The sequence below is a fragment of the Halobaculum rarum genome (genome assembly GCF_040025155.1).
In the GTDB taxonomy this organism is placed as follows: Archaea; Halobacteriota; Halobacteria; order Halobacteriales; family Haloferacaceae; genus Halobaculum; species Halobaculum rarum.
Map to the genome: position 1 here is coordinate 1,776,871 of NZ_CP157275.1, position 55,932 is coordinate 1,832,802.

The 55,932-nt window shown below is 68.0% G+C and carries 51 protein-coding genes and 1 tRNA gene; 34 read left to right on the forward strand and 18 right to left on the reverse strand.

Going from position 1 to position 55,932, the window contains the following annotated elements; all coding sequences use genetic code 11:
* Window positions 1–149 precede the first annotated feature (149 nt).
* Window positions 150–1,787: a gamma-glutamyltransferase family protein gene (locus tag ABJD39_RS09240; RefSeq protein ID WP_348607472.1), complete on the forward strand. Its 1,638-nt coding sequence runs from the start codon at window positions 150–152 to the stop codon at window positions 1,785–1,787.
* Between the two features lie 117 nt (window positions 1,788–1,904).
* On the forward strand, window positions 1,905–2,396 hold the full coding sequence (locus ABJD39_RS09245) for a hypothetical protein (RefSeq protein WP_348607474.1): 492 nt from the start codon (window positions 1,905–1,907) through the stop codon (window positions 2,394–2,396).
* A 59-nt stretch (window positions 2,397–2,455) separates the two neighbouring features.
* Here ABJD39_RS09245 and ABJD39_RS09250 read toward each other — a convergent pair whose 3' ends face one another.
* The 5 genes from ABJD39_RS09250 to ABJD39_RS09270 all read right to left on the reverse strand — a co-directional run bounded on the left by ABJD39_RS09250 (window position 2,456) and on the right by ABJD39_RS09270 (window position 8,715).
* Window positions 2,456–3,760 carry an ABC transporter ATP-binding protein gene (locus tag ABJD39_RS09250; RefSeq protein WP_348607477.1) on the reverse strand — a complete coding sequence of 435 codons (1,305 nt, stop codon included), beginning with the start codon at window positions 3,758–3,760 and terminating at the stop codon, window positions 2,456–2,458.
* Window positions 3,753–4,907 carry an ABC transporter ATP-binding protein gene (locus tag ABJD39_RS09255; RefSeq protein WP_348607479.1) on the reverse strand — a complete coding sequence of 385 codons (1,155 nt, stop codon included), beginning with the start codon at window positions 4,905–4,907 and terminating at the stop codon, window positions 3,753–3,755. The genes ABJD39_RS09250 and ABJD39_RS09255 overlap by 8 nt, the downstream gene beginning before the upstream one ends.
* Complete coding sequence (locus tag ABJD39_RS09260) at window positions 4,907–5,911, reverse strand: ABC transporter permease (protein ID WP_348607481.1); 1,005 nt, start codon at window positions 5,909–5,911, stop codon at window positions 4,907–4,909. Before ABJD39_RS09260 ends, ABJD39_RS09255 begins: the two co-directional genes overlap by 1 nt.
* Window positions 5,911–6,906, reverse strand: a complete 996-nt coding sequence (locus ABJD39_RS09265) for an ABC transporter permease (protein ID WP_348607484.1) — start codon at window positions 6,904–6,906, stop codon at window positions 5,911–5,913. The genes ABJD39_RS09260 and ABJD39_RS09265 overlap by 1 nt, the downstream gene beginning before the upstream one ends.
* Window positions 6,907–7,011: 105 nt before the next feature.
* Window positions 7,012–8,715, reverse strand: a complete 1,704-nt coding sequence (locus ABJD39_RS09270) for an ABC transporter substrate-binding protein (RefSeq protein ID WP_348607486.1) — start codon at window positions 8,713–8,715, stop codon at window positions 7,012–7,014.
* Between the two features lie 141 nt (window positions 8,716–8,856).
* Between ABJD39_RS09270 and trmY the strand changes: the two genes are divergently transcribed.
* The gene (trmY, locus tag ABJD39_RS09275; protein ID WP_348607489.1) at window positions 8,857–9,447 is read left to right on the forward strand and encodes a tRNA (pseudouridine(54)-N(1))-methyltransferase TrmY; all 591 of its coding nucleotides are present in this window, start codon (window positions 8,857–8,859) and stop codon (window positions 9,445–9,447) included.
* 95 nt (window positions 9,448–9,542) lie between these two features.
* A tRNA-Pro gene (locus ABJD39_RS09280) sits at window positions 9,543–9,615 on the forward strand.
* 81 nt (window positions 9,616–9,696) lie between these two features.
* Here the strand turns inward: ABJD39_RS09280 and ABJD39_RS09285 are convergent.
* Both ABJD39_RS09285 and ABJD39_RS09290 read right to left on the reverse strand, forming a co-directional pair.
* Complete coding sequence (locus ABJD39_RS09285) at window positions 9,697–10,725, reverse strand: collagen-like triple helix repeat-containing protein (protein ID WP_348607492.1); 1,029 nt, start codon at window positions 10,723–10,725, stop codon at window positions 9,697–9,699.
* 386 nt (window positions 10,726–11,111) lie between these two features.
* Window positions 11,112–11,714, reverse strand: coding sequence for an archaellin/type IV pilin N-terminal domain-containing protein (locus ABJD39_RS09290; protein ID WP_348607494.1), 603 nt, complete (start codon window positions 11,712–11,714; stop codon window positions 11,112–11,114).
* Between the two features lie 93 nt (window positions 11,715–11,807).
* Here ABJD39_RS09290 and ABJD39_RS09295 point away from each other — a divergent pair, with 93 nt between their 5' ends.
* From ABJD39_RS09295 to arcS, 6 genes are all read left to right on the forward strand, one after another.
* Window positions 11,808–12,362 (forward strand): AAA family ATPase, encoded by a 555-nt coding sequence (locus ABJD39_RS09295; protein WP_348607497.1) that lies wholly within the window; start codon window positions 11,808–11,810, stop codon window positions 12,360–12,362.
* A 60-nt stretch (window positions 12,363–12,422) separates the two neighbouring features.
* Window positions 12,423–13,763, forward strand: coding sequence for a hypothetical protein (locus ABJD39_RS09300; protein ID WP_348607499.1), 1,341 nt, complete (start codon window positions 12,423–12,425; stop codon window positions 13,761–13,763).
* Window positions 13,764–13,855: 92 nt separating this feature from the next.
* Window positions 13,856–14,434 (forward strand): NUDIX hydrolase, encoded by a 579-nt coding sequence (locus ABJD39_RS09305; protein ID WP_348607501.1) that lies wholly within the window; start codon window positions 13,856–13,858, stop codon window positions 14,432–14,434.
* Window positions 14,435–14,528: 94 nt separating this feature from the next.
* Window positions 14,529–15,362, forward strand: a complete 834-nt coding sequence (locus tag ABJD39_RS09310; RefSeq protein ID WP_348607504.1) for a CPBP family intramembrane glutamic endopeptidase — start codon at window positions 14,529–14,531, stop codon at window positions 15,360–15,362.
* Window positions 15,363–15,699: 337 nt separating this feature from the next.
* Complete coding sequence (gene tgtA, locus ABJD39_RS09315; RefSeq protein WP_348607506.1) at window positions 15,700–17,259, forward strand: tRNA guanosine(15) transglycosylase TgtA; 1,560 nt, start codon at window positions 15,700–15,702, stop codon at window positions 17,257–17,259.
* A gap of 24 nt (window positions 17,260–17,283) precedes the next feature.
* Entirely contained in the window at window positions 17,284–19,062 is a 1,779-nt protein-coding gene (gene arcS, locus ABJD39_RS09320; protein ID WP_348607509.1) for an archaeosine synthase subunit alpha, read from the forward strand.
* 66 nt (window positions 19,063–19,128) lie between these two features.
* Here the strand turns inward: arcS and ABJD39_RS09325 are convergent, their stop codons facing one another.
* The 6 genes from ABJD39_RS09325 to ABJD39_RS09350 all read right to left on the reverse strand — a co-directional run bounded on the left by ABJD39_RS09325 (window position 19,129) and on the right by ABJD39_RS09350 (window position 27,228).
* Entirely contained in the window at window positions 19,129–21,312 is a 2,184-nt protein-coding gene (locus ABJD39_RS09325; RefSeq protein WP_348607512.1) for an ABC transporter ATP-binding protein, read from the reverse strand.
* Window positions 21,305–22,213, reverse strand: a complete 909-nt coding sequence (locus ABJD39_RS09330; protein WP_348607515.1) for an ABC transporter permease — start codon at window positions 22,211–22,213, stop codon at window positions 21,305–21,307. The genes ABJD39_RS09325 and ABJD39_RS09330 overlap by 8 nt, the downstream gene beginning before the upstream one ends.
* Entirely contained in the window at window positions 22,213–23,172 is a 960-nt protein-coding gene (locus tag ABJD39_RS09335) for an ABC transporter permease (RefSeq protein WP_348607517.1), read from the reverse strand. The genes ABJD39_RS09330 and ABJD39_RS09335 overlap by 1 nt, the downstream gene beginning before the upstream one ends.
* Window positions 23,173–23,185: 13 nt before the next feature.
* Complete coding sequence (locus ABJD39_RS09340; RefSeq protein WP_348607520.1) at window positions 23,186–24,871, reverse strand: ABC transporter substrate-binding protein; 1,686 nt, start codon at window positions 24,869–24,871, stop codon at window positions 23,186–23,188.
* Window positions 24,872–24,885: 14 nt separating this feature from the next.
* Window positions 24,886–25,611, reverse strand: a complete 726-nt coding sequence (locus ABJD39_RS09345; protein WP_348607522.1) for a DUF1028 domain-containing protein — start codon at window positions 25,609–25,611, stop codon at window positions 24,886–24,888.
* Between the two features lie 195 nt (window positions 25,612–25,806).
* Window positions 25,807–27,228 carry an amidase gene (locus ABJD39_RS09350; RefSeq protein ID WP_348607525.1) on the reverse strand — a complete coding sequence of 474 codons (1,422 nt, stop codon included), beginning with the start codon at window positions 27,226–27,228 and terminating at the stop codon, window positions 25,807–25,809.
* A gap of 102 nt (window positions 27,229–27,330) precedes the next feature.
* On the opposite strand from ABJD39_RS09350, the gene ABJD39_RS09355 reads away from it, so the two are divergent.
* Window positions 27,331–29,391, forward strand: a complete 2,061-nt coding sequence (locus ABJD39_RS09355) for a hydantoinase/oxoprolinase family protein (RefSeq protein WP_348607527.1) — start codon at window positions 27,331–27,333, stop codon at window positions 29,389–29,391.
* A complete protein-coding gene (locus tag ABJD39_RS09360; protein ID WP_348607530.1) occupies window positions 29,388–31,193 on the forward strand; it encodes a hydantoinase B/oxoprolinase family protein in 1,806 nt (601 codons plus the stop codon). Before ABJD39_RS09355 ends, ABJD39_RS09360 begins: the two co-directional genes overlap by 4 nt.
* A 136-nt stretch (window positions 31,194–31,329) precedes the next feature.
* Here ABJD39_RS09360 and ABJD39_RS09365 read toward each other — a convergent pair whose 3' ends face one another.
* Window positions 31,330–31,695, reverse strand: coding sequence for a hypothetical protein (locus ABJD39_RS09365; protein WP_348607532.1), 366 nt, complete (start codon window positions 31,693–31,695; stop codon window positions 31,330–31,332).
* Window positions 31,696–32,124: 429 nt separating this feature from the next.
* Between ABJD39_RS09365 and ABJD39_RS15040 the strand changes: the two genes are divergently transcribed.
* The 5 genes from ABJD39_RS15040 to yqeC all read left to right on the forward strand — a co-directional run bounded on the left by ABJD39_RS15040 (window position 32,125) and on the right by yqeC (window position 35,509).
* Window positions 32,125–32,385 carry a UPF0058 family protein gene (locus tag ABJD39_RS15040; protein WP_431357879.1) on the forward strand — a complete coding sequence of 87 codons (261 nt, stop codon included), beginning with the start codon at window positions 32,125–32,127 and terminating at the stop codon, window positions 32,383–32,385.
* An 843-nt stretch (window positions 32,386–33,228) separates the two neighbouring features.
* Complete coding sequence (locus tag ABJD39_RS09370) at window positions 33,229–33,498, forward strand: HalOD1 output domain-containing protein (RefSeq protein ID WP_348607535.1); 270 nt, start codon at window positions 33,229–33,231, stop codon at window positions 33,496–33,498.
* Window positions 33,499–33,700: 202 nt separating this feature from the next.
* The gene (locus ABJD39_RS09375; RefSeq protein WP_348607537.1) at window positions 33,701–34,222 is read left to right on the forward strand and encodes a redoxin domain-containing protein; all 522 of its coding nucleotides are present in this window, start codon (window positions 33,701–33,703) and stop codon (window positions 34,220–34,222) included.
* 70 nt (window positions 34,223–34,292) lie between these two features.
* Window positions 34,293–34,763 (forward strand): hypothetical protein, encoded by a 471-nt coding sequence (locus ABJD39_RS09380; RefSeq protein WP_348607539.1) that lies wholly within the window; start codon window positions 34,293–34,295, stop codon window positions 34,761–34,763.
* Window positions 34,760–35,509 carry a selenium cofactor biosynthesis protein YqeC gene (yqeC, locus tag ABJD39_RS09385; RefSeq protein WP_348607542.1) on the forward strand — a complete coding sequence of 250 codons (750 nt, stop codon included), beginning with the start codon at window positions 34,760–34,762 and terminating at the stop codon, window positions 35,507–35,509. The genes ABJD39_RS09380 and yqeC overlap by 4 nt, the downstream gene beginning before the upstream one ends.
* On the opposite strand, the gene mobA is transcribed toward yqeC, so the two are convergent.
* Window positions 35,510–36,154 (reverse strand): molybdenum cofactor guanylyltransferase, encoded by a 645-nt coding sequence (mobA, locus tag ABJD39_RS09390; RefSeq protein WP_348607545.1) that lies wholly within the window; start codon window positions 36,152–36,154, stop codon window positions 35,510–35,512.
* Window positions 36,155–36,264: 110 nt separating this feature from the next.
* Between mobA and ABJD39_RS09395 the strand changes: the two genes are divergently transcribed.
* The 10 genes from ABJD39_RS09395 to ABJD39_RS09440 all read left to right on the forward strand — a co-directional run bounded on the left by ABJD39_RS09395 (window position 36,265) and on the right by ABJD39_RS09440 (window position 45,070).
* A complete protein-coding gene (locus ABJD39_RS09395; RefSeq protein ID WP_348607548.1) occupies window positions 36,265–38,028 on the forward strand; it encodes an aldehyde ferredoxin oxidoreductase family protein in 1,764 nt (587 codons plus the stop codon).
* A 9-nt stretch (window positions 38,029–38,037) separates the two neighbouring features.
* The gene (locus ABJD39_RS09400; protein ID WP_348607551.1) at window positions 38,038–38,946 is read left to right on the forward strand and encodes a DUF7124 domain-containing protein; all 909 of its coding nucleotides are present in this window, start codon (window positions 38,038–38,040) and stop codon (window positions 38,944–38,946) included.
* A gap of 53 nt (window positions 38,947–38,999) precedes the next feature.
* A complete protein-coding gene (locus ABJD39_RS09405; protein WP_348607554.1) occupies window positions 39,000–39,185 on the forward strand; it encodes a hypothetical protein in 186 nt (61 codons plus the stop codon).
* Between the two features lie 383 nt (window positions 39,186–39,568).
* Complete coding sequence (locus ABJD39_RS09410) at window positions 39,569–42,835, forward strand: molybdopterin-dependent oxidoreductase (RefSeq protein ID WP_348607557.1); 3,267 nt, start codon at window positions 39,569–39,571, stop codon at window positions 42,833–42,835.
* Between the two features lie 6 nt (window positions 42,836–42,841).
* On the forward strand, window positions 42,842–43,534 hold the full coding sequence (locus ABJD39_RS09415; RefSeq protein WP_348607560.1) for a 4Fe-4S dicluster domain-containing protein: 693 nt from the start codon (window positions 42,842–42,844) through the stop codon (window positions 43,532–43,534).
* Window positions 43,535–43,671: 137 nt separating this feature from the next.
* Window positions 43,672–43,938 carry a hypothetical protein gene (locus ABJD39_RS09420; protein WP_348607563.1) on the forward strand — a complete coding sequence of 89 codons (267 nt, stop codon included), beginning with the start codon at window positions 43,672–43,674 and terminating at the stop codon, window positions 43,936–43,938.
* Window positions 43,939–44,012: 74 nt separating this feature from the next.
* Complete coding sequence (locus tag ABJD39_RS09425) at window positions 44,013–44,150, forward strand: hypothetical protein (protein WP_201289466.1); 138 nt, start codon at window positions 44,013–44,015, stop codon at window positions 44,148–44,150.
* Entirely contained in the window at window positions 44,150–44,497 is a 348-nt protein-coding gene (locus ABJD39_RS09430) for a hypothetical protein (RefSeq protein ID WP_348607566.1), read from the forward strand. Before ABJD39_RS09425 ends, ABJD39_RS09430 begins: the two co-directional genes overlap by 1 nt.
* Before the next feature lie 139 nt (window positions 44,498–44,636).
* Window positions 44,637–44,804, forward strand: a complete 168-nt coding sequence (locus ABJD39_RS09435) for a hypothetical protein (RefSeq protein ID WP_348607569.1) — start codon at window positions 44,637–44,639, stop codon at window positions 44,802–44,804.
* Window positions 44,805–44,911: 107 nt separating this feature from the next.
* Window positions 44,912–45,070 (forward strand): hypothetical protein, encoded by a 159-nt coding sequence (locus ABJD39_RS09440; RefSeq protein WP_348607572.1) that lies wholly within the window; start codon window positions 44,912–44,914, stop codon window positions 45,068–45,070.
* 58 nt (window positions 45,071–45,128) lie between these two features.
* Here the strand turns inward: ABJD39_RS09440 and ABJD39_RS09445 are convergent, their stop codons facing one another.
* Complete coding sequence (locus ABJD39_RS09445) at window positions 45,129–46,322, reverse strand: DUF7405 family protein (RefSeq protein ID WP_348607575.1); 1,194 nt, start codon at window positions 46,320–46,322, stop codon at window positions 45,129–45,131.
* Between the two features lie 123 nt (window positions 46,323–46,445).
* Here ABJD39_RS09445 and ABJD39_RS09450 point away from each other — a divergent pair, with 123 nt between their 5' ends.
* Genes ABJD39_RS09450 through ABJD39_RS09460 form a run of 3 tightly spaced genes read left to right on the forward strand, consistent with a single transcriptional unit; the run spans window position 46,446 to window position 47,257 of the window.
* Window positions 46,446–46,649: a hypothetical protein gene (locus ABJD39_RS09450; protein ID WP_348607578.1), complete on the forward strand. Its 204-nt coding sequence runs from the start codon at window positions 46,446–46,448 to the stop codon at window positions 46,647–46,649.
* Window positions 46,642–46,962, forward strand: a complete 321-nt coding sequence (locus ABJD39_RS09455) for a hypothetical protein (protein ID WP_348607580.1) — start codon at window positions 46,642–46,644, stop codon at window positions 46,960–46,962. The genes ABJD39_RS09450 and ABJD39_RS09455 overlap by 8 nt, the downstream gene beginning before the upstream one ends.
* Window positions 46,955–47,257 carry a hypothetical protein gene (locus ABJD39_RS09460; protein WP_348607582.1) on the forward strand — a complete coding sequence of 101 codons (303 nt, stop codon included), beginning with the start codon at window positions 46,955–46,957 and terminating at the stop codon, window positions 47,255–47,257. The genes ABJD39_RS09455 and ABJD39_RS09460 overlap by 8 nt, the downstream gene beginning before the upstream one ends.
* Before the next feature lie 50 nt (window positions 47,258–47,307).
* On the opposite strand, the gene ABJD39_RS09465 is transcribed toward ABJD39_RS09460, so the two are convergent.
* On the reverse strand, window positions 47,308–47,940 hold the full coding sequence (locus ABJD39_RS09465; RefSeq protein WP_348607585.1) for a TorD/DmsD family molecular chaperone: 633 nt from the start codon (window positions 47,938–47,940) through the stop codon (window positions 47,308–47,310).
* 36 nt (window positions 47,941–47,976) lie between these two features.
* Entirely contained in the window at window positions 47,977–50,127 is a 2,151-nt protein-coding gene (locus ABJD39_RS09470) for a hydrogenase iron-sulfur subunit (protein WP_348607588.1), read from the reverse strand.
* Window positions 50,128–50,322: 195 nt separating this feature from the next.
* Here ABJD39_RS09470 and ABJD39_RS09475 point away from each other — a divergent pair, with 195 nt between their 5' ends.
* The 4 genes from ABJD39_RS09475 to ABJD39_RS09490 are packed head-to-tail and all read left to right on the forward strand — an operon-like array spanning window position 50,323 to window position 55,738.
* The gene (locus ABJD39_RS09475) at window positions 50,323–53,592 is read left to right on the forward strand and encodes a molybdopterin-dependent oxidoreductase (RefSeq protein ID WP_348607590.1); all 3,270 of its coding nucleotides are present in this window, start codon (window positions 50,323–50,325) and stop codon (window positions 53,590–53,592) included.
* Between the two features lie 6 nt (window positions 53,593–53,598).
* Window positions 53,599–54,291 (forward strand): 4Fe-4S dicluster domain-containing protein, encoded by a 693-nt coding sequence (locus tag ABJD39_RS09480; protein WP_348607593.1) that lies wholly within the window; start codon window positions 53,599–53,601, stop codon window positions 54,289–54,291.
* A complete protein-coding gene (locus ABJD39_RS09485) occupies window positions 54,288–54,734 on the forward strand; it encodes a hypothetical protein (RefSeq protein WP_348607596.1) in 447 nt (148 codons plus the stop codon). The genes ABJD39_RS09480 and ABJD39_RS09485 overlap by 4 nt, the downstream gene beginning before the upstream one ends.
* Window positions 54,731–55,738: a cytochrome b/b6 domain-containing protein gene (locus ABJD39_RS09490; protein WP_348607598.1), complete on the forward strand. Its 1,008-nt coding sequence runs from the start codon at window positions 54,731–54,733 to the stop codon at window positions 55,736–55,738. Before ABJD39_RS09485 ends, ABJD39_RS09490 begins: the two co-directional genes overlap by 4 nt.
* The last annotated feature ends 194 nt before the right edge of the window (window positions 55,739–55,932 follow it).

Below are 55,932 nucleotides of genomic sequence, written 5' to 3' on the forward strand. Positions count from 1 at the left end.
TCGCGACGACGATCCGAACGCCGGTCCCGCGTCTCCGTGCGAACGCACCACCGGGGGGTCACAACGTGCCGTTTCGACGATAAATAAAAACTCCGTCAGCCGGAAGTATTCGGGAGCAGGTTTTCACCGTCCCGGTGTTTTCCTGGGGTATGGACAACCCGGACATCGATCGGTTCGCGTCCCGCCGATCGACGGTATACGGTCAGCGCGGAGTCGTGGCCACCAGTCAGCCGCTCGCGTCGCAGGCGGGGATCTCCGTGCTGGAGGACGGCGGGAACGCCTTCGACGCGGCGGTCGCGACCGCCGCCGCGTTGAACGTCGTCGAACCGACCTCGACGGGGCTCGGCGGCGACGTGTTCGCGCTGTATCGCACCGCCGACGGCGAGGTGGGCGCGATGCGCTCGTGCGGCCCGGCGCCGGCCGAGGCGACGATCGAGACCGTGCGCGAGGCCGTCGCCGCCGAGGAGGGAGTCGACCCCGACGACGCCGAGATGCCCGACACCGGCGCCCACGCGGTGACGGTTCCGGGCACCGCCCGCGGGTGGGAGGCCACCGCCGAGCGGTTCGGCGAGAAGTCGTTGGCCGAACTGCTACGGCCGGCGATCCGCTATGCGATCGACGGGTACCCCGTCTCGGAAGTCGTCTCCGCACAGTGGCAGCACGGCGAGGAGCTGTTCGAGACCGACCACGCGCGGGAGGCGTACCTCTTCGACGGCGAGGCGCCCGACGTGGGCCAGCACGTGACGCTCCCGAAGCTGGGCGAGTCGATGCGGCGGATCGCCGAGAAGGGCGCCGACGTGGTGTACGAGGGCGAGATCGGCGAGCAGATCGCCGCCGAAGTACAAGCGCAGGGCGGCTTCCTCACGACCGACGACCTCGCCGACTTCGAGCCGGAGTTCCCCGACCCCGTCTCGACCACGTACAACGGGACGGAGGTGTACGAGCTCCCGCCGAACAACCAGGGGCTCATCGCGCTGGAGGCGCTGAACATCGCCGAGGAGCTCGGCGCCGGCGAGCACGATTACGACTCGCCCGAGCGCGTCCACTACTTCTCGGAGGCGCTGAAGCTCGCGTTCCACGACGGCCACCGGTACATCACCGACCCCGCGTTCGAGGAGCACCCGCCGCTCGCGAGCGAGGAGTGGGCCGCGACGCGCGCACAGGAGGTCGGCGAGGAGTGCAACGACGACGTGACCTTCGGCGTTCCCGGCGCCAACGCCGAGGACGCGGACACGGTGTTGCTGTGCGTCGCCGACGACGAGGGCAACGTCGTTTCCTTCATCAACTCCCGGTTCGCCGGCTTCGGTTCGGGTCTGGTCGCGGGCGACACCGGCATCGCGCTACAGAACCGCGGCTCGTCGTTCTCGCTGGACCCGGATCACCCTAACTCGCTGGCGCCGGGCAAGCGCCCGTTCCACACCCTGATCCCCGCGCTGGCGGACTTCGCCCCCGACGACGACGGAACCGACGACTGGGCGGCCTTCGGCGTGATGGGCGGATACATGCAGCCGCAGGGGCACGTACAGCTGATATCGAACATCGTCGACTACGACCAGCCGCTGCAGACGGCGCTCGACAGCGCCCGGTGGCGCTACCGAGAGGAGGGGAGTCTGGCCCTCGAGCCCCAGTTCGACGGCAGCATGGCCACGAAGCTGGTCCGGAAGGGCCACGACGTGAAGACGCTCCCGCCGGCGCTGTTCGGCGGCGCACAGATCGTCCGCAGCGCCGACGGCGTCCTCTCGGCCGCGACCGAGCCCCGAAAGGACGGCAACGCGCAGGGGTACTGACCGGTCGCCGAACGTTCATCGACCGAGTCCCGAACGCTCGCTGACCGCTGACCGGCGGCAGCCGTCCGGTCGTGCGGAACCGACACGCTCATTCGCCGCTCGCCCCTTCCGACGCCCGTGCCACAGTCCCCGCGAAGTCGCGAGGATCGCGACCGCCTCGGCTTCGACGAGACACGCGATTACCTCGGGGCGGCCGTCGCCGCCCTCCTCCCGGCGTCGCTGGTCGCTCGAGGGCTCTCGATCGCCGTCGACACCGACCGCGAGGTGTACGCGCCGGGCGATCCCGTGTCGGTGCGCGTCGTCCTTCGCAACCGCCTCCCCGTGCCGATCGCGGTGACGACCCCGTCGCGCCGGCTGTGGGGGTGGGAGGTCGACGGCGCGCTGGAGGCCACCGAAGAGCCCCGGCGCGATCCCGGCGGCTCGGGGACGCTCTCGTTTCGCGCCCGCGAGCGCAAGACCCACGAGTGGACGTGGGACGGCCGGGTGACCCGGCGCGACGACCGCGGCGTTCGCTCGTCGCCGCTCGACCGCGGCGAGCACGAGATCCGTGCGTTCGTCGCGACCGGGCGCGAGCGACCCGAGGGCCGGACGACGTTCCGTATCGAGTGACGGCGCCGTCGCTGTCGAACTCGTCGGCAGATCGAGAAGTCGACTGATGGCCGGTCGCCTCAGTCGTCGGCCGGAACGGGCTCCTCCACGTCCTCGCGGTGGAGGTGACAGGCGGCGAAGTGCTCGCCGTCACCGATCGTCGGCTCGACGGAGTACGACGGCTCCTCGGTCGCACAGATACTTGCGTCGGCGAACGTGGAGATGAGCTGCTCGGTCGCGTCCTCCCACTCATCGTCGGCGACCTGATCGAGCGCATCGTCGACGACGCCCCCCGCGCGTCCCGACGGTGTGCCGTCGGGGAAGAACTTCGTACGGACGGCGCCGCGGTCGTCGGCCTCGAAGGTGCGCCGGTCCACCGCACGGGTGAACGTGCGAACGGCCCTCCACGTGTCGGCGTCCATCGAATACTCGTCGGGTTGGATGAGCTTCGGACACCGGGTCCGGAACCGACAGCCCGACGGCGGCTCGATCGGCGAGGGAACGTCGCCCTCGAGCACGCTCCGGGCACCCGTCGCGCGCGGATCCGGAACCGGGATGGACTCGAGCAGCGCCTCCGTGTACGGGTGTTTGGGATGCTCGAACAGTTCCTCGGTCTCGGCGAGTTCGACCAGTTGGCCGAGATACATCACGGCGACGCGGTCGGAGATATGCCGGATGACGCTGAGGTCGTGTGCGATGAACAGGTAGGTGAGGCCGAACTCGTCTTGCAACTCCTGCATCGTGTTGAGCACCTGCGCCTGGATCGACACGTCGAGCGCCGACACCGGCTCGTCGCAGACGATGAAGTCGGGGTTGACCGAGAGCGCCCGCGCGAGGTTGATCCGCTGGCGTTGTCCACCGGAGAACTGGTGCGGATACCGGTTGTAGTGGTGTGGATCGAGCCCGACCTTCTCCAGCAGCTCGCGGGCGCGTTCCTCTCGCTCGCCCTTGTAGAGGCCGTGGGCCTTCATCGGCTCCTCGACGATGGGGCCGACCTTCATCCGCGGGTCCAGGCTCGATTGGGGGTCCTGGAAGATCATCTGCAGGTCACGCCGACGCTCGCGGAGGTCCGATCCCGACAGCTCCGCGAGGTTGTCGCCCTCGAAGTACACCGCGCCGTCCGTGGGATCGACGAGTCGGAGGATGGTGCGCGCGAGCGTCGACTTCCCGCAGCCGGACTCGCCGACCAGCCCGAGCGTCTCCCCGCGCTTCACGTCGAAGCTCACGTCCTCGACGGCACGCACGGGCGGCTTGTCGAACAGCGCCGACAACATCCCGTCGGACTGGCTGAAGTGCTTCGTCAGGCCCTGCACGCTGAGGATGGTGTCGTCGTCGGTCTCGCCGGCACCGGTGCCGAGCGGCCCCGTCCCGCTGGCTTCACTCATCGACCTCACCTCCGGAAACACCGGCGGTCTCCTGGCTGTCGTCGCCGCGCATATCGGCGAGTCCGCCCGCGAAGGCGCCGGTCGCCTCCGTCTCCAGCGGCTCGCTGTGCTCGTAGCCGACGCTCTCGTACTTGATGCATGCCACCGAATGCGGCGCCTCGTTGGCGTCGCTCACGTCCTGGTACTCCGGGTGGAACTCCTTGCACGCCTCCCGGGCCTCCGGACAGCGCGTGTGGAACCGGCAGCCGGAGGGCGGGTTGATCGCCTCCGGCATCACCCCCTTGATCGGGTCGAGAGACCCGACGGACCGGTCGGGCCGGGGCATCGACCGCAGCAGTGCCTCTGTGTAGGGGTGTTTCGTGTCATGAAACAGGTCGTCCACCTCGGCCTCCTCGATGACCTCGCCGAGGTACATGACGTTCACACGGTCACAGATCTCCGCGACGACGCCCATGTCGTGGGTGACCCACAGGAACGCGGTGTCGTACCGGTCCTGGAGGTCGCTGACCAGATCGAGGATCTGTCCCTCGACGGTCACGTCGAGCGCGGTCGTCGGTTCGTCGGCGATGATGAGCCGCGGCTCACACGCCAGCGCCATCGCGATCAGCACGCGCTGACGCATCCCGCCGGAGAACTCGTGCGGGTAGTCGGCGTATCGTGCCTCGGGCTCGGGAATGCCGACCTCCCGGAGCATGTCGACGGCGATCGTCTTCGCCTCCGACTCGCCCACGCCCCGGTTCAACTCGATGAACTCCCGGAGCTGGGCTCCCACCTTGAACACCGGATTGAGCGACTCCATGGGGTCCTGAAAGACGATCGCGATCTCGCGGCCGCGGATCTGCTCGCGCATCTCCCGGTTCGAGAGCATCTCGTCTGACTCCTCCATCCGGCCGTCGGGGGTCTCCACGATGTCGACCAGCTTCTTCCCGTCGAACGTGACGGTGCCGTCGACGATCCGCCCCGGTTCCTCGACGAGCCGCATGATCGACTGGGCGGCGACCGACTTGCCGGCGCCGGACTCGCCGACGAGGCCGACGAGTTCGCTCTCGTTGACCTCGAAGTTCACGCCGTCGACCGCGCGGACGGTACCTTCCTCGGTGAAGAACTGGGTCTTCAGGTTCTCGACTTTGAGTAGTGGTTCGGACATCAGTTGTTGATACGGGGGTCGAGCGCGTCGCGGAGCCCGTCGCCGAGCAGGTTGAAGCCGACCACGGTGATGAGGATCGCCAGCCCGGGCCAGATACTGAACCACGGGTCGGGCAGCATGTAGTCGCGCGACTGCGAGAGCATCTGTCCCCACGACGGCGTGGGGGGCTGTGCGCCGAAGCCGAGGAACGACAGCCCGGCGACGATGAGGATCGCCACGCCGATCTGCAGGGTCGCCTGCACCAGGACGGGCGCGAAGCTGTTCGGAATGACGTGTCTGAAGATAATATTGCGATCGCGTACGCCGGCCGCACGTGCGGCCTCGATGTAGTCCTCCTCGCGTACCGACAACACCCGCGAGCGGATGAGCCGGGCGAACGTCGGGATATTGGCGATCCCGACGCCGATCATCGCGAACGTGAGGTTGCGACCGAACGCGACCATGAACACGATGACGAGCACGAGAAACGGGATGGCGTACAGCGTCTCGGCGGCACGCATCAGCACGTCGTCGATGCGACCGCCGTAGTAGCCGGCGACCGACCCGACGAGCATCCCGACCACCAGCGCGATGGTCGTCGCGATGACGCCGACGGAGATGGCGATGCGCGTGCCGTAGAACACCCGCGAGAGGATGTCGCGCCCGCGGTCGTCGGTGCCCAGCGGGTGGGCCCACGTCCCCTCGCCGAAGACGTTGGTCGTCCACGCCGGCGGCAGCAGTTGCGGGGCGACCTCGGCGTTGGGACTCATCCAGACCGCCTGCGCGATGGCGTACTGTTCGATCCCGAACAGCGGGAGGACGGACTGATCGAGGAACGCGATGACCGCAACGAGCGTCGCGATCCCGATGATCCCCAGCCCCGCAAGCGCCGTCGGGTCGCGACGGACCTGCGAGACGGTGTAGCGCCACCCGACGTTCGCGGCGGGCTGGTCGGGGTCGGACTCGACGGGCTGTGCTTCGTTTTCGGTTCGCGAGTCGGCGTCTGATCCGGTTGTCGTCGCCATCAGTCTGCGTCCTCGAAGGTGACGCGCGGGTCGATGTACGCGTACGAGAGGTCGGTGATGATGACCCCGACGACGAACACTAAGCCGAGCACGAGCGTCGTGCCGACGACCAGCGCGAAGTCCTGGTTGTTGATCGCGGTGATGATGAGCGTCCCCATCCCGTTGATGGAGAAGACGGTCTCGGTCAACACCGCCCCGCCGATCGCGCTGGTGAGCTGGAGCCCCAACAGCGTGATCAGCGGGAGCTGTGCGTTACGGAAGGCGTGCTTGCGGAGGATCGTCGTCTCCTTGACGCCGTAGGCGCGCGCGAGCTTGACGTACTCCTCGCCGAGCACCTCCAGCATCGACGACCGCTCGATCCGGGTGAGCGCCGCCATCTGGAGCGTGCCGAGCGATATCGTCGGCAACACCAGGTGGTGCAGCGACGTGACGAGCACGTCGAACTGGCTGTCGACGCCCACCTCCGCGGGCGACGCCCACGGAAGCACGAGGCTGGTCGCGGGGAACCAACTGACCTGGTAGGCGAACAGGATGATGAGGACCAGGCCGATCCAGAAGGAGGGCGTCGAGACGCCCAGCAGCGCCACGACCCGGGCGACGTGGTCCGTGGGCTTGTTGCGTCGCTGGGCCGAGATGATCCCGAGCGGGATCGACGTGACGATCGCGAACGTGAAGCTCGACACGAGCAACAGGATCGTCACCGGCATCCGTTCGAGGATCTTCTGGGTGACTGGAACCTCGTAGTACAGGCTCGTTCCCAGATCGAGCTGTACCACGTCCCAGAGGTAGTTCAGGTAGCGGAGCCACACCGGCTGGTCGAGTCCGTACTTCGCTCGGATGGCGGCGGCCTGTTGGGCGCTGGGCGACGGCCCGAGCATGATGCTCACGGGGTCGCCCGGCATCGCCTCCATCAGGAAGTACGTGATCGTGACGACTCCGAGCAGGACCGGAATCGCCTGGAGGATCCGTCGGATCGTGTACTGTGCGCGTCCCATATCTCTCTAGTATCGTGTGGCTTCGTTTCGCACGGGGGTATATAAATTCGCGGAAGCGGTTTTCGAGGCCGCTCCTGTCAGTTAACGCCCGATTCGCGGTTCGATCTACTTGTCGATCGAGACGTTGTTGTTGTCGGTCACCAGGTGGAACGAGTCCACCGGGTGCGACGTGAAGTCGTTGACGTAGTCCTTCACGCCGAAGCTGTTCTTGAGGTTGTACGCGGGCAGGTGCGCACGGTCCTCGAGGATCGTGGTGATGGCCTCGGTGTACAGCTGCTTGCGCTCGTCGCGGTCGGCCGACTGCCGCGCGTCGACGATCTTCTGAGTCGCCTCGGCGCCGCTGCCCTCCTCGCCGTAGTACGTCCCGTTGGTGACGCCGAGCGTGTCGTCGGTGCGGCCGAACATGTAGTAGGTGAACGCGTCGGGGTCGGGGGTGCCGGACCAGCCGAGCGTGTACATGTTGTAGTCGTCCTCGTTGCCGGTGACGTAGGCGTCGAGGAACGCGCCCCAGTCGAGTCGCTGGACCGAGACGTTGTTGAAGCCGGCCTCCTTGAGGCCGTTCGACACCGAGATGCCGATCTGTTCGCGCTTGTCGTCCGGCGGGACGATGATCTTCCAGTTGTAGTCCATCGAGACGCCGGCCTCCTCGAAGAGGGCGGTCGCCTCGTCGATGTTCTTGTCGTGGGGGATCTGCTCCCACTCGTCGATCGGGAAGCCCCACTCCTCGGTGATCGAGGCGGGTGTGGGAGCGTACTGACGCACGCCCGTCGGCTCGACGTACTGCTCGACGGCGGTGTCCATCGAGAAGCTGTAGTCGATCGCCTCGCGGACGCGCGGGTCCGCCGTCGGGCCCTCGTTACAGTTGAACGCGAGGTAGAAGTAGCCGATACCGGGCACCTCGTCGATGCTCGCGTCGTCGATGTCGCGAACGGTCGAGTACAGCTTCGGCGGGATCTCCTCGACTATGTCGTTCTCGCCGTTGCGGAGCGTGGTGACGCGGGTCGTCGCCTCCGTGATCGGCGTGAAGTGGATCTTCTCGAGGTTCGCCATCGGCTCGCCCCAGTAGTCCTCGTTGCGCACGAGGTCGACGTAGTCGCCCTCCTGCCAGCCGTCGAAGACGAACGGACCCGAGCCCATGGGGCTCTGGGTGTTGAACCCCTCCTTGTCGTCCTCGCGGACGGACATCGGAACGATACGGCCGGCGGCGAGCGTGTTCATGAACGGCCCGTACGGGTACTTCAGGCTGAACACGATCGTGTCGTCGCCCTCCGTCTCGATCGAGTCGATCATGTTGAACTCCGAGGCGTTCTCGGTCTCCTCGTCGACCGGGGCCTCGAAGCTGTACTTCACGTCCTCGGGGGTGACGGGGTCGCCGTTCGAGAACGTCGCCTCCGTCGTCATCGTCACCGTGTACACGGTGCCGTCGTCGTTGACCTCGGGCTCGCCCGTCGCGAGCTCGGGGACCACGCCGGTCCCCTCGTCGTACGTGTACAGCCCCTCGAAGATCTGGCTGGCCACCTGGTCGGACGGGACGTCGTTGAGCACGATCGGGTCGAACTCCAGCGGACTCTTGACGAGCGCGAAGTTGAGCGTACCGCCGCTCATGCTGCCCGAGTCGTCGCCCGAGTCGGTATCGGAATCGGTGTCCGAGCCGCTGTCGTCGCCCGAGTCGGTGGTTTCGCCGTCGCTCTGGCCCCCGTCGCCGCCGAGGCAGCCGGAGACGGCCGCGACGCCGGCCGCGCCGGTCCCGGTCAGGAACGTGCGCCGGTTCATCCGGTCGAATACGCGAGTGATGTCGTCTTGTGTCATGGTTGTGCTACCCAATGTGGGATATGAAACCTTGGTTTGTGACGATATTTATACTTATTGCTGTTGGTGTCGGTAATCTCTGTATATAGACTCGCGCGCAACGATCGGAACGCCGATTGTCCCCGCGGACCGATGCCGTGCATGCGCCAGTTCGTCGTCTGCGGTCACGACGCGCCCACGACTCCTGACTTTAGTCTCGACGACCTCGCCGGCGGGGCGGGGCGGCTGGATCTGCTGTGTCGGTGTGTGAACGCCGGACTGTTCCTTTCACACGGGATCCGGGAGGACAGCCGCGTCCATCTCGTGCTCGGCGACGAGTACACCGTCCGGTTCTCGGGCGCAACGGCCCGGGGACTCCACCCCGACGAGCGCACGACCGCAGCGCGCGTTCGCGACGCGCTCGATGCGCGTGATGAGGCGATCGGTCACATGCCCGCGGAGGTGTCGCCCGGGGTCGAACTGTACCGCATGGGCGTCGAGACGACGCTCGACGTGATCGACGGCACCGTCGTCAACCTGCACGAGGACGGCGATCCGATCGCCGAGACCGAACCGCCCGAGGGCCCGGTGTTCGTCCTCTCGGATCATTCGGACTTCACCGACGAGGAGACGGATCTCCTTGCCGACCGCGCCGACCGTCGGGTTCGCCTCGGTCCCGAGGCGATCCACGCGGATCACGCTATCGCGGTCGCCAACAACTACCTCGATACCGACGGCTACGAGCGGTACTGAGGAGTTCCGGGGAGGCTGTCCGGCGGGGGAAATCGCTCCGCCGACTGCCCTGTGTTCGGAAGCCTTAACAGAGCGCCCGGCGTTCCTCGGGATGCGGGCCGGTGGGGTAGCTTGGTATCCTTCGGCCTTCGGGTGGCCGTAACCGCGATTCAAATTCGCGCCGGCCCACTTCTCCCGCATACTCGTTCATCACCGCCTAGTGACCGCTGAACGGTGACGACAAGTCGGTGCGTTGGTTACTCGCGCGGTTCAGTCATCATCGTCGTCCTCGTCGTCATCATCGTCGTCCTCGTCGTCATCTTCTTCCTCCTCATCGTCGTCATCTTCTTCCTCCTCATCGTCGTCATCTTCTTCCTCACGTTCGCGGTCGTCGTCATCATCGTCATCATCGTCATCATCGTCATCATCGTCATCGTCGTTCTCGTCGTCTTCGGCGTCGCTACCGGGTGGTCCGGCATCCTCGGGCGGTCCGGCGTTGTCGGGTGCATTCGAATCCTCAGGTGGCCCCGCGTCGTCTGGCGGTCCTGCATCTTCAGGTGGCCCGGCGTCATCAGGCGGTCCTGCATCTTCAGGCGGCCCGGCCTCATCGGTGGGGTCCGACCCTTCGTTCGACGTCTCGTCGTCATCGTCCTCGCTGTCGTTCGTCGCGTCCGATTCGTTGCTGTCGTCGTCGCCGTCGTCGTCCCCGCCGTCGGTCGTTTCGGCGGAGCTGCACGATCCGGTTCTGATGCGGATCGGTTCATCGAGCGCGAGCGACACACGTTCGATGCCTCTCCCGGTCGCAGAGAGGAGTTCCCAGTTGGTCACGCTGCCCTCGTAGTAGATCCCGAACAGGTTGGCGGCCTCGTTGAACGCGGGATCGATCGTCACATCGGCCTCGGCGCCGAGGGGGCGAAAGACGCCCCCGTCCGTGCGGCCGGCCGCCCAGGTCCAGCTGATGCGCTGCGGTTCGCCCTCGAGTTCCCACTGGTCGTAGTTCGACGGACCGCTATACAGGTCGTCCTTAACGACCCACCCGCCATCGGCCGGGAGCCCGCTGATCGTGAACGTCGCCGAGCCGCCGTCGGAACTGCCCGGGCCGCCGTGGACGACGACCAGACTCACGCCGCCTGGGCCGTCGTACAAGAAGAGAATACTGGTGTCTGCGCGCTGGAGGTCGCGCGTTCCAGCCGAGTTGTACCGGTTGTTGTCGCCGACAACCGCACCGTTCTCCTCGGAAACGTACCGCGACGGCAGTTGGTACTCGTAGAACTGTTCGGCCGGGAGCGTTCCCTGCACTGGACGGACCGGAACGCACGTCGAGCCTTGCTCGACGACGTATGACGCCGCCGACTGCGCGGCCGCCGCCGGCCCTCCGAGTGCAGCCGCGCCGGCGAGTGCCCCTGTCGCTCTCAGGACGTCCCGTCTGTGCCACCTTCCCAACCCGCCGCCGTCGCCGTCGCCATTGTTGCCCATCTTCCCGTCTACGCACGGGGGTGCAGTACTTCGTTATCCGGTGCTTGCGAGGCTTCACGTTGGCTGCGGGGACGAAGCGCCGTTGCCCCGGGCGACCGACCGATCGAGCCGGCGAGTCGGTCGACCTGACCACAGTATGTGACAGGTACCGATCGATACTGGTTGCCACTACTTCCTGAAGTGAACCGAGAGAAGAGAGAGAAACCGGCTTACAGCTCGACGGCTTCCTTGTTTCCGAGCGATTCCGGGACGGAGAACCGGATCTCGGTGGTCGCACCGGCCATCGTGTTGATCTTGATCGTCACTTCCTCGCCCTCACCGAGTTCCCGGCCGTCGGTGAACTGGTCAACGTCGAAGATGTACTGGAGTCGGTCGTCGTTGTCGTTGAGGACCGGTGCACTGCTGTCGCCGTCCTTGACGACGTCGTAGGTGAACGTATCGCCGGTGGCTGCCGACGTGTTGTTGAACTTCTCGGCGGCGATCAGCTGGTACGTCCCGCTTGGACCGATCCAGGTCACCGTCGTGTTCTGCAGGTCGATCTCGCCGGCGCCGGCGCCCTGTGTCACGGTCACGTTGACGAAGTCGACCGCCTCGCCGCTCACGTTGCCGACGGTGGCGACTTCCTGCACGCGGTCGCTGACCTGCTTACTGCTCTGTTGTCCCGTTTCTTGCGATTTACTCTGGAGGAATCCCGCGGTGTTGATGAGGACGCCGGCGGCGATCGCCGCCACCAGCACCATCGCGATGAACACGATGAGCGTCCCGATACCGACCTGCCCGCGCGCTTCCTCGTCCGTGATGAACTCAAACATTGTATGGTCGTCCACTCCCGATCTTGGAGTACTCGCTCGTTCTGGAATCTCCGTATAATGGTTATCGCCGCAGCTATCAGCGTTGATTTCTCGGTGAGCGCGAACCGACGGATACTCGGCCCCGAGCGCAGACCCGACGAACGGATGCTGATGTCGGACACCACGCGCCTCGTCGTCGTCTGCGGGCTCCCGGGAGCCGGGAAATCGACAGTCGCGGCGGCGGTCGCCGACCGCCTCGACGCCGCGATCGTTCGTACCGACGTGGTTCGCAAGGAGCTGTTCCCCGACCCATCGTACACCGACGAGGAGTCGCGACGGACGTACGAGGCGGTGTTCGACCGCGCGGGCGACCGCCTCGAAGCCGGCGATCCGGTCGTCCTCGACGGAACGTTCCGACGGGCGGCCCGGCGACAGGAGGCGCGCGAGCTCGCCGAGCGCCGGGACGCCGCCCCCCAGTTGGTTCGGGTTAGCTGCGACGAACAGACCGCGAAGGCCCGTATCCGGTCGCGGGCGGACGACCCCTCGGACGCGGACGTCGACGTGTACGACCTGCTCCGCGAGGAGTTCGAGCCGGTCGAGGACCCGGTCGTCGTCGACAACTCGGGCGACCTCGACTCGACACTGGCGCGGGTGCGAACCTTGTTCTGACGGTCCGGGAGACTTCACAAGACCGAAGGCTTTTGCTCGGCGCATGGCTCGCGTTCACCGATGAGAACACGCGCGGTCGAGTTGGTCCTCGCGGGGGTCCTCCTGTTCGGATTGACCGTCGCCGGAAGCGCACTGGTCGCCCCGGACCGCTCGACGGCCGCCGTCGACGACGGCACCGAGCGCGCGACGCTCGTCGGATCGCAGGGCGGCGGACCCGGGTGGCACGAACACGGCAGCGCCTACCTGCTCAACGGCACCGATATCGAGTGGCGCGAGGGATCCGCGGACAGCTACTTCGACGTGCAGCGGCTCTCGGACGGCCGCGTGCTCGCGGGGTTCATGGACAGCGGCTACGAGGAGTGCGGTCCCTACGAGTCGCCCTGTGCCCACACGGGCATTCGACTGATCGACCCCGATGCTGACGGCGGGGCAGCGGTCGTCGAGGAGTACAGCTTCCCCGTGCGCTCGCAGTCGAACAGCGAGATCCACGACGCCGAGCCCCTCCCCGGCGGCGGGTTCGCCATGACCGACATGGACAACGAGCGGATCATGATCGTGGAGGACGGCGAGGTGACGTGGACGTGGAACGCCTCCACCATCTACGACGCCCCCGAGGATCCCACCCGGACCGACTGGCTCCACATCAACGATATCGACCGCATCGGCGAGGACCGCTTCCTGGTCTCCGTGCGTAACGCGAACCAGCTGGTGATCGTCGAGCGCACCGACGACGGCGGCAGCGAGGTCATCGAGATCATCAACGAGGACGTCGAGGGATCCTCGGACGACTCCTGTACCGGGAACGGGCAACTGCGCGACACCGACGGCGACGGCGACGTGCGCTGTGGCGACCCGTCGATCCTCGACCACCAGCACAACCCGCAGTGGCTCGGCGACGGCGCGGTCCTCGTGGCCGACTCCGACAACGACCGCGTCGTCGAACTGCACCGCACCGACGACGGCGACTGGGAGATCGCGTGGGTCGTCACGACCGTCGACGGCAGCTCGCTCCACTGGCCGCGCGACGCCGACCGCCTGGAGAACGGCCACACGCTGATCACGGACACGCTGAACAAGCGGGTCGTCGAGATCAACGAGAACGGGACCGCCGTCTGGACGTACCCGACCGAGCGCATCCCGTACGAGGCCGACCGCGTTCCGCGGGAGTTCCAGGGAACCGAGCGGGACCTTCCGCTGGCGACGAGCGACGGCGTGAACCTCGACAACGGGGCGAGCGAGTCCGGGGTCCCCGTCCTCTCGACGCTCGTCGTCGGCGTCCGCGCGGCCGCGCCGTGGGCGCCGGTGTGGTTCGGCGAGACGCAGGTCGGGCTCACCCTCGTGTCGCTGGCGCTCGTGCTCGCGGGCGGCGCCACCGCGGTGCGCACGCGACTCGGTCGCTGACGCGGGATTGAGTCGCTGACCGTGGGACTCGATCGTCTGCCCTCGACTCGACTTCTGTCACTCTTTTACCGACGCGTACGAACACGAACGCAATGAGCAGCGACCCCGACGACGATCTCGCGTGGGAGACGCTCGACAGCGACATCGACTACTCGTGCCCCGGCTTCGACGTCCGACGCGACGACGTACGGCTCTCCGACGGCACCGAGACGGATTTCCACTACGTCGACGAGCCGCCGGCGGTGGTGATCCTTCCCTTGACTCCCGAGGGAGACGTAGTACTCGTCGAGGAGTGGCGCCAGGCCGTCGGGCGAGTGAACCGCGGACTCCCCGCCGGCGGCGTCGAGGACGATGACGCGGACCTCACGGCTGCCGCCCACCGGGAACTCCGCGAGGAGACCGGCTACGAGGCGGAGTCCGTCGAGAAACTCAACGCGGTCGAACCCGCGAACGGCTTCGCCAACTCCGTGCACCACTACTTCCTCGCGCGCGGGTGCACTCCCTCGGAGACGGCGGATCTCGACCTCGACTTCAACGAGAGTATTCGCCCGGCGACAGCCGACTACGCCCGTTTCCGCGACGCCGTGTTCGCCGGCAACGTCCGGGATGGCCGTGCTGTCATCGGCGTGTCGATGTACGAACACACCCACGACGGGCATGGCACGGAGTGACCGACGCGGGTGACCGATTCCGGGTGGCCACCCCGTCCCCGACGGGGCGCCGTCGCTGGGTCAGGTCTTTCACGGTGGCACCCGGACGTCCGGTATGGTCTCGCTCGGCCCGCTCCAGTCGCTGACCGCGTGGTTCCGGTCGCTGGACCCGCGGATACAGGCCCTCGTCGTCGCGCCCGCGATCGGCTTCTCCGGCATCGCCGCCGCGGGGGTCATCGTTCTCGTCGTGTTCATCGCGCTCGGCCTCGTCGGCTATCAGCCGTCGCCGCTGGTGCTCATCGGCCTGTCGCTCGTGCTCGTGCAGGGGATCTCCTTCGGCGGCGTCGCCTCGATCTATCTGATCCGAACGGGGCGATCGCCGCTGTCACTGTTTCGAGTTCCCACCCTCCGCGACGTTGCCGTCGCCGTCGGCGGATTCTTCGGGTCGTTGGCGATCCTGATCGCGGCGAGCACGCTCGTCCAGCAGGCCGGCGCACCGACCGCCGATAACGAGATCGCACAGTTCGGCGCCGAGAACCCCGAGGTGCTGCTGCTGCTCATTCCCGCGGCGTTCGTCTTCATCGGTCCCGGCGAGGAGATCTTGTTCCGCGGCGTCGTCCAGAGCCGACTCCGCGAGGCGTTCTCGCCGTGGGTCGCCATCCCGCTCGCGAGCGTCATCTTCGGCGCGGTCCACTACGTCGCGCTCACCGGCGCCGCGCCCGGTCGGATCGTCACGATCGGCATCCTCTCGACGCTGACGCTCGTGTTCGGCGCGACCTACGAGTACACCGACAACCTCGTCGTCCCGTCGTTCATCCACGGCGCCTACGACGCCGTGCTGTTCGCGGGACTGTACGTGGTGGTCGTGTACGGTCCCGAGGCGGGCTCCCCCAGCGAGACGGCGGCACTCGTCATTGGGGACGTGCTGGCGTTGCTTCCGGCGGTCTGACCCCCGGCGCTCCTTCCAGTTAGCGCCTCGAGCACCGCGTCCCTGTTCCCCGCTCGCCGCCAATCGGGCGAACGTTCTTCCGTGATCCCGGGTCCACTCCGGGCTACCAGTGCACTGACCTGCCACGGGGCGTGCCGCGACGTGACGACACGCCCGCCCCGTGGCCGCCGGTCCCGCCGCAGTCGCCGAGGACTGCGTCGGACCGGCCCGATCGCGTGTCGTCCGTTCGCCACAACCAGAACGCGGCGAGCGCCGCCACCGTCACCAGCGCCGCCAGCACCGTTGCGCCACGACCGCCGAGCGGAACCCTTACTCGCGCGCCACGGGAACCCCGGCCATGCGCGAGCACTTCGAGATCCGGGACCACGACGCCGCCGGCCGCATCGGGGAGCTGACCGTCCCCCGCGCCGGCGTCACCGTCGAGACTCCCGCCCTCCTCCCGGTGATCAACCCCAACATCGAGACGATCGATCCGAGTCGACTCCGCTCGGAGTTCGGCGCCGACATGCTCATCACCAACTCCTACATCATCCGCACGACCGACGACGTGCGCGAGCGAGCGCTGGAGGAGGGGCTCCACGACATGCTCGGCTTCGACGGGGCGATCATGACCGACTCCGGGAGCTTCCAGCTCGCCGAGTACGGCGAGATCGACACCACGACGACCGAGATCCTGGAGTTCCAGCGCGACATCGGCAGCGACGTGGGAACCCCGGTCGACATCCCCACCCCCCCGGACGCGAGCCGCGAGCAGGCCGAGTCCGACCTGGAGATCACTCGCCAGGCCCTGACCGACGCCGAGGCGGTCGACGTGGGCGACATGCTCGTGAACGCGCCCGTGCAGGGGAGTACGTATCCGGATCTCCGCGAGCGGGCGGGCCGCGAGGCCGCCGCCACTGACCTCGACGTGTTCCCGGTCGGCGCGGTCGTTCCGATGATGAACAGCTACCGCTACGACGACATGGTCGACGCCGTCGCCGCCGCGAAACGCGGGCTCGCGGAGGACTGCCCGGTCCACCTGTTCGGCGCGGGCCACCCGATGATGTTCGCCCTCGCGGTCGCGCTCGGCTGTGATCTGTTTGACTCGGCCGCCTACGCGCTGATGGCACGCGACGGGCGGTACCTCACCGTGTCCGGCACGGAGCAGTTGGACGACCTCGACTACCTCCCGTGTTCGTGCCCCATCTGCCACGAGCACACGCCCGACGAACTTCGGGCGGCCCAGGGTGAGGAGCAGGAGTCGCTGCTCGCCGAGCATAACCTCCACGTCACCTTCGAGGAACTGCGTCGCGTGAAGCAGGCGATCCGCGACGGCGACCTGCTGGAACTCGTCGAGAAGCGTGCCCGCGGCCACCCGGCGATGGCCGACGGCTACCGCGCGCTGCTGGAGCACGCCGACCAGCTGGAGCGCATCGACAGCGCCTCCAAGGGCACGTTCTTCGGCGTCTCCCACGAGTCCGCACGGCGGCCGGAGGTGCGCCGTCACCACGAGCGGCTCGCGCGCCTGTCGGTGCCCGACCGGCTGCTGTGTACGGAATACGGCACGCCCTCCGACCACGACTACGACGAAGTCTGGCGCGTCGTGCCGCCCTTCGGTCCGTTTCCCCGTGCGCTCTCGGAGACGTATCCGCTGACCGCCGAGGTGCCCGACCGGACCGACGCGGCCGCCGAGCGCGCCGCCGCCGAGGGGATCCGGGCGCTCGTCGCGGCGAATCCCGACACGGAGGTGACGCTCGCGCACGATGGCTGGGGCGCGGACGCGCTGGCGGTCGTTCCCGACTCGGTGACGCTGGAGGACCTGAACGCGGACGGGCATCGTGACCGCGACGACGGCAACGCCGTCGGTGACGACGCGGACGGGACTGTTCCTACCGAATCCCGAAGCGAAAGCCAATAACGCCCGCGCCGCACACCTCGGCCCATGACCGACTACTTCGAGGTCCACGAGCGGGACGGGGCCGCCCGACTCGGGGAACTCCGCCTCGACTCCCCGCTCACGACCCCGGCGCTCGCGGACGACGTGACCCGCGACGCCGGGTCGCTGTGGAACGCCGAGCGCGACGTTCCGGCGGGCGACGACGCCGCGCTCACGGTCCTCCCGCACCGTTCGTACCCCGCGGGCACCCGTGAGGAGGTCGTCGACGCGTTTGCTCCCGACTACGCCGAGTCGGCCGCCGCCGTCGACGGCCCGAGCGCCGCGGTGATAACCAGCGACGCGCCCGAGGCTGGCGGCGCCGCCGACGCCTCCGTGGACGCGTACATTCTCTCGAACGCGCAGGGCGTCGTCGGCCACGCCTCGGCGTTCGCCGACGCGGTGATCGACGTACGCGAGGCGGTACCCGCCGACACCGCGCTGTACCTGTCGGGCGTCGCCACGCCGCTGAACGTCGCGACGCTCGTCTACGCCGGCGTCGACCTCGTGGACGCGAAGCGGGCGCGGGTGAAGGGGTCGCAGGGGAAGTACCTCACCGACGAGGGCGAACGGTTCCTGGAGGATCTCGACGAACTGCCGTGTTCGTGTCCGGCGTGTCAGGTTCCGCGCGAGGAGTTCGACCGCGCCGCCTGCGAGAAGCACAACGTGAACGCCCTCGAAACGGAGCTGCGGCGCGTCCGCCGGCGCGTTCGGGAGGGTCGCCTCCGCGACTACGTCGAGGGGCAGGCCCGTCACGAACAGTGGCTCACCGCGGCGTTCCGCGAGTTGGACCAGCAGTACGGCTACGTGGAGGAGCGCGCCCCCGTCGCCCGCAACAACGAACTCGCGGCGGCGACGAGCGACACAATCCGCCGGCCGGAGATCCAGCGGTTCGCCCAGCGCGTGAGCGAACGGTACGTCAACCGATTCCGCAACCCGCTCGTCCTCGTCCCGTGTTCGGCGCGCAAGCCGTACTCCGAGAGCCAGAGCCACGGGCAGTTCCACGACGCCATCCAGTTTCGTGCGCACCTCGCGTCGATGACCTCGCCTATCGGCGTCGTTCCCCAAGAGTTGGAACTCACCTACCCCGCTCAGCACTACGACACCGTCGTGACGGGCCGGTGGTCCGAGGACGAGAAGGGGTTCGTCGCCGAGGTGCTCCGGCGCTATCTGGAGCGCAACGACTACCCGCGCGTCGTCGCCCACGTCCCCGAGGACGGCTACCGAGAGATCTGTGAGCGCGTCGAGGAGCAGGTCGACGTGCCCTTCGAGTACACCGTCGAGGACCACCCGACGACGACCGAGTCCATCGGGAACCTCATGGCCACGCTCGACGGCGAGCTGAAGTACACGAAGCGGGAGCGCCAGCACAACACCGTCCGCGCCATCGCCGACTACATGCTGGGCGACGGCGCCGGCGACGACCTCTTCGATGAGTTGAACACGCGCTCGCGGTACCCGAAGCTTCAGGTCCGTGACGACGACGAGGAACTGCTGGCGACGATGGTTCCCACCTACGGCGCGCTGGCGTTCACCCTCGCGGGCGCCCGCCGGTGGGTCGACAGCGACGCACCGACGAAGACCGTCGAGATCGACTCGTTCGTCCCGCAGGGGAGCGTCCTCGCGCCCGGTGTCGTCGACGCGGACGACGACATCCGCGTCGGCGACGAGGTGGTGATCGAGGGGCCGCGGGCGTTCGCCGTCGGCCGCGCGGAGATGCACGGCGCGGAGATGCGCTCCTCGACCCGGGGGATCGCGGTCGACGTACGCCACAGCGAGGAACGGTAAGCGTCGCCGGCGAGGAACAGTACGCGGACGCTTTGAGACCGCGCCCGCCGGACCGCGGCCGCCGGCTCAGATCTCTTCCCAGTCGACCCGGTCGCGGTACTCCTCGCGCAGCAGGTGGCATTTGATCCCGTGGCCGTCGCTCGCCTCGTGGACCGCCGGCTCCTCGCGTTCGCACACGTCGCCGATCTTGTGCGGGCACCGTGGATGGAACCGACAGCCCGACGGGACGTTCGACGGGTCGGGGACGTCGCCCTCGAGAACGATCCGGTCGTCGGCGTCGACGCGACCCGGGATCGCCGACAGGAGCGCCTCCGTGTACGGGTTGTACGGCGGCGCGAACACCTCCTCGGTCGTCCCCGTCTCGACTAGTTCACCGAGGTACATCACGGCGACGCGGTCGCAGATGTGCTCGATCACCGAGAGGTTGTGGCTGATGAACAGGTACGACAGTCCCAGGTCCTCCTGCAGGTCGGACAGGAGGTTGAGGATCTGCGCCTGGATCGAGACGTCGAGGCCCGACACCGGCTCGTCGAGGACGATCAGCTCGGGGTTGACCGCCAGCGCCCGCGCGATCGCGACGCGCTGTTGTTGCCCGCCCGAGAGGTCGCCCGGCTTTCGCTCCAGGTGCCGCTCGTCGAGACCGACCTCGGTGACCAGCTCGCGCGCGCGTTCGCGCCGCTCGTCGCCGTCCGCGAGGCCGTGGAGCTTCATCGGGCGTCGGAGGATCTGCCCGACCGTTCGTCGGGGGTTGAGGCTCGACTGCGGGTTCTGAAACACCACCTGCAGGTCGCGGCGAACCTCCCGGAGTTCAGACTTCGAGGCGGCCGTGATGTCGCGTCCCTGATAGACGACGGTCCCCTCGGTCGGCTCGAGGAGCCGGAGAATGGCCCGCGCGGCCGTGGACTTGCCACAGCCGGACTCACCCACAAGTCCCAGTGTCTCCCCGGCGCCGATCTCGAGATCGATCCCGTCGACGGCACGGACGGTCTCGCCGCGCCCGAGGAGGTCGTCGATAACGTTCCCCGTCTCGAAGTGTTTCTTCAGCCCGGTCGCCGAGAGGACAGGTCCGTCATCGCGTCCCCCGACGCCGTCCGCGTCGGGGACGCCCGGGGTCGCGCCGTCGGTCGCCGTGGCACGCCAGGAGAGCGTCCGCGGTTCGTGGTCGTAGGTGTACTCCATGTCGTCGATCTCCTCGTGGCGGTAGCACGCGACCTCCCGGGTCTCCCCGTCGACGACGATCGTCTCGATGTCCGGGTGGGCGGTCCGGCAGTCCTCGGTCGCGCCGGGACACCGGTCGGCGTACTTACAGCCGCGAAAGCCGCCGCCCGTGAGGTCCGGCATCGACCCCTCGATGACCCGGAGCCGGTCCGGTTCGGCGGTGTCATCGCCGACCGCGTCGGCGTCGAGGCCGGGGTTGCTCGCCAGCAGCCCCTTCGTGTACGGGTGGTGCGGTTCGGCGAACATCGACTCGACTTGGCCCGACTCGACGACGCTCCCGCCGTACATCACGAGCACGCGGTCACACACCTCGCGGACGACGCCGAGGTCGTGGGTGATGAACAGTACGCTCATGCCGAACTCGTCGCGGAGTTCGACCAGCAGGTCCAGGATCTGTGCCTGGATCGTCACGTCGAGGGCGGTCGTCGGCTCGTCCGCGACGAGCAGGTCCGGCTCGCTCGCGATCGCGATCCCGAAGACGATCCGCTGTTTCTGCCCGCCGGAGAACTGGTGGGGGTACTCGTCGTACCGGGCGGTCGCGTTCGGGATCCCGACGCGCTCCATGATCTCGACCGACCGCTGCTTGACCGCATCGCCGGACATCGAGGGATCGTTGCTCCGGACCGCCTCGGCGACCTGCTTGCCGACGGTCATCGTGGGATTCAGCGTGCCCGTCGGGTCCTGAAACACCATGCTGGCGTCCGTGCCGCGGAACTCGCGGAGTTCGGCCTCGCTCATCGAGAGCACGTCCCGGCCGTCGAAGTCGGCGGTTCCGCCGACGATCTCTCCCGGGGAGTCGATGAGCCGGAGGATCGATTCGGCGGTCGCGCTCTTGCCCGCGCCGGACTCGCCGACGAGGCCGACTATCTCGCCTTGGTCGAGGTGGAGATCGACCCCGTCGACGGCCCGGACCGTCCCCTCCTCCGTCCGGAACACCGTCTCCAGTCCCCGGACGGTGAGCAGGCGGTCGTCGGCGGTGGTCGCGGTCGTGTTCGGTTCTGCGTCCGTCGGCGGTGTAGATTGACTACTCATCGGTGACTCCGAATTCGGTGCTCGCGTCCGGATCCAGGATGTCGCGGATGCCGTCCCCGAAGAGGTTGAACCCGAGAACGGTCACGGCGATGCCGAGTCCCGGGAAGATCGCCATCCACGGCGCCTGCGTGAGGTACTGCTTCGCCTGCTGGAGCATCAGCCCCCACGACGGCGTCGGGGGCTGGGCGCCCAGGCCGAGGAACGACAGTCCCGCGGCCGCCAGAATGGCGAAGGAGATACTGATGCTCGCCTGGACGATGATCGGTGCGGCCGCGTTGGGCAACACCTCCCTGAAGAGGACGTACGAGTCCCGCTCGCCCAGCGCACGGGCGGCCTCGACGAACTCCTCTTGGGAGACGGAGATCGCCTCCGATCTTGTCACCCGCGCGAAGTACGGAATGTACACGAGTCCGAGCGCGAGGATCGCGTTGTTGAGCGTCGGCCCGATCACCGCCGTGATCGTCATCGCGACGAGGATCGGCGGGAAACTCATCAACACGTCCATCGTCCGCATGACCGCGTCGTCGACCGCGCCGCCGGCGTAGCCGGCCAACCCGCCCAGCGGGACGCCGAACGCCGAGGCGATCGCGACGCTCGACAGCCCCACGTAGAGGCTGATGCGCACCCCCAGCAGTGTCCGGGAGAACATGTCACGACCGAAGTTGTCGGTCCCGAACGGATGCTCCGCGCTCGGGGAGGCAAAGCGGTCTTGGATGTTTATCTGGTTGGCTGCCTCTTCGGAGATCAGCATCGGGGAGGCGATCGCCAGCACGACCAGCGCGATGATGAGGCCGAGGCCCACGACGGCCTTCGTGTTGTGCCGGATGCTCCGGGCGAGCCTGTAGAGCCGCTCGCGCTGGTATTCGTCGACGAACCGGGCGGTTCCGGTCTCGGCGGCCATCAGCCCTCACCTCCGGCGATGACGCGCGGGTCGATGACCGCGTACAGGAGGTCGACCACGAGGTTGCTGGTCATGAACACGACCGCGATGGTGAGCACGGACCCCTGGATCAACGGCGCGTCGCGGTTGAGCAGGGCGTTGAACGCGAGCCGGCCGAGCCCGGGGTACGCGAACAGCTGCTCGATGATGATGATCCCGCCGAACAGGAAGCCCAGCTGGAAGCCGATCACGGTCAACACCGGGAGGAACGCGTTCCGGAGCGCATGCCGGAGGACGATCCGGCGGCTCGTCAGCCCCTTCATGCGCGCGAGGTCGATGTACCCCGAGCGGAGTTCCTCGATGAGCGACGAGCGGGTCATCCGTGTGATGTGGGCCATCAGGCTGAATCCGAGCGCACCCGCCGGCAGGAGAACGTGTGCGAACGCCCCCGTGAGGTCCTCCGTCGGACTCACGTACCCGGAGGGTGGCAACAGCGAGGCGTACCGCGCGATCAGGAGGATGAGCAGCATCCCCCAGAAGAAGTTCGGCAGGCTGATCCCGGTGAACGCGGCGACGCTCGTCAGGAAGTCCTTCCAGGTGTTCTGCTCGACGGCGGCGACGATCCCCATCGGGATGGCGACGATGACCGCGATGGTCAACGCCGTGAACGCGAGGAACGCGCTCGCCGGGAACCGCTGGGCGATGAGCGTCGCGACGGGGTCGCCGAACCGAAGTGACCGACCCAGGTCGCCCTGGAGGACCCCGACGATCCAGTCGAGGTACCTGATGTACACGGGTTGGTTAAGTCCGAGTTGTTGTCGGAGCACCTCCACCTGCTCCTGGCTGCCGCTGGTCCCCAGGATCATCACCGCCACGTCGCCCGGCAGGACGTTCACGAGGGCGAACGTGATGACAGAGGCGCCGAACAGCGTCCCGACGAGGAAGACGAGTCGCCGGGCCGCATAGCGTGTCAGGCTCATGTGGCGGTTCGGCTCACTCCTGATCTATCCACACCCGGCCGAAGCCGAGCTCGCTGTTGTTCGGCGAGAGCGCCGTGTCAAGCCCGTTGACGCGATCTTTCGCGGCCAGCGTCCCGTCGCGGAACCACAGCATCACGTCCGGGACGTCCTCGTGGATGATGGACTGCGCCTCCTGGTACAGCGGGATCGCCTCCTCGCGACCCGAGGCCTGGGCGGCGTCGGCGACGGCCTGGTCGTACTCGTCGCTGGCGTAGCCGCGGAAGTTGAACGAGCCGTCGCTGGTCCACATCGATGTGTACAGGTACGCCGGCTCCCAGAAGGTGAAGAAGTTCACCATCGAGAGCGTGAAGTCCCCGTTCGCGAACACCTGCGAGAGCCAGTCGCTCCACTGGAGCTGCTGGATCTCGACGTTCAGTCCCGCCTGCTGGAAGAACTGCTGCATCAGCGTCGCGGCGTCGACGTGCCACGGGTAGTTCGTGGTCACCTTGAACGTGAGGTCGAACTCGTCGACGTCGTACTGCGACTGCTCGAACAGCTCGGCCGCCCGGTCGAAGTCCTGCTCGCGCGGCGAGAGGTCGTTGTTGCGGAAGGCGCTGTTCGGGAAGCTCGGGCTCGCGGTCGGCTCGCCGTTGCCGAACAGGGCGCCCTCGACGAGCGCCTGCTTGTCGATACAGAAGTCGACGGCCTTCCGGAAGTCCGGGTCGTCGAACGGCGGCTCCGTGTTGTTCATGTTGAGGAACGCCCACGACAGCGGCGACCACGTCCGCGTTTTGAGGTCGTCGCTGTCGTTCCCGACGACGCTGTTGATGTCGTCCAGCGGGATGTCGTTGATGAGATCGTAGCTCCCCTCCTGGATCCCCGTGAGTCGGCTATCGGGGTCGGTGACGGTCCGCTCCTCGACGGCGTCGAGGTACGGTCCCTCGCCCCAGTAGTCGTCGAACGCCTCCAGCTCGGCTCGATTCCCCTGCTGGCGCATGACGAACTGGAACGGGCCGGTGCCGACGGGCTCGTCGCCCAACTGGTCGCCCGAGCCAGCCGGGACGATGGACGTCCCCGTGAACGCGAGCTGCCGCAGGAAGGGCTGGTACCGCTCGGACTGGTTGACGACGACGGTGTAGTCGTCCTCGACCTCGACCGAGTCGGTCGACCCGAAGACGAACTGCATGATCGCGCCCGTCTCGGAGTCGGCGATGCGGTCGTAGCTGTACTTCACGTCCTCGGCGGTGAGTTCCGTCCCGTCGTGGAACGTCACGTCCTCCCGGAGCGTGAACGTGTACGTCATGAGGTCGTCGCTGACCTCCCAGTCGGTGGCGAGCCCGGGACTGGCGACGTCCGGGTCGGTGGACAGCTCCAGCTCCCTCGTCAGCCCGACGAGCGGGTCGTACACGCTGTTGAGGAAGCGGCCGGTGCTGGCGGTCGCCGTCTGGTGAATGTCGAGATTCTGCGTCACCTCGCTGTGGCCCCAGACGAGCGTGCCGCCCTCCTGGATCTCGCCGGGGTCCTCGGTGGTCGTCTCCCCGCCGCCCCCGTCGCCCCCGTCGCCGCCGCCGTCAGAGGCGTCGGTCGGTTCCTCGGTGTCGTCGCCGCCGCCGGCGCAGCCGGCCATCGCGGTCATGCCGCCGGCGCCCGCGAGGCCGGTTGCCTTCAGGAAGCGGCGGCGGTCGACGTCTGTCGGATCGAATTGGTTGTCGTTGGTCATGTGTTTGGGTTTCGTTAGTACTTCAGTCCGAAGTCGAGTATCTCGTCGGGGTACTCCCCGAGCATCTCGTCAGTCGACGCGGGCAGGTCCGTCTCCGTCTGCTTGCCCAGCTCGAACGCCTCGCGGAGGTCCTCGACCGGATTCTCCGAGTTGTCGATACGGAGGTTGTGGTACAGTTTGGGGTCGGGCGAGTGGACGAGCAGCGCCGCGCTGATCTTCCCACGTTTGTCGCCGCCGGCGCCCTGACCGGCTTCGAGGGCGGTCATGAGGCGCTCAGCGAGTTCCCCCTCAGTCTCCTGGAACGTCTCGCTGATGTCCTCGATCACGTCGCCGTTCGCGAGCATGTTGCCCGCGACGGTGTGGTCGTCCCGTTCGAGGTGGCCGTTCCAGTCGACGCAGTCGTCGCCGCTGAAGGCGAACGTGCGGCTGTCGCCGTCGATGCCGTGGAGCTGCCGATAGCTGGCGTGCTCGTCGTCCCCGAGCAGCGCCTCACACGCCGTCGGCACGCTCACGCCGCGGTCGGCGAGGTCGACGGCGTTGGCACCGTGAGACACCTTGACGAACGACTGGGTCGCCACGGCGGCGTTCTCGCTGACGAACGGACACAGCGCTCCGACGCCCACGAGCGCGGTGCTGACGGCGACGCCGAACTCCTCGGCGTCGGGATCGTGTGCGGCGATCGAGAACGTTCCCGGGACGAACCCCCCGGTTCGGTGCTCTTCCTTGCTACTCTTTTTCATGGGTCGTCACACCTTGTCAAGGATATCCGAGGAGGATAAGCTATGGGGTCCGGAACTATATTTCCGGATCTATTCCGGATCCTTGAATTAGTACGCGGATCGTCTCTCGATCGTTCGGTTATTTTGTAGCGCGGACCAAATATATTCGGCCCGTTGTTCAAATACTCTCCCGGTTCGTTTGGGGCCGCCCCGTCGCTATTCGAGCGCGGACCCGAGTCGCGCGAGCGTCGGCTCGTCGAACCAGTCGGCGACGAGCTGTAGTCCGATCGGCCGGTCGTCAACCGTCCTCGTCGGGACCGACACGGCGGGGTTCCCGGTGAGGTTGAACGGACTCGTGTTCGTGATCGTGCCGATCACGTCGTCGGTCGTCGTCACTTCGCCGAAGTCCGGCGCGGTCGTCGGGGTGGTCGGGAGCGCCAGCGCGTCCACGTCGTCGAAGCGTCGGTCGACCGCCGCGGTGAACCGCTCGCGGACGTTCTGCGCGCCGACGTACGCGCGTCCCTCGGTCGCCTCGTACAGCGCCTCGAAGGTGACGGCGCTGTCGACGACGCCGTCCCCCAGCCCGTCCCAGTCGATGTCGGCCGCCGCCGCCCGCCACGGGTCGGCGTAGCCGGTGCCGCTGGCGCGGACGAGTCCCCGATTCGCGAGCAGCGAGACGAACTCTGTGTTCGCGATCACGACGACGGCGGAGGCCATCTCGTCGAACCGCGGGAGCGACACCTCGGTCGCCTCGACGCCCGCGGCCTCGAGGTCCGCCACGGTGTCCTCTATCGCTTGCCGGACCCCCGGATCGGCCCCCTCCATCGCCTCCCGAACGACGCCGACAGTCGTCCCGTCGACGGGCTCGCCGACCGCCGCGTGCGTGTTCGCGGTCGGCCGGGCGGCACGAGAGGAGAGGTCGCGACGGTCCGGCCCCGCGATGGCGTCGTACACGCGGAAGGCCGTCGAGACCGACGACGACAGCGGGCCGACGTGGTCCAGCGAGGGCGCGAGGTCGCCGAACCCGAACCGAGGGACGCTCCGGTGCGTCGGTTTGAGCCCGACGACGCCGCAGTAGGAAGCGGGGATCCGGACGCTGCCGCCCGTGTCGCTCCCCAGTGCCGCGTCGACTAGGTCGGCGGCGACGGCCGCCCCGCTCCCGCTCGAGGAGCCGCCGGGGACGCCGTCGTCGGTCGCCGGGTTCCGGGTCGGTCCGTGCGCACAGGTCTCGCCGGTCGTCGTCAGCGCGAACTCGTCCATGTTGGTGGTGCCGAGGAGCCGTGCGCCCGCCGTCTCGAGTCGCTCGACGACGGTCGCGTCGTACTGCGGGACGAAGTCGACGCCGGCGGACCCGCAGGTCATCGGCACCCCCGAAACGGCCATGTTGTCCTTTACCGCGACACGGAGCCCGTCCAGCGGCCCGTCGCCGCTCTGTTCCTCCACCCGGTAGCGGAAGGCGTTGTACTCGTCGTCACCCGGCGCGTACTCGCGGGGATCGCGTTCGTCCGTCGACGGCTCGAACGCGCCCGCCATCGCGGCGGCGTCGGTCGCGTCGGCGGCGTACCGCTCGATATCGCTCGGATCGAGCGCGACGCCGAGGCGTTCGGACGCGGTTTCGACGTGGTGTTCGCTTACCATGTGGTATGTGGCCATGTGTATCTCCGTATATCATTGTTCCCTCGACGGTGAGCGATCGTCCGCGAAGCGAACGCCTACAACCGTCCCCCCGAACCCACGGGTATGACCGACGAACACGCGCCGGCGGGCACGCGCGTCGGCGTCGACGTGGGCGGCACGTTCACGGACCTCGTGACGGTCCGCGACGGCCGCGTCCGCGTCGACAAGACGCCGTCGACCCCGGCCGCGCCCGACGAGGGCGTCGTGACGGGCCTACGCGGCCTCGACGTTCCCCTCGTCGAGGTCGACTTCCTCGGCCACGGAACGACCGTCGCGACCAACGCCGTGCTGGAGGGCGAGTGGGCCGACACCGCCCTCCTCACGACCGAAGGGTTCCGCGACGCCGTCGAGATCGGCCGCCAGACCCGCCCCGACATCTACGACTTCGAGGCGACCAAGCCCGACCCGGTGGTCCCCCGCGACCGCCGGTTCGAGGTTCCCGAACGGGTGGACGAGCGCGGCGAGGTGCTCCGCGACCTCGACGAGGCCGCCGTCCGCGACCGCGCCGCCGACCTCCGGGAGTCGGGGACCGACAGCGTCGCCGTCTCCCTGCTGTTCTCCTTCGAGCATCCGGCCCACGAGCGCCGCGTCCGAGAGATCCTGCGCGAGGAGGGCGTCGACGCCAGCGTCTCCCTCTCGTCGGACGTGCTCCCGGAGATCCGCGAGTACGAGCGCACCCTGACGACCGCGATGAACGCCGCGCTCAAGCCCGTGATGGACGCGTATCTCGGCGCGCTCGCCGACGCCGTCGGCGACCTCGGCATCGACGCCCCCCTGCGGGTGATGGGATCGAACGGCGGGCTGATGGCCGCGGAGGCGTCCCGCGAGCGTCCCGTGAACACTCTCCTCTCGGGCCCCGCCGCGGGCGTCCGCGGCGCGACCCACGTCGCCGGCCGCCGGGGCGTCGACGACCTGATCACGATGGACATGGGCGGCACCTCCTGTGACGTGAGCCTCGTGCGCGACGGCGACCCGCTCGTGACGACCGACACCGAGGTCGGCGACTACCCCGTCTCGGTCCCGACCGTCGACATCCACACCGTCGGCGCCGGCGGCGGCTCCGTCGGCTACGTCGACGCGGGCGGAGCGCTCCGTGTCGGGCCGCGCTCGGCGGGCGCCCAGCCCGGTCCGGTCTGCTACAACCGCGGCGGGACCGAGCCGACCGTCACCGACGCCCACCTCGTGCTCGGCCGCATCGACCCCTCGGGGTTCCTCCCGGACGCCCTCGCCCGCGACGCCGACCGCGTCCGCGACGCCTTCGCGCCGCTGGCGGAGGCGGTCGCCGGCGACCCCGACGCGACCGAGGCCGCAGCCCGCGGTCTGCTCGACGTGGCGAACGCGAACATGCGCCGGGCGCTCCGGGTGGTCAGCGTCGAGCGCGGCTACGACCCCCGCGAGTTCGCGCTCGTCGCCTTCGGCGGCGCCGGCCCCCTCCACGCGACCGCGCTGGCCGACGCCCTCGACGTCCCCGAGGTGATCGTCCCGCGGGCCGCCGGCGTCCTCTCGGCGCTGGGGCTGCTCATCAGCGACGTGGTGTACGACTACTCCACCTCGATGGTGCGCCGCTGGGACGACGTCGACCCGGCGGCCCTCCGCGACGCCTACGAGTCGTTCGAGGCCGAGGGCCGGGCGGAACTGCGCGACGCCGGCCGCGCGGACGACGAGCTGGCCTTCGAGCGCACGCTCGATCTGCGCTACGCCGGGCAGTCGTTCGACCTGTCGGTGCCGGTCGAGGGCGATCTCGACGACGAACTCGCCCGCGTCGAGGAGCGCTTCCACGCGGCCCACGAGCGCCGGTACGGGCACGCCTCGCCCGAGGAGCCGGTGGAACTGGTGACCGTCAGACTCCGGGCGAGGGGCCTCGTCGAGCCGCCCGAGTTGACCGTCGAGGAGCGCGCCGGCGACCCCGCGGACGCCGTACGGGAGACCCGGCGCGTGGGCTTTGCGGACGGCGACCGCGACACGCCGGTATACGACCGGTCGCTGCTCCCGACGGACGCCGCCTTCGACGGTCCCGCGGTCGTCGAGGGAACGGAGAGCACCGTCGTCGTTCACCCGGGCCAGCGCGCCCGCGTCGACGGCGACGCCAATCTGGTCGTCGAGACCGGGGGTGACGGGGAATGAGCGCCGACGGCTCCGACCCCGCGATCGATTCGGTCACCCTCGAGGTGATCCGCAACGGCTGCGAGGCGGTCGCCGAGGAGATGAACGCGACGCTCGTGCGGACGGGCTACTCCCCGAACATCAAGGAGCGGCAGGACTGCTCGACGGCGCTGTTCGACGCTGACGGCGAGATGATCGCGCAGGCGGAGACGATGCCGGTCCACCTCGGCGCGATGCCGTACTCCGTCGCCGCGGCGGTCGACGCCTTCCCGCCGGAGTCGCTGTCGCCGGGCGATTCGATCCTCCTGAACGATCCGTTCCGCGGCGGTGCGCATCTCCCGGACCTGACCCTGGTGACGCCGATACACGACGACGCCGGCGACGAGGTGATCGCCTTCGCCGCGAACCGCGCGCACCACGCCGACATCGGCGGCTCGACGGCCGGCTCGGTCGCGGCCGACTCGACGGAGATCTACCAGGAGGGCCTGCGCATCCCGCCGGTGAAGTTCGAGGCCGGGACAGGTGCGGTCGCCGAGGACGGCACGCCCGAGGGGGAGGTGTGTGAGGACGTGCTCTCGATGATCCTCGCGAACGTCCGCACGCCCGAGGAGCGCCGCGGCGACCTCCGCGCGCAGGTCGCGGCGAACGCCACCGGCCGGCGACGCTTCCGCGACCTCGCGGCGGAGCACGGCGACGCGCTCGCGCCCGCCCTCGAGGCGATCAAGAACTACTCCGAGCGTCGGATGCGCGCCGAACTCGCGGACCTGCCGGACGGTACCTACGAGTTCGCGGACGCGCTCGACGACGACGGCCGCGGTAACGAGGACCTCGCGGTCGAGGTCGCGTTGACGGTCGACGGCGACGAGGTGACCGTCGACTTCACGGGCACCGCCGACCAGACCGACGGCCCGATCAACGCCGTGCTCGCGGTCACCGCGTCGGCGACGTACTACGCCGTCCGGTGCGTCACCGACCCGGATATCCCGCCGAACCACGGCTGCTATCGCCCGATCGAGGTCGTCGCGCCCGAGGGAACGATCGTGAATCCGACCCTTCCGGCGGCGGTCGTCGGCGGAAACCTCGAGACGAGCCAGCGCGTCACGGACGTGGTGCTCGGCGCGCTCGCGGGGGCGGCCCCCGAGGCCGTCGCCGCCGCGGGACAGGGGACGATGAACAACGTCACGCTCGGCGGCACCGACCCGCGGGGCGACGGCGACTCGCCGTACGCCTTCTACGAGACCCAGGGCGGCGGCTTCGGCGGCCGCGCGAGCGGCGACGGCATGGACGGCGTCCACGTCCACATGAGCAACACGCTGAACACGCCGGCCGAGGTCCTCGAAACCGCGTACCCGCTCCGGATCGAGCGGTACGAACTCCGCCCGGACTCCGGCGGCGCGGGGGAACACCGCGGCGGGCTCGGCCTCCGCCGGGACATCCGCGTGCGCGAGCACACGGCGCGGCTCAGCCTGCTGGCCGAGCGCCACGAGTCGCACCCGTACGGCCTGAACGGGGGTGGGGAAGGCGCAAACGGCGCGGCGTACCTCGTCGGCAGCGCGGAGCGAAGCTCCGCGAGCAGCCGGACGCAGTCCGGCGACGACGACGGCGACGAACTGGAGAAACTGCCCGCCAAGCACACCCGTGACCTCCCCGCGGGCACCGTGGTCAGCATCAGGACGCCCGGCGGCGGCGGCTACGGCGACCCGGCCGACCGTCCCGACGAGGCCATCGAGCGCGACCTGCGACTCGGGAAGCTGACGTCCGGGGCGGCGCGCGAGGAGTACGACTACGAGGCGGATGACGATGTGACCGACGGCGACGACTGACCCGCCGCGGCGCCGTTGAAACGCTTGTCAGCTACCGGATTCTAGGGTGCGTTGGCACGTACAGGTGACTCACTGAACAACCCGCGAACCGAGGTCTTGTGACTGAGCTGCTCGAAGAACCCGGCGGGTCGCCGGTTCACTCGCTGTAGTCGGATTCGTTGGTAGCCGCCGATTCGACCGGGAATACCTGCGTGTCAGGCGCGTCGAGTGGGCTGTCCGACCCGGTGAGCCACGCGGTAAGGTAGACGACGCAGGCTGCGATGACAGCAACGGGTAGTTGGAGAGTGAAAACCCCGTAAATGAGTGTGACAACGATCGCTGCGCGAGTGACCGTCTTCCGGTTGTCATCCCCGTAGTACGCGAACGACGCGACGACGAAGGACGCGAGCGCAACGCCCGTGCCGAGGAAGGGTCGATAGGTGATAAGAACCGAGTACAGGAGTGCGGCGATGCCGATCAGGACGAACGCAGCCACGATGCGGACACGTTTCGGGGAGGGCATACGACTGATCTGTCTCCACCTCGTACGTAAAGACCGTGTGTTCTCCGTATGAGGTATCGATCGAATAAAGCAACCGCGGTACCAACTACGTAGACACACTGAGCGACTGTTCCACTCGGAATCTGGTTGTGAGAACTCGCCACGACCTGGTGAATCGCTTCGCTAAGTACAGAGGGCACAGTAAGCAATGGTCTGTACATACGGATCGGTCTGCGCTATCAGCTGCTCGGTGAGTAAGCAGTTCTTTTACGCTGATGTGTGCGGGTGCTTGGTGATCGGCTGAATCGGGTACGTTCTTACACTCTGTGAGTAAGCTGACCCCCAATTTCGAGGAGTGGAGAATAACAAAGAGCGTGACGACCGTTCGACGGGGACGGAACGATCTGTGGGTACCAGATCGAGTGACGAGCAGTGAATGCGTTCCAACACATGAGAAAGATAGAACTCGTACATCTTCACGAACTCCTCTCATTAGTCCGCGAGGAGTACGAACAGCAGCTCGAACACGCTATCGACTGCGAAGAGTACGATCAACTGGAGACACATCCACACGCAATCGCTCAGGTGAAAGAAAAACACAACGAAGCCATCCGTACGTTGGCATGCGATCTGACGACGGACGTCGCAGCGCAATCTTCTCCGGATACGGACACCTCCGCCGGAGCGCCCGCCACTCACCACGAGACGTAGAAAGATCAGAAAGTCAACCCCTTCGCCGACAGTAGCACCGGGACATACACGCAGAAAATCCCCCACTGTTTCCGGTGAGGGGAGGCGAGCATGACACTACGAATTTTCACCGTCGTATATCAAGCCGAACCTCTATTAGTTTAGAATAAGTAACACTTCGCGGGGAGGTGTGGTTTTCCCAACCATCGTTCCGAAGTCGGGGGGCGGCCATTCGAGGAGGGGGGCCAACTCCCAACTACATTCCCCAAGAGCATCCACATCCGCAAACCTCCCCACCCCTCTATGAAGCCCATCACACAAACAGACTCACCTTCAGGTGAAAGGCATAATGCCGTGACTACATCTATACGGGGTATGACCTCTCTCGGCAATAGCCAGCTATACGAAAACGACCACCGACTCAATAGACTCAAAACCGCACTCGATGAGTCCTCGGGCCAACAAATGAGAACCTTTCTCAAACAGGCAATCAAAGAGCGGAAGCGAACGCTCCGAGAGTAGGTACTTCACGATCAGGGAGAGAAGAAAAATTCCTACGGAGCGCGCAATCGTCCGTCTTCTCAAGTTCACCCTCACCACACTCAGGGCAGGGGATCGTCGCCGAAACCTCGTCCTCCTCAGTCACAAGCGCAAGCTCGTGACAAATGCAGAGGGTGCAGCCAGTACAAACTCAGTTTTGTGTTGTTCATCTCCATATTGAATATAGAGTATCCGCCACGGGTGAACTGACCACCGTGTTGTCCAGTCTCGCCTTCTGAGGTACGCCCTGAACTATCAAAGGTACGTACCAAACTGTACTAACTGGTAATAATGGGTTTCCTGTTGACAGTCCACATGGCCTGTGTGAGTAATCAACACTCGTTCTACTACGAGCCAGACGAGGACGAACTGCTCAGCACAGCAGTCGTCACAGCGGTCGCAGAGGCTCACGATGAAGATGTACTCGCGCAAGAGTGGCTCATCAGCGATGACATTAACACGGACGCACTCGACGGGCTCTTCAACAAACACAATCTCAAGACGACTCTCCAGTTTGAAGCGGATTCAACGACGGTTACGATCACTGCCGACGAGAGCGGAAACCCGCGCATCAGAATCGAATCACACCGCTAACTTCGCGATCTCCACCGAACGGCTGTTTCATGTTGAGTTGTCTCTAAAGACCATGACTCAATAGAACCGCCGGGGTCGACTCCGGCCCGACACAGGGTTTCCGTGGGCTGCTCCCCGATCGACCACGCGGGCCGCAACGACACGTCCGAACCGGACTACCGCGGCACGAAGGGTTTACACGCCGCCCACACACCACACGGACATGCTCGACGTAGGCGACGACGCTCCCGAGGTAACCGCACCGATGGCGACGCCCGAGGCCGCACGGGAGACCGACCGCGGCTCGTACACCGGCGACGACGTGAGCGAGTTCTCGCTGTCCGAGGCGCTCGAGGACGGCCCGGTCGTCCTCGCGTTCTATCCCGGCGTCTACTCGCGTACCTGCACGCAGGAGCTGTGTGAACTGCGGGACTGGAAGGCGGACCTCGCGGCCATGGACGCGCCGCTGTTCGGCGTCAGCGTCGACTCGCCGTGGTCGCTGTTGGCGTTCATCGACGAATACGATCTCCAGTATCCGCTCGTCTCGGGGTTCAACAACGACGTGATCGCCGACTTCGGCGTCCGTCGCGAGGAGTCGATCATGCGGGGCATCGCGAACCGCGCGGTGTTCGTCGTCGCGCCCGACGGCACCGTGACGTACACTTGGACGGCGACGGAGCCGCTGACGTTCCCCGACACCGACGAGGTGGAGGCGGCGGTGGCTGAGGCCGCCGTGGTGGAGTAGGACACCGCTCCCGCGGAAACGCTGGATTCGGCCGGAACGTTTGTACGACGGGCTGCCGTCGCCCGTGACGATGCCCTCCACCACGCACGCGTCCGGAAGCCTCGGCAGACAGATCGCGTTCGCGCTCGCGGCCGCCCCCGTCGCCGCGGTCGTCGCCACCGCGCCGGGATTGGTCCCGACGGTCGTCGGGATCACGGCGGACACCGTCTGGCTCGTCTCGGCGGCGGGAGCCGTCTCGACGCTCGTCGCGGTCGTGATCGCCGCCGTTGCCGGTGCGGCCGCGGGGATGCCCGAGGCGTCGGAGGCGGCGCTCGCGCGCATCGCGGCGGTCTTCGCCGTCGTTTCGGTCGTGGCCTTCTCGGCTGCGACCGTGCTGTTCGGCCTGTTCGTCCCGGGTGGAAGCGTCGGCCCGCCGCTGGTCGCGGTTGCGGGCGTCGCCGAGCGGGCGGTTCCGTTCGTCGCCGGCGGCGTCGCGGGCGCCGCGCTCTCGCTCGCCCGGTGCGCAAGCTACTCGGCGACTGACCCGAACTCACGGATATGACGATCGAACCGGAGGACGCCCTCCCGACCGAGGGGCTCGTCTGCGTCGTCGGTGCCGGCGGCAAGAAGACGACGCTGTACACGCTCGCGAACCGCCTCGACCGCGCGATCGTCACCGCGACGGTCCGTATCCCGATCTTCGACGACCACGTCGCGCGCGTCGCCGTGACCAAGGCTCCCGTCGACGCGCTTGCGGCTGCCGACCGCGACGCCGGCGACTTCCCGCTCGGGCTCGTCCCCGAGCAGGAGCGCGACGACCGCTATCTCGGCTACGACACCGCCGTCGTCGACGACCTCACTGACGCCCACGACGGGCCGGTGCTCGTGAAGGCCGACGGCGCGCGCATGCGCGAGTTCAAGGCCCCGAGCGACCGCGAACCGCAGATCCCCGCAGGCGCCGACGCCGTGGTTCCGATCGCCTCCGCACACGTCGTGGGCGAGCCGCTGACCGACGAGCGCGTTCACCGTCCCGAGCGCGTGGCGGCGGTCGCGGATATCGACGAGGGCGAGGAGGTCACCGCCGAGGCGGTCGGCCGCGTCCTCGCGTCCCCCGCGGGCGGACTGAAGGACGTTCCCCCCGGAGCCGAGGTCGTCGCGCTCGTCAACAAGGTGGACGACGCCGACGACGAGGTCGTCGCGCGTGAGATCGCCCGCGCGGCGTTCGAGGCCGACAACGCGGGGCGACTCGACCGGGTCGTGCTCGCTGCGCTCGGGGAGGGGCGGGTCGTCGACGTGCTCGACGCGTAGCTACCGCGGCGTCAACGCCTCTGCGGCCGCCTCGAACTCCTCCCGGGTGTTGAGGTTCTCGAAGCTCCGCTCGTCGACACCGAGGGAGTCGAGGTCGTCGGCACCGACCTCCGCGTACTCGAGGTCGAACAGCGGCGCGATGATCTTGCGGTCGCCACGCGCCAGCGCGGCGTCGCAGGCGTCGGCCATCGGGCCGGCCCGGTAGGCGGCGTGGGTCGTCTGGAACCACTCGTCGTCGACCCGGGGAACGACGGCGTCGAGGCCGCCGCCGTCGATCCGGTCGAACAGCGCGTCGACGAGCGCGGGGTCGACGAACGGCATGTCGCAGGCGACGACGAACGCGGGGGCGTCGGACCCGCCCCACCCCTCGACGCCCCGGAGCACCGTCCGGATGCCCGCCATCGGTCCCTCGTCGGGATCGGGATCCTCGGCGTAGCGGACGGGGTTCACGTAACCCTCCATCGCCGCCGTGATCGCCGCGCGTTGGTCCGGCCGACAGTTGACGACCAAGCGGTCGGTCACGTCCACGAGGCGGTCGGCGACGCGGCGGATCATCGGCGTGCCGGCCAGATCGGCGACGGCTTTGTCGCGGTCGCCGAAGCGGGTCGAGCGCCCGCCGGCGACGACGGCAGCGTACCGGGGCATGCCCGGAGATGGGTCACGGCGAGTGAAAACGCCTGCGGGCGCGACACTCGAGCCAGCGCGGCTCGCCCCCTGGCAAACCCTTATCGGCGTAGACTGTTTCCACGGTGACGATGACACGGACCCGGGTGCTCCGCGTCGACCTCTCGGCCGGGACCGCCGCGTTCGAGACGGTCCCCGAGGCGTGGCGGCGCCGCTACCTCGGCGGCAAGGGGCTCGGCGCCCGGTACCTGTACGACGAGCTGTCGCCCGGGGCCGACCCGCGGGGTCCCGAGAACCTCCTCGGGTTCATGCTCGGCCCGCTGTCGGGCGCGCTGCCGGGCGAGTCGCGCTACGCCGCGGTGACGAAGTCGCCGCTGACGGGGGCGTTCCTCGACTCCTACTCCGGGGGGACGTTTCCCGACCGACTGGCGGGGTCGCTGCCCGACTGCCTCGGCGTGCTGGTAACGGGCGCAGCCGACGAGCAGCGGGCGCTGGTCGTCGGCGACGGCGAGCCCCGGCTCGAACCCGCGGGAGACCTCGCGGGCGCCGACACCGTCGAGACGGCGGAGGCGTACCCCGACGCGGCGGTCGCGTGCGTCGGACCCGCCGGCGAGCGGGAGGTCGCGTACGCGACGATCGCCTCCGACGCCGGCGACCACCACGCCGGCCGCGGCGGCGCGGGCGCGGTGATGGGCTCGAAGAACCTCAAGGCGGTCGTCGCGTACGCCGACCCACCCGAGGTGCCCGACGAACTCGCCGACCTCCACGCGGAATACTCGGACGCGTTCGCCGCCGACGACACCGGGAAGTGGCAGACGGCGGGCGAGACGCTGGAGTCGATCGACTTCGCCGCCGAGGTGGGCGTGCTGCCCGCGAACGGCTGGCGCGACACCGCCAACGAGATCGACGGCATCGGGATCGAGGCGGCCGCGGAGGCCGCGGTCGGACGCGAACACCCGGACGACGACGTGCCCGGCGGCTTCCGAGTCGAGACTGACGACGGGGAGACGGTCCCCCGCGGGGCCGCGCCGATGACGCTCGGCGCCGGGCTGGGGATGGATGACTTCGACGCGGTCGCGGCCCTGGGGGAGGCGTGCGACCGCCTCGGCGTCGACGTGATCACCGCCGGCAACGCCGTCGCGTGGGCGGTGCGCGCCGGGGAGGTCGAGTTCGGCTTCGGCGACGAGGACGGCGCGCGCGAACTGATCGAACGGATCGCCCGGCGCGCGGACGGCGACGACCTCGCGGACGCGCTCGCGGAGGGCGTCGACGCCGCCGCCGAGCGCTACGGCGGCGACGAGTACGTACCGACGGTGAAGTCGATGGAGCTGCCCGCCTACGACCCCCGCGGTGCGCTCGGGATGGCGCTGGCGTACGCGACCGCCGACCGCGGCGGCTGTCACCGCCGCGCGCGACCCATCGAGGAGGAGGTGTTCCGCGAGGACTGGGACACCGCCCGCCGCGTCGAGGCGGTCGTCGGCGCACAGAACGCCCGCGCGGTGTTGTGGAGCCTCGTCGTCGACGACTTCGCCGGCGAGACGCTGTGGGACGATCTGGGCGCGGAGTGGCTCGATGCGCTCGGGGTTCCGCACGACGACCTCCGCCGCGTCGGCGACCGCGTGTGGACGCTCGTGCGACTGTTCAACGCCCGCGAGGGGTTCGACCGCGAGGCCGACACGCTCCCGCCTCAGTTCGCCGAGCCGCTCCCGGCCGGCGAGGCGCCCGCGGCCGGCCGCGCCGTCGACGGCGAGGCGTTCGAGCGGCTGCTCGACGCCTACTACGCCGCCCGCGGGTGGGACGACCGCGGGCTCCCGACGACCGAGCGCTGTGGCGCGCTGGATCTCCCGACCGACGCGCCCGATCGACGCACCGACCGCCCGCGAGCCGACGACTGACACCCAGCGATGCCAGACAAGATCGACCTCGACGAACTCGACGTACAGCCCGACGACGACGAGCGACCCAACCGCGGCGACTGGTTCTGGGATGACGACACCGGCGGCGACGGCGAGGACCCGATCGACGACGGCGACTCGCTCAACGCCGAGGACGCGGCAGCGACCGCCGGCGACAACGCGGGCACAACCGCCGACGACGCCGGGACCGAGAGCGGCGCCGACGCCGGTAACTCCGACTCGGCTACCGACAATGTCGCCGGCGCACCCGACGCGACCGACGGCTGGCGCTCGGGGGCCGCCCGCGCGGACGAACTTGGTGCGAACGAGCCGGAGCCGCCGGAGTACGACGACGACCTCGGCGCGGATCTGTCGTCGGCGACGCCGCGGGTGCCGCACGCGGACGACGACAAGCCCGTCGGCATCCCGCGAGAGTCCGGCGGCGGAGGCGGCGTCTCGGCGGACGCGCGCGACGAGGAGACGCAGGAACAGCCCGAGGCGACGGGCCCCCACGGCGAGACGAAAAGCGACATGACGATGGCGCTGTCGTACCGGGCGGTCCGGTCGCTGTCGAACCTCCACGCCGCGCTCGCGGACGCCGAGACGTGGACCGACTACGTCGGCATTGTCGGCGACGTGGACGCGCACGTGATCAACAAGTACCAGCGCGACAACCAACTGGACCTCGACTTCTTCAACGGCACCGGTACCGGCCCGGGCGAACGCCTCGAGGAGGTCGGCCCGAACTCGATGTTCTACGCCGAGCGGATGGTGCTGGTCGGCGTCGAGTCGGCCGGCGAGCGCGCGTGGGCCGAGCGCGCCGGCTGGGAGTTCGTCCCGCTGGCGGAGGCGGCCGAGGCGTCCGGCTGGGAGCTGGCCGACGCGGCCGGGACCGAGGGCTCGAACGAGGGCTCGTAGTCCCCGGACGAGGGCGGGCCAACAGCTAAGGGTCCGCGGCCCCACCCTTGAGTATGGCTAACAAGGACTCCGGCTGGCGACCCAAGGGCGTAGCGGAGTCGTACAAGGGCTTCGAGGTGTGGGAGTACGAGATCGGCCCACACGGACTCAACCCCGGCGAGGTCGACGGCGAGGTCTCCCTCGACATCGACGGCGAGGACGACGCCGACGGTGAGGACGACGTCGAGCGCTCCGACTAGCGACTTTTACCGGCCGTTACTCCTCGTCCGAGGGCGGGCAGACGCCCGCGTTCGCACGCTCGGGCCCGACCGGGCCTCTCGACCCCGTCTCCCGAAACCGACCGGTAGCTTCCGCGTGCGGATACCGGCTTCCGCGACCCGCCGGCAGCGACTGACGGCCGCAGTTCGCGGACGGTTCTCCGCGTCCCCTTCGTCTGCACCCCTTTCCCGTCGGCCGATCTGCAGTCCGTTCTCTATCCGACTACGTTCACTCCGGTTCCACTTAGTGACGAACTAATTTTCACATATAATTATAACGAAGATTAAAGCGTGTTCGCCGTGTCACTAGCTCACACGGTCGGTTGCTGGCGTGGTTCGGAACAACGATACCACACTGATCCACTATGAGCACGGAACCAGTCTCCCTAGACCTCGACAGACGATCGTTCATGAAGGCAAGTGCACTGGCGGGTGCAGTGGCCCTGGGCGGCGGCGGTGCGGGACGGGCGCTCGCGCAGAGCGAGGACGAGACCGACGGGACGGACACCGACTACACGGAGCTGTCGAAGACGATCTGCAACTTCTGTGCGGTCGGCTGCGGCTTCCGCGGCGAGCGCGACGGCAACGCGTTCGTCGGCCAGGAGCCGTGGTTCGAGCACCCGGTCAACAACGGGGCGCTCTGCTCGAAGGGGGCGGCGATCTACGAGAGCGAACACTCCGAGAAGCGGCTGAAGTCGCCGATGCGGAGGGTCGACGGCGGCTGGGAGACGATCTCGTGGGACAACGCCTACGAGCGCGTGTCGCGCGAACTGCAGCGGATCTACGACGAACACGGCGCCGACAGCACGATGTGGCTCGGGAGCGCCCACTTCGCCAACGAGGAGGCGTACGCGTTCCGGAAGCTCGCGTCGCTGTGGGGCACGAACAACGTCGACCACCAGGCGCGGATCTGCCACTCGACGACGGTCGCCGGCCTCGCGAACACGTGGGGCTACGGGGCGATGACCAACACGATCAACGATTATCGGAACTTCGACATGGACCTGATAATCGGGCAGAACCCCGCCGAGGCCCACCCGATCGCGATGCAGCACATCCTCGAGGGGCAAAAGCGCGGCGGGAAGATCGTCGTCGTCGATCCGCGGTTCACCAAGACCGCCGCCCACGCCGACCACTTCTACCGCCTGCGCCCGGGAACGGACGTCGCCCTGATGATGGGGCTGATGAAGTACCTCCGTGAGCAGGGGGAACTCGACGACGAGATGCTGAACGAGCGGGTCCAGGGATGGCCGGACGTCGAGAACGACCTCGACGACTACGACCTCGAGACGGTCTCCGACATCACGTGGCTCTCGGTCGATGAGCTCGAGGAGCTCGGCGACCTGATCATCGAGAACAAGCCGAGGATGCAGATCGAGTGGGCGATGGGCGGGACCCAGCACAACAACGGGACCCAGAACATCCGCTCGTACGCGCTGACCTCGCTCGCCTCGGGCTCCGCCGCCCGGTCGGGCGGCGGCTTACAGGTCATGCGCGGGCACGCGAACGTCCAGGGGGCGACGGACCTCGCGGTCGCCAGCCACATCCTGCCGGGCTACTACGCGGTCGACGCGCCGGGGTCGTGGCGGTACTGGACGGACGTGTGGAGCGAGAGCCCGTTCACGTCGGGGACGATCGAGTTCGACGATCTGAGCGACCGGTTCGGCCTCATGCCGGAGGACCTCTTCGAGGAGTCGGGGTCGTACGTGGACTACAGCGAGGGTTCGGACGCGGCCCAAGCCGAACAGCCCAGCCCGCGGTCGATGATGTTCTCGGTCGGACTGACCGTCGCCCGCTGGTTCGAGGCGGCCCTCCCGAAGGAGGAGCGGCTGAACGAGACGCCGGTCTTTCAGCCGAGCCAGCTGAAGGCGGCGATCATCTGGGGGCACTCGGTGAACTCCATCTCCGAGATGGAAAAGCAGAAGAAGGCGATGGAGAACCTCGACCTCGTCGTCGTCGTCGACCTGTTCCCCTCGGTCGCCTCGGTGCTCCCCGACCTGGACGACACCGAACTGGTCCTGCTGCCGGCGTCGAGCCAGTACGAGCACCACCGCTCGGTGACGAACTCCCACCGGTCGGTGCAGTGGTCGGAGCCGGTTCGGACGCCGAGCCACAACTCGAGGCCCGACCTGCAGATCATACAGGAGCTCGCCGACAGGCTCGGCATGGGCGAGCACTTCGACTGGGGCAACGGCGTCGAGCTGTACAACGGGGAGTCGACGTACAAGCAGTGTCTTCGGGAGATCAACCTCGGCGTCCGGACGATCGGCTACTGTCAGGACCCCGACCGCCTCCAGCAGCACCTCGAATACGACGATCAGTTCTCCACCGAGGACCTGCAGGCGGACGCGCCCGGCTCGCCCGTCGACGGCGACTACTGGATGCTCCCGTGGCCGTGCTGGGGCGAGGGACACCCGGGCACGCCGATCATCTGGACCGACGACAAGGACCCCAGAAACGGCGGGCACGACTTCCGCGCCCGCTGGGGCATCGAGGCTCCCGGCCCGGACGACTGGCAGGAGATGGACACGGACAAGCCGTACCCCCTTCAGGCGACGTACGATCAGGGGGGCGAGGAGGCGCTCGACATGCTCCGGGCACCCTTCCGCGCCGACTGGTGGGACGGCGGCCAGATCCACGGCGTCCCGCAGTACCCCGGCTTCACGACGACGCTGCCCGACGACCTGACGAACCCGGACGCGCTCACGATCCCGTACGAGTACGCGCTCCGCGAGGACACGTCCGTGTACGACACGGCGGTCGCGATGAACGAGAAATACGACTGGGCCGACTACGACGAGGAGTTCTACAGGCAGTACGACTACAAGCAGCCCGACGTACCGACCGGGCGCGGCCGGGCGCGGGCGGTCACGTGGAACTTCATGGACACGACGCCGGTCCACCGCGAGCCCATCGAGAGCCCGCGACCGGACCTGGTCGAGCAGTGGCCCGCCAACGGCCAGCAGGTGAACTTCTATCGGCTGAACCAGAACAACGCGCGGACCCAGGAGAAGGCGATGCAGAAGCTCCTCGACAACGGCCTCAACGAGGACGGGGACAAACGCTGGACGATCATGACGACCGGTCGCCAGGTCGAACACCAGGGCGGCGGGTCCGAGACGCGCTCGAACATCTACACCGCCGACCTCCAGCCGCACATGTACGCCGAGATCACTCCGTCGATGGCCGAGGAACTCGACGTCGACGGCGGCGACATGCTCGTCGTCTCGACGACCGACCGCGGGTCGATCATGGTGCGGGCCCGCGTCACCCACCGGCCCAACGAGGGGGAGACGTTCCTCCCGTTCCACTGGGGCGGTATCCTCCGCGGCCGGTCGCTCGAGGAGAAGTACCCCGAGGGGACGGTGCCGTACGCGATCGGCGAGTCGGTGAACGTCATCACCTCACGCGGGTACGACGTGGAGACGCAGATGCAGGAGACGAAGGCCGCGATGGTCCGCGTCCAGAAGGCGACTCCCTCGGTGGTTGAGGAGCTGTCGATGAAGCCCATCGACGAGGGCGGCCTCGCCGACGAGCCGATCGACCTGGACAGCTACGAGTTCCCGCAGGACCGCGACGACATCGGCCGGCAGAAGGACTACGACGTCCGCGACAACAGCACGGTTCAGTGATTCCCGATGGCAACTAACGAAACCAGCAAGCAGGTGATGAGTCAGGGGGTGATGAGCACCGGCGATGGCACTCGGATCTTCCCGGACGTGGAAGCCTGCATCGACTGCGGGGGCTGTGTCGTCGCGTGCAAACGCACGTGGGACGTGCCCAGGGACGAACAGCGCATCAGCATCTCGACGATGCTGGAGGGACAGCCCGCCGAGCCGATGGAGCGGTACAACACCAACAGTGGCGGAGCACTCGGTCAGGAGGGCGCCTCGCCGGGCGAGACGGCGATCCCGATGCAGTGTTACCACTGTGAGGAAGCGCCGTGCGTCTCGGTGTGCCCGACGGACTCGTTGATCAAGAAGGACGACGGGTTCGTCGACGTGCGGGACAACCTGTGTGTGGGGTGTCAGTACTGTCTGTCGGCGTGCCCGTTCGGGGCGCCGCAGTTCCCGGAATCCGACGAGGGGGCCGCGCAACTGTTCGGCAGCGGCGGGACGATGGACAAGTGTACGATGTGCGAGGAGCGCCAGGACGTGGGCAAGGGACCCGCCTGCGCTGAGGAGTGCGCGACCGATGCGCTGCTGGTGGGCGACGCCGAGGAGATCTCGAACGAGCTGGACCGGCGGGGCTCCGACTCGTTCTTCAACGGCGTGGCCATGGAGATCATCTTCGGCGAGGACGCCGACGAGTTCGAGGGGAGCAACGCGTGAGCCGCCGGGCCGCCGGCGGCGACGAGTGCTCGCCTCCGTGAGCCGGCGCCTCGACGAGCACCCACCCCGACAACCGCCCGATCTGGCGGCGCCGACTGGGGGTACACTTTTACGCTCCCACACGAATATCGCGCGACATGGGACTTCGAACCGCCGTCTCGCAAAGCTGGATGCTGACCGCGCTGGCCACTGGGATCGGGCTGTGGTGCGCGTACATCGCCGTCCAGACGTTCGCCACGATCGAGAACCTCTGGGGGTTCTCCGGATCGTACGTCGGGACGAACGCGGTCGGCGGGCTCGCCGGCGTCGCGGTGCTCGCGGGTATCGTCGCGCTGCTGTTCATCTACCTCGGCGAGCTCGGCGAGTCCGACCCCACGCCGCGGGCGTGGCCGCCCGAGGAGTAAGCCGCAGCGCGACCGTCGCCGGCGTCGATCGATCGAGGGACAAGGCTAACACGCCGGATTCCGTTCGTCCGTTCATGCAGTACGAGTGCGTCGATTGCGGCACGATGACGCGCGTCGGCTCCCCCGAGGAGGAAGTCCGCCGGGAGTGTCCGGTGTGTGAAACGGTAACTCTGTGGGAACCGGCGTTCGAAGGACAGGGGGTGTCGTTCTGATGGCCATCTCCTTCGAGCCGAGCGACCGGCTCGTCGAGGCCGCAAACGAGTGGGCCGAGCAGCGCATGATGGAGGACGAACGGGCGCTGGAGGTGAAGGTCGAACAGGCGTTGTTGGAGATCGAACACCTCGTCTCCGGCGGCACGGAGGTCACCTTCGAGGTCGAGGACGGGGGCGAGCGTGTCCGGTTCTCGCCGAGCGACGACCTCGAAACGTTCCTCGAGCGACAGGCCGAGGAGTCCGGGCTGTCGGCCGAGCGCCTGCTGCGGCTGCATGTCGACCTGTTCGCGAACGTGTTCCTCGAGGAGGACGCCGAGCGACCGCCGAACGCGCCGCCGACGGAGTAGCGCACCCGCCGTCACACGCTCTTGTATCGGGTACCGAGCGCGTCGAACGCGCGGACAGTTTCGCCGGTTCCCGATCGTCGAGAACGACCCCGCCCCGGTTTTTTCACGGCTCCCCGTAGGCCCACGTGGGTGAAGACGGATGCCGGCTACCACGATTGCGACCGGAACGATCGCTCGACGGGACCAGATCGGGATCGAGACGAAAGCGCTCGTCGGCGCGCTCCTCGCCGCGGGGGTCGCCGGACACGTCGCGCTCGGCATCGCCGCGCTCACGTTCTTCTCGGGAGTGCTCCCGACGCTGCTGTGAGGCCGATCGGCGCGTGACCGGTCGAGGCCTTCGCGTGTCGACGCGTCGACGTGTCGGTGAGTCGCGGCGGGACAACAGCTAAGTTCTCGGATCCTGATCGCAGGTGCATGGCCACGGAGGACACCGGCTGGCGACCGAAGGGCGCACTGGAGGAGTACAAGGGACACAAGGTGTGGGAGTACGAGAGCGGCCCCCACGAGGAGAACCGTCGCGAGAGCGAGGGCGAGGTCGAGATCGACGACGCCGTCGCGGCTGACGACGAGTAGCCGCCGAGTAATCGGCGCCGTCGGACCGTCGCGGCGCTCGCGCGTTACTTCCCGCCGATCAGGTGATCGTGAGGGGGAACGCTCGCTTCTCTCGCGGCGGAACGACGAAGTTGGCCCGTGACTGGGTGCTGATGAAATCGAGGATGCCGTTGTTCTCTCGGTCGGTGATGTCCGGATGGTCGTCACGGAGGTACCAGCCGTTCATCGACTTTCGCGTCCGCCGGAAGTGCGCGAGTTTGCGCTGGTAGCTGAGGAAGTGGACGCCGGTCCGGCCGTGGTCGACGGTGTTGAAGTCCCGACGGAGGATGAGCGGCTCGCCGTCCCGCCGGACGCGCGCGACCTTCTCGTGGTGGCCGACGCTGCCGTGGTCGCGGCCGTGCTCGCGCACCGCGTCGGCGAACGGCACGTCCGTCCCGAGATCCGCCACGTCCTCGACGGTGAACTCGGGCGAGAACATCTTCTCGACCCGGCTCCCCTCGTCGAAGGAGAACCACTTCGGGAGGTCGAAGGTGATGTGCGAGAGGTGGGCGGTGGTGCCGCCGGCCAGCGGACCGTCCTCGATGGCGACACGGTCCTCGCTGGCCTGCGATCCCTCGCGTCCGGAGAAGAACCCCGAGAACATCGGCGCGTCCGCCTCCAGCCCCTCCACGTCGACGTGCTCCGCGGGCAGCCCCTCGCCGAGGAAACCCGTTCGGTGGTCGCGGCGGCGAAACACGTCCTCCAACGTGTGCTCGATCGCTTCGCCGTTCAGTTCGTCGCGCGAGCCGAACAGCGCGCTCTCGGCGGTCGAGAGATGCGACTGCACGTCCGACTCCAGCACGAGCATCGCGTCGAAGCGCTGGAGCTCCTCGTCGTCGGTGCGGGTGAGCACCTCGGGGTGCTCGATGGGGACGCGTCCGAGCGCGTCGTTGTCGTCGAAGTACCTCGACCCCCACGCGAGGGTGTGAAACAGCCCGTCGGGCGCCCAGTCGTACGCCGCCTCCACGGTCCGGAGCGCGCGCTCGACGGTCTCGGCGGCCTCCTCGGAGGGGCCGCGCTTCAGGTCCAACAGGAGGATGCGTCGGTGGCGCGTCTGGAGCTCGTTGCCGTCGGCGTCGCGCCGGAGCACGTCGCGCTGCGCGAACTGTCTGCTCGGAACCGAGTGCGGATTCGCGTCGAGCGGGAGCCCGGGCGGCGCGCCGGTCGTGCAGCCGGCGGCGCCGATCCCGGCCGCGACCGCGAGCTTCCCCAGCATGCTCCGTCGGGACGGCATTCTATGACGTGTCACGGCTCACGCGGGCAAAAGCGTTCGGTCGCCGCGGACCCGGTGAGCTATCGCGACGCGACCCGCCCCGACACAAGCGCTATGAGTGCGCGGACCGAGTGATCCCGTATCATGGGCGGAACACACGCGAACCTCCCGCTCGCGCTCGGTCCCGCGTTCGTCGTGCTCGGTATCGGCGTGCTCGTCCTCGCGCTGGCGACGTACGACGCGTACCGATCGTACGACGCGGCGGACGCCGTCGACGGCGCGTCCGGGGAGGTCGCCGGCACGACGGGGGGCGTCGATGACGCGTCGGGGGGCGGCGTCGATGAGTAGTCCGACCGCGCCCGCCGAAGACGGCGCCCGTCCGGGGGAGGTCGCCGACGGCGCCGGCGACGACCGCGGTCGACTCGCCGGCGCGCTGTACTGGGTACGGATCGGCGCCTACACGCTCGCGTCGCTGCTCGCGCTCTCGTTGCTCATGGTGGGCACCGTGGCCGTCATCGCGGAGGTCAAAGGCACCTGGCACTGGGCGATCCACCTCGAATCGACGATCAGCTACATGGGTATCCTGATGGGTGGGCTGCTCGCGCTGTTGGTCCCCCTCCTCGTCGTCTCGCTGACCGCGCGAGTGGTGTACGATGTCTAACCGCCTCTCCCGGGCGTCTGATCGGCTCTCCGGCGCGTGGCTCGCGCGGGCGTTCGCGGCGCTGTCGGTGCTGGGACTCCTCGTGACGGTCGCGGGCGTCGCGGCGATGGCGATCGCCGCCGAATCGATCGGGCGGAAGACGTGGGGCGCGTACTTCGCGATGGAGCAGGCGATGGCGATCGGCACCCCCGTCGCCGTCGTCTTCGCGGGGCTGTCGGTACTGGGCGGGTTCGCGGTCGTATACACGACGGACACGTCGACCGCGGGATCGACGAGGCGCTCGTCGGACGACTGAGCCGGCGGAGCGAAACACCGAAGATCGAAAGTCGGCCGTCTCGACCGCCCCTACACCATCTGCGCGACGATCTCGTCCTCGAACTCGACGAGGCCCGCCAGGATCTCCGCGGCCGCCAGGAACAGAGGTTCGTCCGTCTCCTCGTGGATGTCGGCGACGGCGTCGTCGACCCACGTCATGAGGTGGTTGTCGAGGAACACGCGCTCGTAACCGAAGGTCTCGTCTCGCCCCTCGCGCTGTTTGGTGACGAGCCACCGCAGGAACGCCAACTCGACGGCGACGAAGTCGTTCTCCTCGGGGTACTCCTCGGGCGGCGTCCAGCCGGCGGCGCCGTAGCTGGCTTCCACCTCCGCGAGACCCTCGCCGATGAACTCCGTGCCGTCGCGGTAGTGCGTCTCGTGCAGCAGGACCGGCGGGCGCGGGCCGACGAACACCTCGGTGTACGCCCGGCGGAGCTCGGTGTGCAGCTCCTCGACGTCGTCGCCCTCGTGGGCGTCGACGAACGCCCGGACGTGCTCGAAGCCGGCGTCGAGGTGGTCGTTGACGCTGTCCTCCGGGGTACGCATGTCGCCCGAGAGGAGATGCGAGAGGAACTCCTCGGTCGGCGCGTCGTGGAACACCTCGATGCAGAAGTCGATCAGTTCGATCCGGGCGTCGTAGACGGCGAGTTCGTCGGTGCTCATGGTGTCTGTGTGGGTGGGGAGGTGGGCGGTTGGGTCTTATCGGTTGTCGAACAGCAGTTGCGCGCGACAGTCGCCGCAGTACTCGAAGACGCTGTGGTCGGAGTTGGGCGCGATCCCCTCGACGAGGTCGCCGACCTCCGACTGGATGTGCTCGGCGGAGGCCGCCGAGGTGAACGGGTCGCCGCAGCTGACGCATTCGAGCATCTCACCGTCGTGGACGGTCTCCCAGCGCGCATCATCGTCGGCGACGGCGCCCTCGCCGGCGGTCCGGTTCTCGGGCAGCCGCGAGAGGTCCAGCCCCTGCTCCATCGTGATCGCGGTCTCGGGACAGCCCTCCTCGCAGAGCTCGCAGTTGACGCAGTCCTCGTGGTTGAACTGGAGGTTCCCGTCGTCGGTCCGCCGGATGGCGTCGGTCGGGCACAGCGTCGAACAGGTCGGCGTGAGGTTGCAGGCGTCGTTGACGGACATCACACCGAAGTCCTTCAGCCCGCGGATCTCGTCGCGCTCGGGCTCGGCGAACTCGAGGATACGGCGGACCGACTCGAGCGTCCAGTCGTGGCTGTTGAACGCAGGGTTGGGCTTGTCCTCGCGGACGACGCCCGTCGAGCGGTGCTCGCCCTCGGGGACGGGCGTCGGGTCCAGCGTCAGCTCGGTAAACCGGCTGATCTCCTCGGCGAACGCGGCGGGTTCGCGCGGGTCGGGCGCGAAGAAGCCGACGCGCTCGCCCAGGCCGAGATCGCTCGTCGCGCGGTTGAGCCGGTCGACGAGTTCGGCCTTCGGGTCCGGACCGGAGTGGAGGCAGTCGCCTCCGCAGCCGACGATGGCGACGCCGGCGGCGCCGGCCGCGAGCGCGTGCATGACGTGCCCCTCGCCGACGGTGTCGGTGCAGTTCACTTCCACCGGAAGCACCGGCGGGTAGGTGATATCCTCGCCGGCGGCCGCGCGACGGCCGTACTCGTCGAGCGCCGCGGCGGCGCGCTCGTCGCAGGTGAACGCGATCACGGGCGTCTCGATGCCGTCGTCGCCGCCGGTGAACGGCCAGATGCCGCCCTCGTCGGTCTCGCGGCTGAGTAGCGCCTCGACCTCGCGGGCGATCCGCTCGTTCGACGGCTCCCGAAGCGACGTCGCGCCCGTCGGGCACGACGAGGTGCACGCGCCGCAGTTCTCGCAGGCGGTCAGGTCGAACTCCACCTCGTCGACCGCGGGGCGCTCGACGGCGCCGTGCGGGCAGGCGTCGACGCAGGCGGTACAGCCCTGCTGGCCGGACTCGCCCGCGGCACACACGTCCATCTCCAGATCGAGGTACTTCGGCTTCTCGACTCCGCCCAACAGCGACTCCACGGCGGCGATCGTTCCGGCGTCGACCGGGCCGGTGTAGTAGCCGATGCGGCCGGCCCGGGCGGTCGACGTGCCGGCGGGGTCGACGACTTGGTCGGCGTCGACGGTGTGCGTGACGCCCGACAGATCGATCGCGTCGGTGGGACAGCAGTCGGTCCACTCGCCCTCCGGAGCGTCCGGGTGGATGTCGACGGGGCGGCGCGTCACCATCCCGTCCGGGCCCTCCTTCACGCACTTCATACAGGAGATGCAGTCGTCGGTGACGCGCGCCTCCACCCGCACCTCGAACTCGCCGAATCGGCCCTCGACGGCGACGGGCCGGCCGCGCTCGACGGCAACGTCCGAGAGGTCGGCGTCCGTGTCCGCGTACTCCGCGCCGTCCGCGAGCAGGGTCACCTCGGCGGAATCGGAGAGCGCGGCCGCGGTCTCCGCGTCGCCGACGACGAGGACCTGCTCGCCCGCCTCCCGGGAGACGGTGCGCGTGGCGGCCTCGTACTCCAGGCCGGTTCGGCGTGCGTTGATCAGCCGCGCGGTCTTGTCGGTCGCGTCGTCGCGCTCGTGGACCCAGCCGGCCCGCTCGCGGTGGTCGACGTAGGCGGCCGCGTCCGGGTGAAGCCCGTTGCGCTCGACGAGGTCGTCGAACTTCGTCTTGCAGCCGTCGTCGCAGGCACCCACGATCAACTGGTCGAGGTCGTACTCGTCGATCAGTCCGTCGACGGCGGGAAGCGCGTCCCGGCACAACTGCTCCGAGGACGCGACCACGTCGACATCACGGACCCCGTCGCGGACCGACTCCAGATCCACGTCGCAGGTCCCCCCGCACGAACAGACGAATGCCCCGACGTTCATCGTCGGAGCCAACGGAGTGGCGCCTATATACCTTGCGCCGATAAACCGCAAGAAGGCCTTATCCCGGGTGATCTTTCCGGTAGTTTTAGGCACCCCAAAATAATTCAGTCACGCTCGTGGCGAAGATTAAAGGAGGTTGATTACATGCACTGTCACGATAGCGCACCAACCAGTGGTGGATGTCAACATAACACAATGAGCACGGAACCGGTCTCACTGGACCTAGACAGACGGTCGTTCATGAAGGCGAGCGCGCTGGCCGGCGCGGTCGCCCTCGGTGGCGGCGGCGCGGGACAAGCGCTGGCGCAGAGCGACGAGGAGGAAGAGGACGGAACGGACACAGATTATAACGAGCTGACGAAGACGATCTGCAATTACTGTTCGGTCGGCTGTGGCTTCCACGGCGAGAAGAAGGGCAACTCCTTCGTGGGAATGGAGCCGTGGGAGGACCACCCGGTCAACAACGGATCGCTCTGCTCGAAGGGCGCGGGCATCTACGAGACGGAGCACTCCGAGAAGCGACTGAAGTCGCCGATGCGGAAGGTCGACGGCGGCTGGGAGAAGCTCTCGTGGGACGAGGCGTACTCCACGGTCTCCGACGAGCTGACCCGGATCAAAGACGAGTACGGGGCCGACAGCACCATGTGGCTCGGAAGCGCGCACCACTCCAACGAGGAGTCGTACGCGTTCCGGAAGCTCGCGTCGCTGTGGGGCACGAACAACGTCGACCACCAGGCGCGGATCTGCCACTCGACGACGGTCGCCGGCCTCGCGAACACGTGGGGCTACGGGGCGATGACGAACTCGATCAACGATTATCGGAACTTCGATATGAACCTGATAATCGGGCAGAACCCCGCCGAGGCCCACCCGATCGCGATGCAGCACATCCTCGAGGGCCAGAAGCGTGGCGGGGATATCGTCGTCGTCGAGCCGCGGTTCACCAAGACCGCCGCCCACGCCGACTACTTCTACCGCCTGCGTCCCGGCACGGACGTGGCCCTCATGATGGGGGTCATCAAGCAGCTCCGCGACCGCGGGGAGCTGGACGACGAGATGCTCGAGGGGCGCGTGCAGGCGTGGCCGGACGTCGAGAACGACCTCGACGACTACGACCTCGAGACGGTCTCCGACATCACGTGGCTCTCGACCGACGAGATCGAGGAGCTGACGGACCTCATCGTCGAGAACAAGCCGAAGATGCAGATCGAGTGGGCGATGGGCGGGACCCAGCACAACAACGGGACCCAGAACATCCGCTCGTACGCGATGCTCTCGCTGGGCGCCGGCGCGGCGGCCCAGTCGGGCGGCGGTCTGCAGGTCATGCGCGGGCACGCGAACGTTCAAGGCGCGACGGACCTCGCGGTCGCGAGCCACATCCTGCCGGGCTACTACTCGGTCGGCTCGCCCGGATCGTGGCAGTACTGGTGTGACGTCTGGTCGCGCACGCCACAGACCTCGGGCACCATCGAGTTCGAGGAGCTGTACGACGAGTACGGCCAGATGCCGCCGGAGAAGTACGTCCGGCAGTCGGCCAACACCGAGAACGCCGACGACATCGACGAGTCGTTCCCGGCAGAGAACTCGATGATGTTCCAGAAGGGCCTGACGGTGGCCCGCTGGTTCGACGCCGCGCTCCCGCAGGAGGAGCGGCTCAACGAGACGCCGATCTACCAGCCCAACCAGCTGAAGGCGGCGATCGTGTGGGGCCACTCGCTCAACTCCATCTCCGAGATGGAGAAACAGCGGAAGGCGATCGAGAACCTCGACCTGCTGGTCGTGGTGGACGTGTTCCCGTCGGTGGCGTCGGTGCTGGCCGACGTGGACCAGTCCGACACGGAGGTCGTCCTGCTTGCGGCCTCCAGCCAGTACGAGCACTACCGCTCGCTGACGAACTCCCACCGCGCGACCCAGTGGTCCGAGCCGGTTCGCTCGCCGGGTCACAACTCCCGCCCCGACCTGCGTATCATGCAGGAACTGGCGGGTCACCTCGGCATGGGCGAGCACTTCGACTGGGGCTCGGGCCCGGCGCTGCACAACGGTAAGTCGACGTACGAGGCGGTCATCCGGGAGTTCAACCTCGGCATGCGGACGATCGGCTACTGTCAGGACCCCGAACGGCTCCAGCAGCATCTGGAGTACGACTACGCCTTCTCCACCGAGGACGCGAAGGCCGACGCGCCCGGCACGCCCGTCGACGGCGAGTACTGGATGCTCCCGTGGCCGTGCTGGGGCGAGGGACACCCGGGAACGCCGATCCTCTGGAACGACGACATGGACCCCCGCGACGGGGGACAGGACTTCCGCACCCGGTGGGGCGTGCAGGCGCCCACGCCCGAGGAGTGGGAGGAGATGTCGACGGACGAGCCGTACCCGATGCAGACGACGTACGACCAGCAGGGAGAGGAAGGACTCAGCCTGCTACGTGACTCCTACGAGCCCGAGTGGTGGGACGGAACGGTCGAGGGCGTCCCGCAGTACCCCGGCTTCGCGACGACGATGCCGGACGACCCCTCGAACGCTGACGCGCTGACGATCCCGTACGAGTACGCGCTCCGCGAGGACACGTCGGTCGCCGACACCGCCGAGGCGATGAACGGGAAGTACGACTGGGCCGACTACGACATGGACTTCTACGGCCAGTTCGACAACCCGCAGCCGGACGCGCCGACCGGGCGCGGCCGCGCTCGCGGTGTCGTCTGGAGCTTCCTCGACACGACGCCGGTCCACCGCGAGCCGATCGAGAGCCCGCGACCGGACCTGGTCGAACAGTGGCCGTCGAACGGCCAGCAGCGGAACTTCTACCGTCTCGACCAGAACAACTCGACGGTCCAGGAGGAATCCATGCAGCGGCTCACCGACGCCGGCGCGTTCGACGAACAGTCGGGCGACGCCGAGTGGACGATCCTCACGAGCGGCCGCCAGGTCGAACACCAGGGCGGCGGCTCCGAGACGCGCTCGAACAAGCACACCGCCGACCTCCAGCCGCACATGTACGTGGAGATCAACCCGGACATGGCCGAGCGGCTGGACATCGACGGCGGCGATCTCGTGGTCGCCTCGACGACCGACCGCGGGTCGATCCTGCTGAAGGCGCGCGTCACGCACCGCCCGAACGACAGCGAGACGTTCTTCCCGTTCCACTGGGGCGGGATGTTCAAGGGCGAGTCGCTGGAGGACCGCTATCCCGACGGCACCGTGCCGTACGCGATCGGCGAGTCGGTGAACGCGATCACCTCCCGCGGCTACGACGTGGAGACCCAGATGCAGGAGACGAAGGCGTCGATGGTCCGGATTCAGAAGGCGACGCCCTCGGTGGTCGAGGAGCTGTCGATGCGGCCCGTCGAGGAGGACGGCCTCTCGGAGAACGTCGTCGACATCGAGTCGTACGAGTTCCCGCAGGACCGCGACGGCTTCGGCCGGCAGAAGGACTACGACGTCCGCGACAGCAGCACGGTTCAGTGATTCCCAATGGCAACTAACGAAACCAGCAAACAGGTGATGAGTCAGGGGGTGATGAGCACCGGCGACGATGTTCGAATCTTCCCGGACGTCGAAGCCTGCATCGACTGCGGCGGGTGCGTCGTCGCGTGTAAACGCACGTGGGACGTGCCCAGAGACGAGCAGCGCATCAGCATCTCGACGATGCTGGAGGGACAGCCCGCCGAGCCGATGGAGCGGTACAACACCAACAGTGGCGGAGCACTCGGTCAGGAGGGCGCCTCGCCGGGCGAGACGGCGATCCCGATGCAGTGTTACCACTGTGAGGAAGCGCCGTGTGTCTCGGTGTGCCCGACGGACTCGTTGATCAAGAAAGACGATGGGTTCGTCGACGTGCGGGACAACCTCTGTGTGGGCTGCCAGTACTGCCTGTCGGCGTGTCCGTTCGGCGCGCCGCAGTTCCCCGGTTCGGACGAGGGCGCCGCGCAACTGTTCGGCAGCGGCGGGACGATGGACAAGTGCACGATGTGCGAGGAGCGCCAGGACGTGGGCAAGGGGCCCGCCTGCGCCGAGGAGTGCGCGACCGATGCGCTGCTCGTTGGTGACGCCGAGGAGATCTCGAACGAACTGGACCGGCGCGGCTCCGACTCGTTCTTCAACGGCGTGGCCATGGAGATCATCTTCGGCGAGGACGCCGACGAGTTCGAGGGGAGCAACGCATGAGCTATCGAGAGCACCTTCCGGAGACCAAGGGCTACCCGCGGACGGCGATCGCGATCAACGCGGTCGTCGCGCTCGCGGTAACAGCGCTGATCCTGTGGTGGGCTGCGGACTTCGCGGTGTTCCACGAGGAGCTGTTCCGTATCCAACCCGTCGCCGATGGTGCCAACGCCGGCGTCGGATCCGATTGGACCTCGGGTAATCAGGTCGCGTGGCTCGACTTCCTGATCGCGATCACGCACGCGGCCGACGTGATCATGGGCGTGTTCATCCTGTTCATGGTGTTCCTCCACTGGGGCGCGTTCCGCCGGCTCGCCGGCCGGATGCGCCAGCCTGGAGAGGACCGCGAGGCCGACAGCACGGTCGCCGCCGACGGCGGGCGCGTGGACGGCGCGGACGACGTGCCCGGCGACGATGCCGCAACCGACGGAGGTGAGCGCCGATGACGCAGCTCGATCACGGGAAGTTCAGCAAGATGACGACCACGTTCCACACGCTGTTGGCACTGGACGTGTTCGTGCTGTTCTTCTCGGGCTACAGCCTCATGTTCAACGACGAGCTGTGGTGGATGGTGAACCTCATGGGGGGCGCAACCGGCGTCTCCGCGGTTCACCGCATCGCGGGCGGCGGGCTGCTCGCGCTCATCGTCTTCTGGATGCTGATGATGGTGACGACCGGCACCGGCCGCGGCAACTTCGGGGAGATCCTCCCGTCGAAGGATGACTTCGACGCGTTCATCCAGGACGTACAGTTCCTCCTGGGGAACGCCGACGAGCGCCACCCGAACGCCCGCCAGTTCGCGGGCGGCACGGCCGACGAGATCCCGCTGCTCACCTACATCGGCAAGGGCGTCGTGTTCATCTTCGCGATCGAGCTGGCGCTGCTGACGATCTCGGGGATCCTCATCTGGTCGAAGACCGGCGTGATGGACCTCATGGCGACAAAGACCGCCGCCGCGGCGTTCGTCACGTTCCACGGCCTGCTGGGCGTCATCATGCTGATGGGGGTCATGTTCCACATCTTCGAGCACGGCTTCCACCCGGCGCTGTACCCGGTGGAGGTCAAGGCGTTCATTCCGAAGTCGATGATCCCCGAGGACCACGACGACAACACCGAGGGAACGGGCATCGAGCGGCTCGAACTCTCCCCGTCCTGGAACATGGCGTCGACGGTCGTCGGCGCGATGACGGTGATCGGTATCGTGTCGGTCCTACTCGGCAGCCTGTTCGACGAGGGGTACCCCGTCCCCCGTGAGCTCGCGATCGGCGGGGGGCCGGCCGACATCCTGCTGACCGTCGGCATCAACATGGGCGTGTTCGTGCTGCTGCTCGGGCTCGTCCTCCAGATGTACGGCAACCTGCTGCGCGTCCGCTGGCAGAAGCAGCTGGAGCAGGAGGACTCGGAGCCGACGGCCGCCACCGACGGCGGGCACGTCGAGTCCGAGGAGTAGAGCGAGACGCGAGCGGAGCGAGCGTCTCGGAGGGACGGCGGAGCGGTCCCGTGCCGCTCCGCCCACGAACACAGCGAGACGCGAGCGGAGCGAAATCCCGGAATGACTGCGGGGCGATTACGGGCGTGCCGTCGACCTGCGCCGCGCGGGACCGGATCGTCCGGTCCCCGCGGGAACGATTTTATCATCCCGTC

Excerpts from the sequence above, each read along its gene's own strand:
- ABJD39_RS09465 (WP_348607585.1), bottom strand. The coding sequence starts at position 47,940 with ATGAGCACCGACGAACTCGCCGTCTACGACGCCCGGATCGAACTGATC.
- ABJD39_RS09425 (WP_201289466.1), top strand. The coding sequence starts at position 44,013 with ATGCAGTACGAGTGCGTCGATTGCGGCACGATGACGCGCGTCGGCTCC.
- ABJD39_RS09260 (WP_348607481.1), bottom strand. The coding sequence starts at position 5,911 with ATGGCGACGACAACCGGATCAGACGCCGACTCGCGAACCGAAAACGAA.
- ABJD39_RS09435 (WP_348607569.1), top strand. The coding sequence starts at position 44,637 with ATGCCGGCTACCACGATTGCGACCGGAACGATCGCTCGACGGGACCAG.
- ABJD39_RS09250 (WP_348607477.1), bottom strand. The coding sequence starts at position 3,760 with ATGAGTGAAGCCAGCGGGACGGGGCCGCTCGGCACCGGTGCCGGCGAG.
- ABJD39_RS09305 (WP_348607501.1), top strand. The coding sequence starts at position 13,856 with ATGAGCAGCGACCCCGACGACGATCTCGCGTGGGAGACGCTCGACAGC.
- ABJD39_RS09430 (WP_348607566.1), top strand. The coding sequence starts at position 44,150 with ATGGCCATCTCCTTCGAGCCGAGCGACCGGCTCGTCGAGGCCGCAAAC.
- ABJD39_RS09335 (WP_348607517.1), bottom strand. The coding sequence starts at position 23,172 with ATGAGCCTGACACGCTATGCGGCCCGGCGACTCGTCTTCCTCGTCGGG.
- ABJD39_RS09345 (WP_348607522.1), bottom strand. The coding sequence starts at position 25,611 with ATGAAAAAGAGTAGCAAGGAAGAGCACCGAACCGGGGGGTTCGTCCCG.
- ABJD39_RS09455 (WP_348607580.1), top strand. The coding sequence starts at position 46,642 with ATGAGTAGTCCGACCGCGCCCGCCGAAGACGGCGCCCGTCCGGGGGAG.
- ABJD39_RS09255 (WP_348607479.1), bottom strand. The coding sequence starts at position 4,907 with ATGTCCGAACCACTACTCAAAGTCGAGAACCTGAAGACCCAGTTCTTC.
- ABJD39_RS09470 (WP_348607588.1), bottom strand. The coding sequence starts at position 50,127 with ATGAACGTCGGGGCATTCGTCTGTTCGTGCGGGGGGACCTGCGACGTG.
- mobA (WP_348607545.1), bottom strand. The coding sequence starts at position 36,154 with ATGCCCCGGTACGCTGCCGTCGTCGCCGGCGGGCGCTCGACCCGCTTC.
- ABJD39_RS09445 (WP_348607575.1), bottom strand. The coding sequence starts at position 46,322 with ATGCCGTCCCGACGGAGCATGCTGGGGAAGCTCGCGGTCGCGGCCGGG.
- ABJD39_RS09325 (WP_348607512.1), bottom strand. The coding sequence starts at position 21,312 with ATGAGTAGTCAATCTACACCGCCGACGGACGCAGAACCGAACACGACC.
- ABJD39_RS09395 (WP_348607548.1), top strand. The coding sequence starts at position 36,265 with ATGACACGGACCCGGGTGCTCCGCGTCGACCTCTCGGCCGGGACCGCC.
- ABJD39_RS09360 (WP_348607530.1), top strand. The coding sequence starts at position 29,388 with ATGAGCGCCGACGGCTCCGACCCCGCGATCGATTCGGTCACCCTCGAG.
- ABJD39_RS09340 (WP_348607520.1), bottom strand. The coding sequence starts at position 24,871 with ATGACCAACGACAACCAATTCGATCCGACAGACGTCGACCGCCGCCGC.
- ABJD39_RS09350 (WP_348607525.1), bottom strand. The coding sequence starts at position 27,228 with ATGGTAAGCGAACACCACGTCGAAACCGCGTCCGAACGCCTCGGCGTC.
- ABJD39_RS09240 (WP_348607472.1), top strand. The coding sequence starts at position 150 with ATGGACAACCCGGACATCGATCGGTTCGCGTCCCGCCGATCGACGGTA.
- ABJD39_RS09450 (WP_348607578.1), top strand. The coding sequence starts at position 46,446 with ATGGGCGGAACACACGCGAACCTCCCGCTCGCGCTCGGTCCCGCGTTC.
- ABJD39_RS09290 (WP_348607494.1), bottom strand. The coding sequence starts at position 11,714 with ATGTTTGAGTTCATCACGGACGAGGAAGCGCGCGGGCAGGTCGGTATC.
- ABJD39_RS09375 (WP_348607537.1), top strand. The coding sequence starts at position 33,701 with ATGCTCGACGTAGGCGACGACGCTCCCGAGGTAACCGCACCGATGGCG.
- yqeC (WP_348607542.1), top strand. The coding sequence starts at position 34,760 with ATGACGATCGAACCGGAGGACGCCCTCCCGACCGAGGGGCTCGTCTGC.
- ABJD39_RS09300 (WP_348607499.1), top strand. The coding sequence starts at position 12,423 with ATGAGAACACGCGCGGTCGAGTTGGTCCTCGCGGGGGTCCTCCTGTTC.
- tgtA (WP_348607506.1), top strand. The coding sequence starts at position 15,700 with ATGCGCGAGCACTTCGAGATCCGGGACCACGACGCCGCCGGCCGCATC.
- ABJD39_RS09270 (WP_348607486.1), bottom strand. The coding sequence starts at position 8,715 with ATGACACAAGACGACATCACTCGCGTATTCGACCGGATGAACCGGCGC.
- arcS (WP_348607509.1), top strand. The coding sequence starts at position 17,284 with ATGACCGACTACTTCGAGGTCCACGAGCGGGACGGGGCCGCCCGACTC.
- ABJD39_RS09265 (WP_348607484.1), bottom strand. The coding sequence starts at position 6,906 with ATGGGACGCGCACAGTACACGATCCGACGGATCCTCCAGGCGATTCCG.
- ABJD39_RS09415 (WP_348607560.1), top strand. The coding sequence starts at position 42,842 with ATGGCAACTAACGAAACCAGCAAGCAGGTGATGAGTCAGGGGGTGATG.
- ABJD39_RS09420 (WP_348607563.1), top strand. The coding sequence starts at position 43,672 with ATGGGACTTCGAACCGCCGTCTCGCAAAGCTGGATGCTGACCGCGCTG.
- ABJD39_RS09310 (WP_348607504.1), top strand. The coding sequence starts at position 14,529 with ATGGTCTCGCTCGGCCCGCTCCAGTCGCTGACCGCGTGGTTCCGGTCG.
- ABJD39_RS15040 (WP_431357879.1), top strand. The coding sequence starts at position 32,125 with ATGAGAAAGATAGAACTCGTACATCTTCACGAACTCCTCTCATTAGTC.
- ABJD39_RS09330 (WP_348607515.1), bottom strand. The coding sequence starts at position 22,213 with ATGGCCGCCGAGACCGGAACCGCCCGGTTCGTCGACGAATACCAGCGC.
- ABJD39_RS09355 (WP_348607527.1), top strand. The coding sequence starts at position 27,331 with ATGACCGACGAACACGCGCCGGCGGGCACGCGCGTCGGCGTCGACGTG.
- ABJD39_RS09460 (WP_348607582.1), top strand. The coding sequence starts at position 46,955 with ATGTCTAACCGCCTCTCCCGGGCGTCTGATCGGCTCTCCGGCGCGTGG.
- ABJD39_RS09405 (WP_348607554.1), top strand. The coding sequence starts at position 39,000 with ATGGCTAACAAGGACTCCGGCTGGCGACCCAAGGGCGTAGCGGAGTCG.
- ABJD39_RS09475 (WP_348607590.1), top strand. The coding sequence starts at position 50,323 with ATGAGCACGGAACCGGTCTCACTGGACCTAGACAGACGGTCGTTCATG.
- ABJD39_RS09400 (WP_348607551.1), top strand. The coding sequence starts at position 38,038 with ATGCCAGACAAGATCGACCTCGACGAACTCGACGTACAGCCCGACGAC.
- trmY (WP_348607489.1), top strand. The coding sequence starts at position 8,857 with ATGCGCCAGTTCGTCGTCTGCGGTCACGACGCGCCCACGACTCCTGAC.
- ABJD39_RS09410 (WP_348607557.1), top strand. The coding sequence starts at position 39,569 with ATGAGCACGGAACCAGTCTCCCTAGACCTCGACAGACGATCGTTCATG.
- ABJD39_RS09485 (WP_348607596.1), top strand. The coding sequence starts at position 54,288 with ATGAGCTATCGAGAGCACCTTCCGGAGACCAAGGGCTACCCGCGGACG.
- ABJD39_RS09380 (WP_348607539.1), top strand. The coding sequence starts at position 34,293 with ATGCCCTCCACCACGCACGCGTCCGGAAGCCTCGGCAGACAGATCGCG.
- ABJD39_RS09480 (WP_348607593.1), top strand. The coding sequence starts at position 53,599 with ATGGCAACTAACGAAACCAGCAAACAGGTGATGAGTCAGGGGGTGATG.
- ABJD39_RS09440 (WP_348607572.1), top strand. The coding sequence starts at position 44,912 with ATGGCCACGGAGGACACCGGCTGGCGACCGAAGGGCGCACTGGAGGAG.
- ABJD39_RS09490 (WP_348607598.1), top strand. The coding sequence starts at position 54,731 with ATGACGCAGCTCGATCACGGGAAGTTCAGCAAGATGACGACCACGTTC.
- ABJD39_RS09365 (WP_348607532.1), bottom strand. The coding sequence starts at position 31,695 with ATGCCCTCCCCGAAACGTGTCCGCATCGTGGCTGCGTTCGTCCTGATC.